This is a genomic window from Haemophilus haemolyticus (genome assembly GCF_001679045.1).
In the GTDB taxonomy this organism is placed as follows: Bacteria; Pseudomonadota; Gammaproteobacteria; order Enterobacterales; family Pasteurellaceae; genus Haemophilus; species Haemophilus haemolyticus.
In genome coordinates, this window is the sequence record NZ_LYCK01000001.1 from 1 (window position 1) to 57,320 (window position 57,320).

Annotated in this window: 60 protein-coding genes, 5 tRNA genes, 2 rRNA genes and 1 riboswitch (1 of these 68 running past the window's edge); of the genes, 38 read left to right on the forward strand and 29 right to left on the reverse strand. The window is 38.5% G+C overall.

What is annotated here, in order from left to right; translation table 11 throughout:
* The first annotated feature begins 102 nt into the window (after positions 1–102).
* The 6 genes from rrf (A8M50_RS00005) to murQ all read left to right on the forward strand — a co-directional run bounded on the left by rrf (A8M50_RS00005) (position 103) and on the right by murQ (position 2,756).
* Positions 103–218, forward strand: a 5S ribosomal RNA gene (rrf, locus tag A8M50_RS00005).
* A gap of 46 nt (positions 219–264) precedes the next feature.
* Positions 265–380: ribosomal RNA gene (rrf, locus tag A8M50_RS00010) — 5S ribosomal RNA — on the forward strand.
* Between the two features lie 12 nt (positions 381–392).
* Positions 393–469, forward strand: a tRNA-Asp gene (locus tag A8M50_RS00015).
* A gap of 16 nt (positions 470–485) precedes the next feature.
* Positions 486–561 (forward strand) — tRNA-Trp (locus A8M50_RS00020).
* Between the two features lie 134 nt (positions 562–695).
* Positions 696–1,835 carry an anhydro-N-acetylmuramic acid kinase gene (locus tag A8M50_RS00025; protein ID WP_005646843.1) on the forward strand — a complete coding sequence of 380 codons (1,140 nt, stop codon included), beginning with the start codon at positions 696–698 and terminating at the stop codon, positions 1,833–1,835.
* Between the two features lie 9 nt (positions 1,836–1,844).
* Complete coding sequence (murQ, locus tag A8M50_RS00030; protein ID WP_005646735.1) at positions 1,845–2,756, forward strand: N-acetylmuramic acid 6-phosphate etherase; 912 nt, start codon at positions 1,845–1,847, stop codon at positions 2,754–2,756.
* A gap of 29 nt (positions 2,757–2,785) precedes the next feature.
* On the opposite strand, the gene A8M50_RS00035 is transcribed toward murQ, so the two are convergent.
* Positions 2,786–3,628, reverse strand: a complete 843-nt coding sequence (locus tag A8M50_RS00035) for a divergent polysaccharide deacetylase family protein (RefSeq protein WP_005646800.1) — start codon at positions 3,626–3,628, stop codon at positions 2,786–2,788.
* Positions 3,628–4,860: a murein hydrolase activator EnvC gene (gene envC, locus A8M50_RS00040; protein ID WP_005646789.1), complete on the reverse strand. Its 1,233-nt coding sequence runs from the start codon at positions 4,858–4,860 to the stop codon at positions 3,628–3,630. The genes A8M50_RS00035 and envC overlap by 1 nt, the downstream gene beginning before the upstream one ends.
* A gap of 175 nt (positions 4,861–5,035) precedes the next feature.
* Here envC and A8M50_RS00045 point away from each other — a divergent pair, with 175 nt between their 5' ends.
* Positions 5,036–5,719 (forward strand): 2,3-diphosphoglycerate-dependent phosphoglycerate mutase, encoded by a 684-nt coding sequence (locus A8M50_RS00045; protein WP_005625827.1) that lies wholly within the window; start codon positions 5,036–5,038, stop codon positions 5,717–5,719.
* 77 nt (positions 5,720–5,796) lie between these two features.
* Positions 5,797–6,399 (forward strand): hypothetical protein, encoded by a 603-nt coding sequence (locus tag A8M50_RS00050; protein ID WP_005646743.1) that lies wholly within the window; start codon positions 5,797–5,799, stop codon positions 6,397–6,399.
* Positions 6,400–6,484: 85 nt separating this feature from the next.
* On the opposite strand, the gene rpmE is transcribed toward A8M50_RS00050, so the two are convergent.
* Positions 6,485–6,697, reverse strand: coding sequence for a 50S ribosomal protein L31 (gene rpmE, locus A8M50_RS00055; protein ID WP_005625828.1), 213 nt, complete (start codon positions 6,695–6,697; stop codon positions 6,485–6,487).
* 174 nt (positions 6,698–6,871) lie between these two features.
* On the opposite strand from rpmE, the gene mutY reads away from it, so the two are divergent.
* The 5 genes from mutY to A8M50_RS00080 all read left to right on the forward strand — a co-directional run bounded on the left by mutY (position 6,872) and on the right by A8M50_RS00080 (position 9,738).
* Positions 6,872–8,008, forward strand: coding sequence for an A/G-specific adenine glycosylase (gene mutY / locus A8M50_RS00060; RefSeq protein WP_005646847.1), 1,137 nt, complete (start codon positions 6,872–6,874; stop codon positions 8,006–8,008).
* On the forward strand, positions 7,986–8,258 hold the full coding sequence (locus tag A8M50_RS00065; protein WP_005646769.1) for an oxidative damage protection protein: 273 nt from the start codon (positions 7,986–7,988) through the stop codon (positions 8,256–8,258). Before mutY ends, A8M50_RS00065 begins: the two co-directional genes overlap by 23 nt.
* A 14-nt stretch (positions 8,259–8,272) precedes the next feature.
* On the forward strand, positions 8,273–9,349 hold the full coding sequence (gene mltC / locus A8M50_RS00070) for a membrane-bound lytic murein transglycosylase MltC (protein ID WP_032826606.1): 1,077 nt from the start codon (positions 8,273–8,275) through the stop codon (positions 9,347–9,349).
* A gap of 235 nt (positions 9,350–9,584) precedes the next feature.
* Positions 9,585–9,660, forward strand: a tRNA-Phe gene (locus A8M50_RS00075).
* A 2-nt stretch (positions 9,661–9,662) separates the two neighbouring features.
* Positions 9,663–9,738, forward strand: a tRNA-Asn gene (locus A8M50_RS00080).
* A gap of 454 nt (positions 9,739–10,192) precedes the next feature.
* Here the strand turns inward: A8M50_RS00080 and A8M50_RS00085 are convergent.
* The 7 genes from A8M50_RS00085 to A8M50_RS00115 form a co-directional block, all read right to left on the reverse strand.
* Positions 10,193–10,278: transfer RNA gene (locus tag A8M50_RS00085), tRNA-Leu, on the reverse strand.
* A 23-nt stretch (positions 10,279–10,301) separates the two neighbouring features.
* Positions 10,302–10,643, reverse strand: coding sequence for a preprotein translocase subunit SecG (gene secG / locus A8M50_RS00090; protein ID WP_005646786.1), 342 nt, complete (start codon positions 10,641–10,643; stop codon positions 10,302–10,304).
* 108 nt (positions 10,644–10,751) lie between these two features.
* A complete protein-coding gene (locus tag A8M50_RS00095; RefSeq protein WP_005646774.1) occupies positions 10,752–12,707 on the reverse strand; it encodes a DNA topoisomerase III in 1,956 nt (651 codons plus the stop codon).
* A gap of 15 nt (positions 12,708–12,722) precedes the next feature.
* Positions 12,723–13,325: a recombination mediator RecR gene (recR, locus tag A8M50_RS00100; RefSeq protein WP_005646852.1), complete on the reverse strand. Its 603-nt coding sequence runs from the start codon at positions 13,323–13,325 to the stop codon at positions 12,723–12,725.
* A 62-nt stretch (positions 13,326–13,387) separates the two neighbouring features.
* Positions 13,388–13,717, reverse strand: a complete 330-nt coding sequence (locus A8M50_RS00105; protein WP_005629464.1) for a YbaB/EbfC family nucleoid-associated protein — start codon at positions 13,715–13,717, stop codon at positions 13,388–13,390.
* 168 nt (positions 13,718–13,885) lie between these two features.
* Positions 13,886–14,731 carry a 23S rRNA (adenine(2030)-N(6))-methyltransferase RlmJ gene (locus A8M50_RS00110; RefSeq protein WP_005646739.1) on the reverse strand — a complete coding sequence of 282 codons (846 nt, stop codon included), beginning with the start codon at positions 14,729–14,731 and terminating at the stop codon, positions 13,886–13,888.
* 72 nt (positions 14,732–14,803) lie between these two features.
* Positions 14,804–17,407 (reverse strand): penicillin-binding protein 1A, encoded by a 2,604-nt coding sequence (locus A8M50_RS00115; protein ID WP_005646737.1) that lies wholly within the window; start codon positions 17,405–17,407, stop codon positions 14,804–14,806.
* Positions 17,408–17,505: 98 nt separating this feature from the next.
* Between A8M50_RS00115 and A8M50_RS00120 the strand changes: the two genes are divergently transcribed.
* From A8M50_RS00120 to glmS, 12 genes are all read left to right on the forward strand, one after another.
* Positions 17,506–18,303: a type IV pilus biogenesis protein PilM gene (locus A8M50_RS00120; RefSeq protein ID WP_005646833.1), complete on the forward strand. Its 798-nt coding sequence runs from the start codon at positions 17,506–17,508 to the stop codon at positions 18,301–18,303.
* Complete coding sequence (locus A8M50_RS00125) at positions 18,304–18,813, forward strand: hypothetical protein (protein WP_005646745.1); 510 nt, start codon at positions 18,304–18,306, stop codon at positions 18,811–18,813. It abuts the gene before it with no gap.
* Positions 18,810–19,331: a competence protein ComC gene (gene comC / locus A8M50_RS00130; protein WP_005646796.1), complete on the forward strand. Its 522-nt coding sequence runs from the start codon at positions 18,810–18,812 to the stop codon at positions 19,329–19,331. The genes A8M50_RS00125 and comC overlap by 4 nt, the downstream gene beginning before the upstream one ends.
* Positions 19,328–19,741, forward strand: coding sequence for a pilus assembly protein PilP (locus tag A8M50_RS00135; RefSeq protein ID WP_005646770.1), 414 nt, complete (start codon positions 19,328–19,330; stop codon positions 19,739–19,741). Before comC ends, A8M50_RS00135 begins: the two co-directional genes overlap by 4 nt.
* A gap of 9 nt (positions 19,742–19,750) precedes the next feature.
* Positions 19,751–21,088 carry a type IV pilus secretin PilQ family protein gene (locus A8M50_RS00140; protein WP_005646861.1) on the forward strand — a complete coding sequence of 446 codons (1,338 nt, stop codon included), beginning with the start codon at positions 19,751–19,753 and terminating at the stop codon, positions 21,086–21,088.
* A gap of 12 nt (positions 21,089–21,100) precedes the next feature.
* Positions 21,101–21,787 carry a ComF family protein gene (locus A8M50_RS00145; RefSeq protein WP_005646871.1) on the forward strand — a complete coding sequence of 229 codons (687 nt, stop codon included), beginning with the start codon at positions 21,101–21,103 and terminating at the stop codon, positions 21,785–21,787.
* Positions 21,788–21,862: 75 nt separating this feature from the next.
* The gene (gene nfuA, locus A8M50_RS00150) at positions 21,863–22,459 is read left to right on the forward strand and encodes a Fe-S biogenesis protein NfuA (RefSeq protein ID WP_005646831.1); all 597 of its coding nucleotides are present in this window, start codon (positions 21,863–21,865) and stop codon (positions 22,457–22,459) included.
* A 67-nt stretch (positions 22,460–22,526) separates the two neighbouring features.
* Positions 22,527–23,321: an NAD(+) diphosphatase gene (nudC, locus tag A8M50_RS00155; RefSeq protein WP_005646856.1), complete on the forward strand. Its 795-nt coding sequence runs from the start codon at positions 22,527–22,529 to the stop codon at positions 23,319–23,321.
* A gap of 35 nt (positions 23,322–23,356) precedes the next feature.
* Positions 23,357–23,947 carry a YjaG family protein gene (locus A8M50_RS00160; RefSeq protein WP_005646805.1) on the forward strand — a complete coding sequence of 197 codons (591 nt, stop codon included), beginning with the start codon at positions 23,357–23,359 and terminating at the stop codon, positions 23,945–23,947.
* Positions 23,948–24,084: 137 nt separating this feature from the next.
* Positions 24,085–24,357, forward strand: coding sequence for an HU family DNA-binding protein (locus A8M50_RS00165; protein WP_005634530.1), 273 nt, complete (start codon positions 24,085–24,087; stop codon positions 24,355–24,357).
* A gap of 127 nt (positions 24,358–24,484) precedes the next feature.
* The gene (locus A8M50_RS00170; protein WP_005639139.1) at positions 24,485–25,258 is read left to right on the forward strand and encodes a DeoR/GlpR family DNA-binding transcription regulator; all 774 of its coding nucleotides are present in this window, start codon (positions 24,485–24,487) and stop codon (positions 25,256–25,258) included.
* 55 nt (positions 25,259–25,313) lie between these two features.
* On the forward strand, positions 25,314–27,146 hold the full coding sequence (glmS, locus tag A8M50_RS00175; protein WP_005646821.1) for a glutamine--fructose-6-phosphate transaminase (isomerizing): 1,833 nt from the start codon (positions 25,314–25,316) through the stop codon (positions 27,144–27,146).
* 117 nt (positions 27,147–27,263) lie between these two features.
* Here glmS and fis read toward each other — a convergent pair whose 3' ends face one another.
* The 13 genes from fis to menB form a co-directional block, all read right to left on the reverse strand.
* Positions 27,264–27,563, reverse strand: a complete 300-nt coding sequence (gene fis / locus A8M50_RS00180) for a DNA-binding transcriptional regulator Fis (RefSeq protein ID WP_005646807.1) — start codon at positions 27,561–27,563, stop codon at positions 27,264–27,266.
* Entirely contained in the window at positions 27,557–28,537 is a 981-nt protein-coding gene (gene dusB / locus A8M50_RS00185; protein ID WP_005646865.1) for a tRNA dihydrouridine synthase DusB, read from the reverse strand. Before dusB ends, fis begins: the two co-directional genes overlap by 7 nt.
* A gap of 146 nt (positions 28,538–28,683) precedes the next feature.
* Positions 28,684–29,571: a 50S ribosomal protein L11 methyltransferase gene (gene prmA, locus A8M50_RS00190; RefSeq protein WP_005646763.1), complete on the reverse strand. Its 888-nt coding sequence runs from the start codon at positions 29,569–29,571 to the stop codon at positions 28,684–28,686.
* Positions 29,572–29,605: 34 nt separating this feature from the next.
* Positions 29,606–30,478, reverse strand: coding sequence for a DMT family transporter (locus A8M50_RS00195; protein WP_005646760.1), 873 nt, complete (start codon positions 30,476–30,478; stop codon positions 29,606–29,608).
* Positions 30,479–30,597: 119 nt separating this feature from the next.
* Positions 30,598–32,052: a sodium/pantothenate symporter gene (panF, locus tag A8M50_RS00200; RefSeq protein ID WP_005646819.1), complete on the reverse strand. Its 1,455-nt coding sequence runs from the start codon at positions 32,050–32,052 to the stop codon at positions 30,598–30,600.
* Positions 32,049–32,306, reverse strand: coding sequence for a YhdT family protein (locus A8M50_RS00205; RefSeq protein WP_005646809.1), 258 nt, complete (start codon positions 32,304–32,306; stop codon positions 32,049–32,051). The genes panF and A8M50_RS00205 overlap by 4 nt, the downstream gene beginning before the upstream one ends.
* Positions 32,307–32,415: 109 nt before the next feature.
* Complete coding sequence (locus A8M50_RS00210; RefSeq protein WP_005646747.1) at positions 32,416–33,861, reverse strand: surface lipoprotein assembly modifier; 1,446 nt, start codon at positions 33,859–33,861, stop codon at positions 32,416–32,418.
* A 63-nt stretch (positions 33,862–33,924) separates the two neighbouring features.
* Positions 33,925–34,800, reverse strand: coding sequence for a Slam-dependent surface lipoprotein (locus tag A8M50_RS00215; RefSeq protein WP_005646749.1), 876 nt, complete (start codon positions 34,798–34,800; stop codon positions 33,925–33,927).
* 147 nt (positions 34,801–34,947) lie between these two features.
* Positions 34,948–36,294 carry an acetyl-CoA carboxylase biotin carboxylase subunit gene (gene accC, locus A8M50_RS00220; protein ID WP_005646859.1) on the reverse strand — a complete coding sequence of 449 codons (1,347 nt, stop codon included), beginning with the start codon at positions 36,292–36,294 and terminating at the stop codon, positions 34,948–34,950.
* Positions 36,295–36,471: 177 nt separating this feature from the next.
* Positions 36,472–36,939, reverse strand: coding sequence for an acetyl-CoA carboxylase biotin carboxyl carrier protein (gene accB / locus A8M50_RS00225; protein ID WP_005646854.1), 468 nt, complete (start codon positions 36,937–36,939; stop codon positions 36,472–36,474).
* A 153-nt stretch (positions 36,940–37,092) separates the two neighbouring features.
* On the reverse strand, positions 37,093–37,542 hold the full coding sequence (gene aroQ, locus A8M50_RS00230; RefSeq protein ID WP_005646849.1) for a type II 3-dehydroquinate dehydratase: 450 nt from the start codon (positions 37,540–37,542) through the stop codon (positions 37,093–37,095).
* A gap of 56 nt (positions 37,543–37,598) precedes the next feature.
* Complete coding sequence (gene menC / locus A8M50_RS00235; protein WP_032826608.1) at positions 37,599–38,588, reverse strand: o-succinylbenzoate synthase; 990 nt, start codon at positions 38,586–38,588, stop codon at positions 37,599–37,601.
* A 68-nt stretch (positions 38,589–38,656) separates the two neighbouring features.
* A complete protein-coding gene (menB, locus tag A8M50_RS00240; RefSeq protein ID WP_005626704.1) occupies positions 38,657–39,514 on the reverse strand; it encodes a 1,4-dihydroxy-2-naphthoyl-CoA synthase in 858 nt (285 codons plus the stop codon).
* A gap of 145 nt (positions 39,515–39,659) precedes the next feature.
* Here menB and A8M50_RS00250 point away from each other — a divergent pair, with 145 nt between their 5' ends.
* The gene (locus A8M50_RS00250) at positions 39,660–40,226 is read left to right on the forward strand and encodes a DUF5358 domain-containing protein (protein WP_005646753.1); all 567 of its coding nucleotides are present in this window, start codon (positions 39,660–39,662) and stop codon (positions 40,224–40,226) included.
* Between the two features lie 71 nt (positions 40,227–40,297).
* On the opposite strand, the gene rpsT is transcribed toward A8M50_RS00250, so the two are convergent.
* Positions 40,298–40,561 (reverse strand): 30S ribosomal protein S20, encoded by a 264-nt coding sequence (gene rpsT, locus A8M50_RS00255; RefSeq protein WP_005548279.1) that lies wholly within the window; start codon positions 40,559–40,561, stop codon positions 40,298–40,300.
* Positions 40,562–40,827: 266 nt separating this feature from the next.
* On the opposite strand from rpsT, the gene murJ reads away from it, so the two are divergent.
* From murJ to A8M50_RS00295, 7 genes are all read left to right on the forward strand, one after another.
* Entirely contained in the window at positions 40,828–42,402 is a 1,575-nt protein-coding gene (gene murJ, locus A8M50_RS00265) for a murein biosynthesis integral membrane protein MurJ (RefSeq protein ID WP_005646836.1), read from the forward strand.
* Positions 42,403–42,448: 46 nt separating this feature from the next.
* Positions 42,449–43,369: a bifunctional riboflavin kinase/FAD synthetase gene (ribF, locus tag A8M50_RS00270; protein WP_005646841.1), complete on the forward strand. Its 921-nt coding sequence runs from the start codon at positions 42,449–42,451 to the stop codon at positions 43,367–43,369.
* A gap of 35 nt (positions 43,370–43,404) precedes the next feature.
* The gene (gene ileS, locus A8M50_RS00275) at positions 43,405–46,230 is read left to right on the forward strand and encodes an isoleucine--tRNA ligase (protein WP_005646794.1); all 2,826 of its coding nucleotides are present in this window, start codon (positions 43,405–43,407) and stop codon (positions 46,228–46,230) included.
* A gap of 79 nt (positions 46,231–46,309) precedes the next feature.
* Complete coding sequence (locus A8M50_RS00280; RefSeq protein WP_005646869.1) at positions 46,310–47,866, forward strand: phosphoethanolamine transferase; 1,557 nt, start codon at positions 46,310–46,312, stop codon at positions 47,864–47,866.
* A gap of 69 nt (positions 47,867–47,935) precedes the next feature.
* Positions 47,936–48,451 (forward strand): signal peptidase II, encoded by a 516-nt coding sequence (lspA, locus tag A8M50_RS00285; RefSeq protein WP_005646863.1) that lies wholly within the window; start codon positions 47,936–47,938, stop codon positions 48,449–48,451.
* On the forward strand, positions 48,448–49,392 hold the full coding sequence (gene ispH / locus A8M50_RS00290; protein WP_005634483.1) for a 4-hydroxy-3-methylbut-2-enyl diphosphate reductase: 945 nt from the start codon (positions 48,448–48,450) through the stop codon (positions 49,390–49,392). Before lspA ends, ispH begins: the two co-directional genes overlap by 4 nt.
* Positions 49,393–49,562: 170 nt before the next feature.
* Positions 49,563–49,910 carry a ComEA family DNA-binding protein gene (locus A8M50_RS00295; RefSeq protein ID WP_005646772.1) on the forward strand — a complete coding sequence of 116 codons (348 nt, stop codon included), beginning with the start codon at positions 49,563–49,565 and terminating at the stop codon, positions 49,908–49,910.
* A 28-nt stretch (positions 49,911–49,938) separates the two neighbouring features.
* Here A8M50_RS00295 and copM read toward each other — a convergent pair whose 3' ends face one another.
* The gene (copM, locus tag A8M50_RS00300) at positions 49,939–50,316 is read right to left on the reverse strand and encodes a CopM family metallochaperone (protein WP_005646823.1); all 378 of its coding nucleotides are present in this window, start codon (positions 50,314–50,316) and stop codon (positions 49,939–49,941) included.
* 107 nt (positions 50,317–50,423) lie between these two features.
* Between copM and A8M50_RS00305 the strand changes: the two genes are divergently transcribed.
* The 5 genes from A8M50_RS00305 (at position 50,424) to bioB (ending at position 55,218) form a co-directional block, all read left to right on the forward strand.
* Positions 50,424–50,666, forward strand: a complete 243-nt coding sequence (locus tag A8M50_RS00305) for a Maf family protein (RefSeq protein ID WP_005646776.1) — start codon at positions 50,424–50,426, stop codon at positions 50,664–50,666.
* Positions 50,667–50,704: 38 nt separating this feature from the next.
* A riboswitch (TPP riboswitch) is annotated at positions 50,705–50,792 on the forward strand.
* Between the two features lie 51 nt (positions 50,793–50,843).
* On the forward strand, positions 50,844–51,842 hold the full coding sequence (gene thiB, locus A8M50_RS00310; protein ID WP_005646791.1) for a thiamine ABC transporter substrate binding subunit: 999 nt from the start codon (positions 50,844–50,846) through the stop codon (positions 51,840–51,842).
* Positions 51,843–51,846: 4 nt separating this feature from the next.
* Complete coding sequence (thiP, locus tag A8M50_RS00315; protein WP_005646757.1) at positions 51,847–53,463, forward strand: thiamine/thiamine pyrophosphate ABC transporter permease; 1,617 nt, start codon at positions 51,847–51,849, stop codon at positions 53,461–53,463.
* Complete coding sequence (gene thiQ / locus A8M50_RS00320) at positions 53,447–54,094, forward strand: thiamine ABC transporter ATP-binding protein (protein WP_005646783.1); 648 nt, start codon at positions 53,447–53,449, stop codon at positions 54,092–54,094. The genes thiP and thiQ overlap by 17 nt, the downstream gene beginning before the upstream one ends.
* Before the next feature lie 119 nt (positions 54,095–54,213).
* Entirely contained in the window at positions 54,214–55,218 is a 1,005-nt protein-coding gene (gene bioB, locus A8M50_RS00325; RefSeq protein ID WP_005646734.1) for a biotin synthase BioB, read from the forward strand.
* A 53-nt stretch (positions 55,219–55,271) separates the two neighbouring features.
* Here the strand turns inward: bioB and A8M50_RS00330 are convergent, their stop codons facing one another.
* The 4 genes from A8M50_RS00330 to tkt all read right to left on the reverse strand — a co-directional run.
* On the reverse strand, positions 55,272–55,949 hold the full coding sequence (locus A8M50_RS00330) for a DUF799 domain-containing protein (RefSeq protein WP_005646766.1): 678 nt from the start codon (positions 55,947–55,949) through the stop codon (positions 55,272–55,274).
* Entirely contained in the window at positions 55,946–56,356 is a 411-nt protein-coding gene (locus tag A8M50_RS00335) for a DUF4810 domain-containing protein (protein ID WP_005646778.1), read from the reverse strand. Before A8M50_RS00335 ends, A8M50_RS00330 begins: the two co-directional genes overlap by 4 nt.
* A 10-nt stretch (positions 56,357–56,366) precedes the next feature.
* Positions 56,367–57,035, reverse strand: coding sequence for a CsgG/HfaB family protein (locus A8M50_RS00340; protein ID WP_005646802.1), 669 nt, complete (start codon positions 57,033–57,035; stop codon positions 56,367–56,369).
* Between the two features lie 62 nt (positions 57,036–57,097).
* Positions 57,098–57,320, reverse strand: the 3' end of a protein-coding gene (gene tkt / locus A8M50_RS00345) for a transketolase (protein ID WP_005646815.1). It continues 1,775 nt past the right edge of the window; 223 of the gene's 1,998 nt are visible here — the last part of the coding sequence; its start codon lies beyond the right edge, outside the window; it ends in the stop codon at positions 57,098–57,100.

Below are 57,320 nucleotides of genomic sequence, written 5' to 3' on the forward strand. Positions count from 1 at the left end.
TAACTAAACGTTCAGCTTGTAGCCAATAAGAACGAGTGAAAGGTCGAATAAGAGCTGAGTAGCGAGAGGTAGAAGAGAAAAGACGAGTTATCAAAGAATTATCCTGGCGGCGATAGTGCGGTGGAACCACCTGACACCATACCGAACTCAGAAGTGAAACGCTGTAATGCCGATGGTAGTGTGGGGCATCCCCATGTGAGAGTAGGGCACCGCCAGGTTTATTTTTTTAGTTTATTCATTGAATAAATTAAAAAAATAAAAATTTTTGGCAGAGATAGTGCAATAGATCCACCTGATACCATACCGAACTCAGAAGTGAAATGTTGTAACGCTGATGGTAGTGTGGGGTATCCCCATGTGAGAGTAAGGCACTGCCAATTACCACATTTAGCGGAGTGGTAGTTCAGCTGGTTAGAATACCTGCCTGTCACGCAGGGGGTCGCGGGTTCGAGTCCCGTCCATTCCGCCAATTTATTCATACCAATAGGGGCGTAGTTCAATTGGTAGAGCACCGGTCTCCAAAACCGGGTGTTGGGAGTTCGAGCCTCTCCGCCCCTGCCATTAAAATCTTCTTTTCAATTAATCATAAAATATCTTTATACTCATACCTTTTTCATATTATTTAATAATTCTTTTTATTTTTCTTTTTGAATTAGATATATAATTATCAAATTTTAAATATAAAAATAATTAGTATGAAACCTCAATATTATCTTGGCATGATGTCTGGAACTAGTTTAGATGGAGTAGATATTGCTTTCGTTGATTTTTCTCTAGAGCCTCGACTTATCTTATCTGATTTTTTTCCTATGCCAGAAAATTTACGTCATAAATTAACCAAACTCATTCAAGCAGGTGAAACAACTCTACAAAATTTAGGCGAACTGGATCATGAGCTTGCTTTACTGTATTGTGATTGTGTACATACCTTTCTACAAAAATATAATCTTATTCCAAGCCAAATTGAAGCTATTGGTTGTCATGGGCAGACTGTATGGCATTCTCCTGCTTCGGAATTTCCTTTCACGATGCAACTAGGCGATATGAATTTATTGGCAGCGAAAACGGGAATATCTGTTATTGGTGATTTTCGTCGTAAAGATATGGCTTTAGGCGGACAAGGGGCTCCTCTTGTACCCGCTTTCCACAAAGCTGTATTCTCAAATCCTAATTTTGCTACAGTTGTTTTAAATATTGGTGGGATTAGTAATGTCTCTATATTGTTTCCTAATCAACCTGTAATTGGCTTTGATACAGGTCCAGGTAATACATTATTAGATCAATGGATAGAAAAACACCAAGGCCATCGCTATGACAAAAATGGCGAGTGGGCTTCAAAAGGCAAAGTGAATCAAGTTCTGCTTGATGAATTATTAAATGAACCTTTCTTCTCTTTACCAGCCCCAAAAAGCACAGGGAGAGAGTTATTTAATATTGACTGGTTAATTGGCAAAGTAGAAAAAGCATCTGTAGAACTTACCGCTCTTTCATCTAAAATGACATTAGCCCCAGAAGATGTGCAAGCGACTCTTGTTGAATTGACGGTAACAAGCATTGTTAATGCACTAAATCAGCTCCAAACAGATTTACCAAAACGTTTACTAGTATGTGGCGGCGGTGCAAAGAATAGCTTAATTATGCGTGGATTGCATGATAATTTACTCGATTGGCAGGTTGGTACAACGACAGAGCAAGGTTTTGATATTGATTATGTAGAAGCCGCTGCTTTTGCTTGGTTGGCTTATTGTCGAGTGAACAATTTACCAGCAAACCTGCCTAGCGTAACTGGCGCAAAAAGTGCGGTTAGTTTGGGGGCTATTTTTCCTAAAGACTAAGGTCAAAATATGAATGACATTATATTAAAAAGTTTATCTACGTTAATTACGGAACAACGAAATCCGAACTCAGTTGATATTGATCGTCAAAGTGCTTTAGATATTATTCGATTAATGAATAAGGAAGATAAACAAGTTCCTTTAGCTATTGAAGCATGTTTGCCTGAGATTTCTTTAGCGGTAGATAAAATCGTTCATGCTTTTCAACAGGGTGGGCGTTTAGTATATATTGGGGCAGGGACGAGCGGTCGTCTCGGCGTATTAGATGCGTCAGAATGTCCCCCTACATTTGGTGTATCTTCGGAAATGGTCAAAGGTATTATTGCGGGGGGCGAACATGCTATCCGTCATCCCGTAGAAGGGGCGGAAGACAATACAAAAGCTGTACTTGAGGATCTACAAAGTATAAATCTCTCAAAAAATGATGTATTAGTCGGAATTGCTGCAAGTGGCCGCACACCTTATGTTATTGCAGGTCTTCAATACGCTAAATCTCTTGGTTCTTTGACAATTTCTATTGCGAGTAATCCAAAATCTGCGATGGCTGAGATAGCCGATATTGCGATAGAGACTATTGTTGGCCCTGAAATATTGACGGGATCTAGTCGCTTAAAATCTGGTACCGCACAAAAAATGGTACTGAATATGCTGACTACGGCAAGTATGATCTTATTGGGTAAATGTTACGAAAATTTGATGGTCGATGTACAAGCCAGTAATGAAAAGCTTAAAGCACGCGCCGTGCGTATCGTAATGCAGGCAACGGATTGTGATAAAGTGCTCGCTGAGCAGACATTAATTGAAGCAGATCAAAATGCCAAGCTTGCAATTATGATGATTTTAAGTAATTTATCAAAATTAGAGGCCAAGGCATTATTAGAAAGACATCAAGGTAAATTAAGAAATGCACTTTCTAAATAAGACAAAAACCTGATTGTAAAATCAGGTTTTTATTTTGGAATTCCACGTAGTAATCCTACGGGTTCAAAAGGTTCCATTGAGGTTGGCGCAGGCATTTCTGTAAATAATAAAACAAATGGCTTAGGCGGGTTTACTTTTTCATTACGCCATAAGTTGCCCATTCCGACAAGTTGGATATCTGATGGTAAATTGTTAAGACCTGCTTGTAACACCGCTATTGTATTTGGACGAGGATGTCCTATCGCAATCGCTGTACCATGTTTCCTTGCATATTGAATTGCAACTTGAAATTGATGTTGAACGTCAGCTAGTTCGTTACTGTCATCTAAAAATATGTGGCGATCTAATGAACGAACTCCTTGTTCTTTTGCTATTTTTCCTGCTACAGATTTTCCTATTGTTCGACTATCTAAAAAGAATAAATGTTTTTCTTGAAGTGCGGTCATTAAATAAGTCATTAATTGGGGATCGGCTGTAGCGGCACTGCCCATGTGATTATTCATGCCAATTGCATAATTCACGATATTTTTGGCTGTATTTACCCGATCATTGACCTGCGCTGAAGACATTCCTAAATGTAGTCCTCCATCTTCTATTTTCACCGCACTCACCGGTTGCATCGGCATATGAATTAAAATGTCTCGACCTTGAGATTTTGCTTCTTGATTTCTTGCTCGAGCATGAGGCGCAGCAGGAATAATTGCTACGGAAATTTCTCGCGGCATTGCAAAAATAGCCGCATCTTCTTTGAGATGATAGCCGACATCATCAATAACAATAGCAAGTTTATTTTGCGCAAGGGAGATGGAAGTATAAAGTGCGGTAGAAAAAATGATGAAATTTTTCACCGCACTTTTTATGAGAAGTTTCATTAACGAATCCATCCGGTTGGATTCACTGGTGTGCCTTTTCGGCTAATTCCAAAATAGAGTGCGGAACGAGAGATTTCACCAGTATTGCCCACTTGAGCAATAGTTTGTCCAGCAGAAACAAGTTGACCAACTTTTACCAATACGGCTTGATTGAAACCATACAAACTTAAGTCAGTTTCTCCATGTTTAACGATGACCATATAACCGTAGCCATTCAAATACCCTGCTAAAATGACACGTCCAGCCGCAATGGCTTTGACTGCAGTTCCAGATGAGGCACCAATAACCATACCTTTCCAACGAACTTCACCTGCCTGAATCGTTCCAAAATTATGTAAAGTTGGCCCTGAAACTGGTGCTGAATATTGTTTTTTGGCAATCCCTAAACCACTTGCGCTGTTAAGCAATTGGCGTTCTTGTGCTGTCGGTTGATAAGGCTTTGAAGTCCGTATTTCTTCAGCTTTTTGTCGTTGTGAAAGCGCTTCTCGCTCTCTTTTTTCTTGTTCTAATGCCGCTTTTTCTGCACGTTGAATTTCTTGACGGAGCGCTTGTTCGTTAGCTTTTAGGCTATCCAATTTATTTTGATCTCTCGCCAAATTTTTATTAAGTTCATTTAGTGTAGATTGGCGTTCTTGTTGTGATTTTTGTAATTCTTGCTGCTGTTTTTTTTGTGTTAAAAGTTGATCTCGATGATTTTTTTGTTGGCCTAAGATTGATTCTTTTTGGGATACAATTTGAGATTGTGTTGCTTTTAAACTATCAATTATTTCTATTCGAACTTGGTTTAAATGTTGATAGTACACTTTCATGCGTTCTGCTTTTTCCGCATTTTTAGAAAACATTTTTTCAATGACGGAAGGATTTAAACCCGAGCGATAAATCATATCCATTTGTTTCGCTAAGCGTGATTTTTGTTCAGATTCTTGTTTTTCCAATTGTTTGAGTTGTTTATCTGAATCAGAAATTTGCTTACGAATTTCTTTCAAGCTCATTTCTGTTTCATGTAACTCCCCCACGACAGCATTAATTTTACTTTCATGGTTTTTCAAATTAGCTTGTAACTTAGCTTGCTCGCGTTTTTGTTCAGCAATTTTAGATTCTTGTTGCTTAATTTGCTTTTGAATCTGGTTAAGATCGGACGCATGGCTTATTGGGGAAAAAATCAACAAACCGCAGCCAAAAAGTGCGGTGAAAAATGGCGATATTTTTTTGTTTAATCCCGAATACAGCATAATTTTTCCTAAATTCTTAAAATCGCACAAATCTTATCATATTTGTTAAAAGGCGAAAAAGTTTAGCCCCTATTTTTTGCTAAAGATCAGGAAAACTCGCCTTTTTGCTTTTAAACATACTCAATTTTTGCTATAAAGTGCGAGTTATCTTTTACTTAAATTTTAGGAGATTCTTATGGAATTAGTATTTATCCGTCACGGTTTTAGTGAATGGAATGCGAAAAACTTGTTCACTGGCTGGCGTGATGTAAATTTAACAGAACGCGGCGTAGAAGAAGCAAAAGCAGCGGGCAAAAAATTATTAGATGCTGGCTATGAGTTTGATATCGCATTTACATCTGTGCTAACTCGAGCAATCAAAACTTGTAACATCGTGTTAGAAGAATCCCATCAATTATGGATTCCTCAAGTGAAAAACTGGCGTTTAAATGAACGTCATTATGGTGCCTTACAAGGTTTAGATAAAAAAGCGACTGCGGAACAATACGGTGACGAACAAGTTCATATTTGGCGTCGTTCTTATGACATTTCTCCACCAGATTTAGATCCACAAGATCCAAATTCTGCACATAATGACCGTCGTTACGCAAATATTCCGTCTGACGTTGTGCCAAATGCAGAAAACTTAAAAATTACTTTAGAGCGTGCACTTCCATTCTGGGAAGACCAAATTGCACCAGCAATGCTTTCTGGTAAACGTGTTTTAGTTGTTGCTCACGGTAACTCACTCCGTGCGTTGGCAAAACATATTATCGGTATTTCTGATGCTGAAATTATGGATTTTGAAATTCCAACAGGCCAACCTTTAGTATTAAAACTAGATGATAAATTAAATTATGTAGAACACTACTACCTTTAATTTATCGCTTTACTTTTTTTATTTAGCATTCAAAGTGCGGTTAATTTTAACCGCACTTTATGTTTAAGGAGACATGAATGAGAAAATTGATAACGTTCATTTTGGTATTGTTGCCATTTTTTACGACATCAGTTACTGCAGCACCAGTACATAAAAATCAAATAAATAAAAAAATTGTAGTAACTAAATCTTTAGATAAAAAACAACAAACTAAAAAAATGAAAGAAATGAAATTAGTACTAACCAAGAAAACTAGTACTAAAAATAAAAAACAAGTTGAGAAATTGACAGACAAAAAGCCTAAAGCTTTGGTAAAGGAAATTAGCTCGAAACCTAAGACATATATTGAGAAAAAGCCGACAACAGTTGTTTCAACAATACATGAAAAAACAGCAAAGGAGAAGTCAGTTTATAAGCCAGTGATCGTGCCACAATGTAATGATTTTTCTGTGTCAAAAGTGCTATCTGATGCATTTAAGCAGCAAGGAGATGCAACGAAAACCAGCATGATGGTGAAACAAATTCTTCAAGCAAGAGAAACGCAATTTTATCCACAAAAAGGTATTAGAAGTTGCCATGCTTTAGTGGTGACTGAGAGCAAAAGTTATCAAACAGATTACAGCGTTATTTTGAATGATAAAGGATTTTTCGTTCAGGTTGAGAATGCGATGGGTTTGTAAACTAGTTTGTTGAAATGAGCAACATTTTATCTTCTTGATAAAACAAAACCCCGCAGATTGGCGGGGTTTTTTAAACAAGTCCAAATTATTTTGTGCTTGGAATTTTGAAACGGCTGTTGAAACGCTCAACACGACCACCAGTATCAACAACACGTTGTTTACCAGTGTAGAATGGGTGGCAGTTACCACACACATCAAGATTGATGTCTTTACCTAAAGTTGAACGAGTTTTGATCACATTACCACAAGAACAGGTTGCTGTGATTTCTTTATATTCAGGATGAATACCTTGTTTCATAGAAAACCTCAAAATGAAGCCACGCCGCTATAAGAACTTTCTCCCCACACCGCGTGAGTTAATAATACGCCATAATTGGCACCAAATAGATCGCGGATTATACTGAAAAAATACAGATAAACAAGCCCTATTTTCGTGTAAAATCATTCGGATTTTTAACTGCACTTTTCTTTTATGTTAGCAAAATCTTCAAGTAACGCACCTTTTGCACAATCAGTGCTGAAATGGTATGACAAATTTGGCCGCAAACATTTACCGTGGCAACAAAATAAAACGCTTTATGGTGTATGGCTTTCTGAGGTGATGTTACAACAAACACAAGTCGCGACAGTCATTCCTTATTTTGAGCGATTTATTAAAACATTTCCAAATATCACCGCACTTGCCAATGCTTCGCAAGACGAGGTTTTGCATTTATGGTCTGGTTTAGGCTATTACGCTCGGGCGCGTAATTTGCATAAGGCTGCTCAGAAAGTGCGGGATGAATTTAATGGAAATTTTCCGATAGATTTTATGCATGTTTGGGCGTTACCAGGCGTGGGGCGCTCGACAGCTGGAGCTATTTTATCTTCCGTATTAAATCAGCCTTATCCGATTTTAGATGGTAATGTAAAACGAGTGTTAGCTCGCTATTTTGCTGTTGAAGGGTGGCCTGGTGAGAAAAAAGTAGAAAATCATTTGTGGACGTTGACGGAACAGGTTACCCCCACAGATCGTGTCGCGGATTTTAATCAAGCTATGATGGATATCGGCGCGATGGTATGTACGCGAACTAAACCAAAATGTGAGCTTTGCCCATTAAATTTAGAGTGTTTAGCTTATCAAAATCATAGTTGGGAAAAGTTTCCTGCTAAAAAGCCTAAAAGAAATATGCCAGAAAAAGAGACTTATTTTTTGATTTTATCTAAAAATGGCAAAGTGTGCTTGGAGCAGCGAGAAAACTCGGGGTTATGGGGCGGATTGTTTTGTTTTCCACAATTTGAAGATAAAGCTTCGTTGCTTCATTTTTTAGTGCAAGAAAAAGTCAGCTATTATCAAGAATGGCCAGCTTTTCGTCATACCTTTAGCCATTTCCATTTAGATATCCATCCTATTTATGCAGAAATGGACGGTGGAATTAATATTGAGCAAGCTAATTTAGATTGGCGCAAAGTTGTGGAAAGTCCAAAAGAATATCAATCAAATCTATCAAGTGCGGTCAAATATTGGTATGATCCGCAAAATCCTGAACAGATCGGGCTGGCTCAGCCTGTGAAGAATCTTTTAATACAATTTGCAAGGAATTATTATGGCAAGAATGGTATTTTGTGAGTATTTCAAACAAGAAGAGGAAGGTTTAGATTTCCAACTTTATCCTGGAGAACTCGGTAAACGAATTTTTGATTCGGTGAGTAAGAAAGCTTGGGGCGAATGGATTAAGAAACAGACAATGCTAGTGAATGAGAAAAAACTCAATATGATGAATGCGGAACACCGTAAATTGCTAGAACAAGAAATGGTAAATTTTTTGTTTGAAGGTAAAGATGTTCATATTGAAGGTTATGTTCCTCCATCAAATTAATTGGCTGTTATACAATGAAAAAGTATTTAGTATTAGCGTTATTACCGCTTTTGTATGCTTGTAGCGACTCCTTGAATCGTGGAGGCATGAATTATGATGAGTCCTTTGCAAAAGATACGCAAGGGTTAGATATCCTCACGGGGCAATTCTCGCATAATATTGACCGCATTTGGGGTGTAAATGAATTGTTAGTGGCTAGTCGAAAAGATTACGTGAAATATACAGATTCTTTTTATACGCGTAGCCACGTGAGTTTTGATGAAGGTAATATCGTTATTGAAACCCAGCAAGATCTAAATCGTTTACATAATGCTATTGTCCATACCTTGTTAATGGGGGCAGATGCAAAAGGTATTGATTTATTTGCATCTGGCGATGTGCCGATTAGCTCTCGTCCATTCCTTTTAGGGCAGGTTGTGGATCATCAAGGGCAACAAATTGCTAATCAAGTTATTGCAAGTAATTTTGCCACTTACTTGATTCAAAATAAATTACAAACTCGTCGATTACAAAACGGGCATACCGTGCAATTTGTTGCGATTCCAATGATTGCCAATCACGTAGAAGTGCGTGCGCAGAAATATCTACCATTGGTTCGTAAAGCGGCTGAACGTTATGGCATTGATGAAAGTTTGATCTTAGGTATCATGCAAACAGAATCTAGTTTTAACCCATATGCGATTAGCTATGCAAATGCAATTGGATTAATGCAAGTCGTGCCTCATACAGCAGGCCGAGATGTGTTTGCAATGAAAGGAAAGGGCGGTCAACCATCAACGCGTTATTTATATGATCCTGCGAATAATATTGATGCTGGCGTATCTTATTTATGGATTTTGCAAAATCAATATTTAGATGGAATTACGAATCCGACCTCAAAACGTTTTGCAATGATTTCTGCTTATAATAGTGGTGCCGGTGCTGTATTGCGTGTTTTTGATAATGATAAGGATATGGCGATTTACAAAATTAACCAAATGTATCCAGAGCAAGTTTATCGCATTCTAACGACGGCTCACCCATCATCACAAGCTCGCAATTATTTGTTGAAAGTAGATAAAGCACAGAAAAAATTCCGTGTAAGACGATAGTTGGATTTTTTCAGATAATTAAAAATGCTCGTTGGGAAATACCATCGAGCATTTTTTATAATAAGTGCGGTTTATTTTACAATAATTTTATTATTTCGTTGTTTTAATAAACATATTGATGATTAACTATTCAAACGCAACGTTTTTTTGTATTTTTTTAAATTTAGGTGTTGACCGAATCCCGAAAAAATAGTTTAATACGCTCCGTTGTCAGGCAGTAGCCAATAACGATAACGCCTCGATAGCTCAGTCGGTAGAGCAGGGGATTGAAAATCCCCGTGTCGGTGGTTCGATTCCGCCTCGAGGCACCATTTCCTCCTTAGTTCAGTCGGTAGAACGGTGGACTGTTAATCCATATGTCGCAGGTTCGAGTCCCGCAGGAGGAGCCAAATTTAGAAAAGCCGCTAAAGAAATTTAGCGGCTTTTTGCTATATCTTGTACCAGCACATAAATGATTTCTCCGTTTAAAACGGAAGTTATTAACCATCAGAATTAATTCTGTTTTTCCTTATCTTCTTTCTTTTGTATTTTCATTAATGCTTTGAATCAGTAAAGAAAAACGTTCATATGAACCTTGTGTATATTTATAAAGATTATATCTAGTTATAAAAGGAGTGGTTTCTTACAGCTTGTAATAATGAAATAAAGCCTTTATAGGGCATTCAAGGAAAACTCTTTGCCATATCTAATAATCAGGTCTTATCTTCTATAGTTTACTGTTTTTGATATTGAATCTTGGAGGGGGTATTGTGATGGAATATGAGACGAGAAATAAGATAAAACTAATAATAGTAGATAAAACAAAACCCCGCGATTAGTTTCGCGGGGTTTTGTTTAGTTAAATGGTGCTCTGGGCGAGACTTGAACTCGCACGACCTGTGGTCACTACCCCCTCAAGATAGCGTGTCTACCAATTCCACCACCAGAGCGTTAATTTTATGCTAATCCTATTTTATTGTGGGATGTCGCTATTTTTATTGTCTTTCGCTGGAGCTGTTTGTTGTTGCTGAACTTGCTCTGCAGCTTTTGATAAATCGTCAAAAGCACCTTTTTGAATATTGCCTTTATGTGAATTCATGTTACCTAAAACAAGAGCAATAACAAAAAATGCGGTTGCTAAAATCGCGCTAGTACGTGTTAAAAAGTTACCTGCACCAGCAGAGCCAAACATTGTACCTGATGCGCCACCACCAAAAGATGCGCCAGCATTCGCTCCTTTACCTTGTTGAACGAGAATAAACCCGATCAAGGCAATCGCGACAACAACATAAATAAATAAAAGAACTTGATACATTTTTTCTCTCTAATTTGCAATTTTGCAAGAAAACTGGTCGTGAATGTTATAGAAAATTCAATTTTCTCGCAAGTGCTTTGCATAAAAAAAATATTAATTGGTTTAACTTTAATCAGTTTGACCGTTTGATTTACTCGATTTTTTTACCGCACTTTTAGGTTTGGTTCTATCGGATTTGATCATTTTAATGCGGCTTAATTGTCTTAATGCATTAAGATCTACAAAACGGACTAAATCAGGCAACATTTGATTCAAGTTATGCATAAATTGCTGATAGGTTGCTTGTTTTTGACTAATGTCTGTGAGTTGCGATTCCCAATGGGCCGTCATATCTGGTTGGGTGGCAATATCTGGTAATGCCTGAATTAAAATTCTTCCTGTTTCTGTACTGTGAATATTTCGCCCTTTTTTCGTTAAAAAACCGCGTTTAAAAAGTAATTCAATGATGCCTGCACGAGTAGCCTCTGTACCCAATCCATCGGTTTCTCGCAGAATTTTTTTGAGTTCTTTATCCTGTACAAACCTTGCAATCCCCGTCATTGCTGAAAGCAAGGTTGCATCCGTGAAAGGCTTTGGCGGCTGAGTTTTTTTACTTATGACTTCTCCGCGTTCACAATGCAAAATTTGTCCTTTCTTTACTATTGGTAATAAGGGTTCTTGATTTTCTGTATCGTCTTCTTTGCCTAACAATTCTTTCCACCCGGCCGTTTGTAAATTTCGCGCTTGAGCTATAAAAGTACCGCCGGCAATGTTTAATGTGATTTTGCTTTTACGATATTCTGCGTCAGGACAAAATTGCATTAAATATTGGCGAGCGATAAGGCTGTAAATATTACGTTCTTCTTGTGTTAGATTTACTGGACGATTTTTGGCCGTTGGAATGATTGCATGGTGAGCTTCTACTTTTTTATCATTCCAACAGCGATTTCTTTGTTCAGTTGAAATGACATTTGGTAAGCGTTGATAAGCTTCAAAATGGGTTGAAATTGCATTTAATACGTTATGGCGTTCTGCAAAATGTTCTTCGGGCAAATAGCGACAATCAGAACGCGGATAAGTAATTAAACGATGAGTTTCATATAGGCGTTGACACGTATCTAATACGGTTTGAGCGGACATACCAAATCGCTTTGCTGCATCAATTTGTAACGCAGAAAGGGAATAAGGCAAGGGCGCCGTTTCTTTTTCACGAACGTCTTTGTATTCGGTTACTTCCGCAGGTTGATTTGTAATACGTTTTACAACGTTTTCTGCTAATCCTTTAGAGAGCACCCTGCCGTCATCATCTTGGTAATCTTCACAAGCTTTGCTTGGTTGCCATAAGACACTGAAAAGTGCGGTTGATTTTTCCTGAGTTTTTTCTTCTTTATTCTCTGGATTAATCCAAGCGAGCACTTCAAAAAAGTCTTTGGGTTGGAAATGTTCAATTTCCAAATCTCGACGTACAATTAAACCTAGTACTGGGGTTTGTACTCGACCAACTGAAAGCACGCCATCATAGCCAGTTTGTCTGCCACGAATGGTATAGGCTCTGGTCATATTAATGCCATAAAGCCAATCGGCGCGGGCTCGTGCGAGTGCGGATGTGGCAAGAGGAATAAAGTTACGGTTGGGTTGTAATTTTTTAACCGCTTTTTCTACTGCACTTGGATTTAGGTCGCTAATCAAGCAGCGTAAAATTTTATCGCGTTTTTCGGCAGATAAATTGGCATAACTGAACACTTCATCTACAAGTAATTGTCCTTCTCTATCAGGGTCTCCTGCATTAACAAGTGTATCCGCTTGATGGATCAGTTTTTCTACCACAGAAAGTTGTTTTTTTACTTCTTTTCGCGGTAAAAGTTGCCATTTTTCAGGAATGATAGGGAGATGTTCTAAACGCCATTGTTTGAATTTGGGATCATAGGCATTGGGTTCAGCTTGCTCGAGCAGATGCCCTACACACCAAGTTACCACATCATTATTGCCACATTTGATAAAACCATCCCCACGTTGATGGGGTTTGGGGAGCACATCAGCAATAGCTCGAGCTAAGCTTGGTTTTTCAGCGATAAATAAACGCATAATGGTATGAGGACATTAGTCGATTTGACGACGACCTAGAAAAGAGTGAGTCAGCGTTGTGCCGTCCACAGTTTCCAGTTCACCACCGACAGGAATGCCATGAGCGATACGACTCACTTTGATATTATGTTGGCGGCACATTTCAGCGATGTAGTTTGCTGTTGCATCGCCTTCCACTGTTGGGTTTGTTGCAAGAATCACCTCGTGGAAAGATTCTTCTACTAAACGTTTTTGCAGTAAATCTAAACCAATTTCACGAGGACCAATACCATCAAGTGGTGATAAGTGTCCCATTAAGACAAAATAACGTCCTGAAAATTGTCCAGTTTGCTCAATTGCTTGAATATCTGCTGGCATTTCAACGACACAAAGCAAACCTGAATTTTGACGGCGTAGATTATTGCAAATGTTGCAAGTGTCTTCTTCCGTAAAGTCTCGACATTGTGAACAATGACCAATTTTAGACATGGCTTCTGTGAGTGCTCGAGCTAAATTCATCCCACCGCTACGATTACGTTGTAAAAGATGATAAGCCATACGTTGCGCAGATTTAGGCCCTACGCCTGGAAGACAACGTAAGTTTTCAATAAGGTGTTCTAAAAGTGGGCTGCTTTGCATAGTGATTTAATGAAAGGTAAATAAGAGATGACGCGTGAATTTTATATTCACGCGCCTAATAATTAAAACGGAAACTTCATTCCTGGAGGCAATGGCATTCCAGCAGTAACCGATGCCATTTTTTCTTTTTGTAATTCTTCTGCACGACGTACCGCATCGTTAAAAGCGGCCGCGATTAAATCTTCTAACATTTCTTTATCGTCTTCCATTAAAGACGGATCAATGTCAATGCGACGGCAGTTATGTGCACCATTAATTGTGATTTTCACTAAACCTGCACCAGATTCACCCGTTACTTCTAGTTGCGCGATTTCTTCCTGCATTTTTTGCATTTTTTCTTGCATTTGTTGGGCTTGTTTCATTAAGCCGCCTAAACCGCCTTTTCCAAACATAATGTTATCCTTTATTAAGTCAAAAATTGCGTGCATTCTAGCGAAAAAATAGGCTTTTGGGAACAGTGTGGTTAATGATTTGGGGTATTTAAAATCTCAGAAAATTTCACCGCACTTTTGAAGTCAAGTGCGGTGAAATTTAGTGGTGTTTAGAATGGGAAGAGACGGTTATTCAGGTGTAATCCATTCGACAGTCCAGTTTCCTGTACCTTCTGGAACTAATGTTTTTGTGAGATAAGGCAAAATTTCTTTCATTTGGGTTTCTAATGTCCAAGGTGGATTAATTACCACCATACCGCTTGCCGTCATACCTCGTTGATCGCTGTCAGGGCGAACAGCGAGCTCAATTTTTAGAACTTTTCTAATCCCCGTTGTTTCTAATTCCTTAAAAATACGTTTAGTTTGTTTGCGTAATACAACGGGATACCAAATCGCATAAGTGCCAGTGGCAAAACGCTTATAGCCTTCTTCAATAGCTTTGACGACAAGATCATAATCTTCTTTTAATTCATAAGGCGGATCGATTAGCACCAAGCCTCGGCGTTCTTTTGGAGGTAGCGTTGCTTTGACTTGTTGAAAGCCATTGTCACATTTTACGGTGACATTTTTGTAGTCACTAAAATTATTGCGAAGGATTGGATAATCGCTAGGATGAAGCTCAGTCAATAGTGCGCGATCTTGTGGGCGCAACAATTCAGCAGCAATTAACGGCGAGCCAGCATAATAACGTAGTTCTTTGCCACCATAATTGAGTTTTTTGATCATTTTTACATAACGTGCAACATCTTCGGGTAAGTCTGTTTGATCCCACAAGCGTCCAATACCTTCTTTATATTCCCCCGTTTTTTCTGATTCGTTTGAGGATAAACGATAACGACCTACACCAGAGTGCGTATCCAAATAAAAAAAGCCTTTTTCTTTGAGTTTAAGATTTTCCAAAATGAGCATTAAGACGATATGTTTCAAGACATCGGCGTGATTGCCTGCATGGAATGAGTGACGATAACTCAGCATAATATATCCTTTGTTTAATAACGAAGGCGAGCCAATTGACTCGCCTGATTATGCACTAAAGTGCGGTCATTTTTAGAAGAGTTCTTCTGGCTGGCTAACTGGCACGGGCGCTTTTCCTCCAGTACCATTTAAGCGTTGTTGTAATTCTGGTGGCACATAGTAACCGCGCTCTTGCATTTCGGAAACGTATGTACGGGTTGGTTCAGTTCCTACAATAAAGTATTCTTTTCTTCCACCAGATGGAGAGAGCAAACCAGTCATCGTATCAATACTTTTTTCCATAATTTTTGGTGGTAATGGTAATTTACGTTCTGGTTTATCGCTCAATGCTGTTTTCATATAAGCGACCCAAGCTGGCATTGCAGTTTTCGCACCTGCTTCACCTTTACCCAATACTCGTTTGTTGTCATCAAACCCGACATAAGTTGTGGTTACTAAGTTTGCGCCAAATCCTGCATACCAAGCCACTTTTGAACTATTGGTGGTACCTGTTTTACCGCCTATATCGCTACGTTTAATAGTTTGTGCAATACGCCAGCTGGTTCCTTTCCAGTCTAGATCTTGCTCACCATAAATCGCCGTATTTAAGGCGCTGCGAATTAAAAATGCTAACTCGCCACTGATTACTCGAGGAGCATATTCTATCTTAGATGAACCATTTTTTGCATCCGCCATTAAATCTATCGCATCTTCTTTAAGTGCAGTGACATTTGACTGTAATTCTGGCAGTTCAGGCACAGTTTCAGGTTGTTGATCAACTTCCTCACCGTTTGTACTGTCATCTGATGGTTTTAAGGCATTTTCGCCTAAAGGAATATTCGCAAAGCCGTTGATTTTGTCTTTCGTTTCACCATAAACAACTGGGATATCATTACACTCAATACAAGCAATTTTAGGGTTTGCAACAAACAAGTCTTTACCCGTGTTATCTTGAATTTTTTCAATGATATAAGGTTCAATGAGGAAACCGCCATTATCAAACACCGCATAAGCTCTAGCCATTTCTAATGGTGTGAAAGAGGCTGCGCCAAGCGCTAAGGCTTCACTTGCAAAATATTGATCACGTTTAAAACCAAAACGTTGTAAAAATTCTGCTGTGAAATCAATACCTGCCGTTTGGATAGCACGAATAGCAATCATATTTTTGGATTGACCTAATCCTACGCGTAAACGCATTGGACCATCATAACGATCAGGTGAGTTTTTTGGTTGCCACAGTTTTTGTCCTGGTTTTTGAATAGAAATTGGGCTGTCTTGTAATACGCTAGAAAGTGTTAAACCTTTTTCTAATGCCGCTGCGTAAATAAATGGTTTGATAGAAGAACCCACTTGAACTAAGGATTGTGTCGCACGGTTGAACTTACTTTGTTCATAGCTAAAGCCACCAACAATAGCTTCAATCGCACCATTATCTGAGTTAATAGATACTAATGCAGAGTTGGCAGCTGGAATTTGTCCTAATTGCCATTCACCATTAGTGCGTTGACGAATCCAAATTTGCTCACCTACTTTTACAGGATTACTTCTGCCAGTCCAACGCATTGCATTAGTGGATAGCGTCATTTTTTCACCGGATGCTAATAATAGATCCGTACCACCTTTTGCCATTCCAACCACAGCCGCTGGAATAAATGGTTCAGAATCTGGCAATTTACGTAAAAACGCTAGAATACGTTCATCATCCCAAGCAGCTTCATTTTTTTGCCATAAAGGCGCACCACCACGATATCCGCGACGCATATCGTAATCAATTAAGTTGTTACGTACGGCTTTTTGGGCTTCAGCTTGGTCTTTTGAAAGTACAGTGGTAAATACTTTATAACCACTGGTGTAGGCGTTTTCTTCACCAAAACGGCGAACCATTTCTTGGCGAACCATTTCAGTGACATAATCAGCACGAAATTCAAATTTTGCGCCATGATAACTAGCAACGATAGGCTCTTTTAATGCAGCATCATATTCTTCTTTGCTTATGTATTTTTCATCTAACATTCGGCTTAGCACCACATTGCGGCGTTCTTCTGAGCGTTTTAAAGAATAAAGCGGGTTCATGGTTGAAGGTGCTTTTGGTAAGCCTGCGATAATGGCCATTTCCGATAATGTCAATTCATTTAATGATTTACCGAAATAGGTTTGTGCAGCAGCCGCAACACCATAAGAACGATAGCCTAAAAAGATTTTGTTTAAATAAAGCTCTAAGATTTCTTGTTTGGTTAGGGTATTTTCAATTTCTACGGCAAGTACGGCTTCACGAGCTTTGCGAATAATAGTTTTTTCTGGGGTTAAGAAAAAGTTACGTGCTAATTGTTGGGTGATCGTACTTGCACCTTGTGATGCGCCACCATTATTCACTGCAACAAATAACGCACGGGCAATGCCGATAGGGTCTAATCCGTGATGATCGTAAAAGCGGCTATCTTCTGTCGCTAAAAATGCATCAATTAAGCGTTGTGGTACTTCAGCTAATTTTACTGGAATACGTCGTTGCTCACCCACTTCACCAATTAATTTACCGTCGGCCGTATAAATCTGCATTGGCTGTTGTAATTCAACGGTTTTTAATGCTTCTACTGAGGGCAATTCTGATTTTAGGTGGAAATACAGCATTCCGCCTGCGACTAAACCTAAAATACATAAAGTTAATAGGGTACTAAATATTAATTTTGCGATCCGCATCGTAAAATTCTCGCTTCGTTAATGAATATTCTTGTTAAGAGACCTATGATTTGGCTGCTAAGTATAAAAGATTCAGCCTTTAAAGAATAGGAAAGAATATGCAATTCTCTCGGAAAAATCACCGCACTTTACAAATTGGTATTCACCGTAAACAAGGTAATTTTGATTTTGTGTGGTTTGATGAACTTGAACAGCCACAATGTTATCAAGCCTCTATCAATGATAGTGATTTAAAAAATCGTTTTTTGCGACATTTAAAAACACAATCTCAAGGGAAAACCTTTTCTTTGCAGTTTGTGGCAAGTATTTCTGCTCACTTGACTTGGTCGAAAGTATTAATTTTGCCGCAAATATTAAATGCGCAAGAATGTCATCAACAATGTAAATTTGTGATTGAGAAAGAATTGCCCATTCCTTTAGAGGAATTGTGGTTTGATTATATTTCTACCCCGTTAAAGCAAGGTTTTAGTTTAGAGATTACAGCAATTCGAGAGACGAGTGCGCAAACTTATTTGCAAGATTTTCAACCATTTAAAATTAATGTGTTAGATGTTGTTCCTCATAGCATCTTGCGTGCATTTCAATATTTGTTGAATGAACAAGTGCGGTCAGAAAATACCTTATTTTTATTTCAAGAAGATGACTACTGTTTGGCGATTTGTGAAAGATCTCAGCAATCGCAAATTTTACAATCTCACGAAAATTTGACCGCACTTTATGAGCAATTTACCGAACGTTTTGAAGGGAAAATTGAACGAATTTTGGTTTATCAAATTCCTTCAAGTCATACGCCATTACCAGAAAACTGGCAGCGAGTCGAAACAGATTTACCTTTTATCGCACTTGGCAATGCGCTGTGGCAAAAAGATTTACATCAACAAAAAGTGAGTAGCTAAATGTCGATGAATTTATTGCCTTGGCGTACTTATCAACATCAAAAACGTTTACGTCGTTTAGCTTTTTATATCGCTTTATTTACCTTGCTTGCTATTAATTTAATGTTGGCTTTTAGCAATTTGATTGAACAACAGAAACAAAATTTGCAGACACAGCAAAAGTCTTTTGAGCAACTTAATCAGCAACTTTACAAAACTACCACGCAAATTGATCAGTTACGCAGTGCGGTGAAAGTTGGTGAAGTTTTGCACTCTCTCACGAATGGGCAAGTTCAAAATAGTTTGCAGCAATTAAGTGAATTGCCTCTTCAGAAAGGCGAATTAAACCGATTTAAACAAGATGGCCATAACTTAAGTTTTGAGGGGCGAGCGCAAGATCAAATGGAATTTGAGTCGGTACATCAATTTTTAAAGCAACATTTCCCCAATGTGAAATTAAGTCAAGTTCAGCCTGAGCAACATACATTGTTTTTTCGCTTTGATGTGGAAGAAGTTGGAGAAGATAAGTGAAAGCCTTTTTGAACGATCCTTTTACTCCTTTTGGAAAATGGCTAAGCCAGCCTTTTTATGTGCACGGTTTAACTTTTTTATTGCTATTAAGTGCGGTGATTTTTCGCCCTGTTTTAGATTATATCCAGGGGAGCTCACGTTTCCATGAAACCGAAAATGAGCTAGCGGAGAAACGATCAGAATTGTTGCATCAACAGAAAATTTTAACTTCTTTACAGCAGCAATCCGAAAGTCGAAAACTTTCTCCAGAACTGGCTGCGCAAATTATGCCTTTGAATAAACAAATTCAACGTTTAGCTGCACGTAATGGTTTATCTCAGCATTTACGTTGGGAAATGGGGCAGCTGCCCATTTTGCATTTACAGCTTACTGGGCATTTTGAAAAAACGAAGACATTTTTAACCGCACTTTTAGCTAATACGTCACAGCTTTCTGTAAGCCGGTTGCAATTTATGAAACCCGAAAACAGCCCTTTGCAAACCGAGATCATTTTTCAGCTAGATAAGGAGGCAAAATGAAGTATTGGTTTTACCTGATTACATTATTTTTTATGAATTGCAGTTGGGGACAAGATCCTTTCGATAAAACACAGCGTAACCGTTCTCAGTTTGATAACGCACAAACAGAGCTTGAGCAGACAGAAATAATTTCCTCAGATGTACCTAATAATCTATGCGGAGCGGATGAAAATCGCCAAGCAGCTGAAATTCCTTTGAACGCTTTAAAATTGGTGGGTGTAGTAATTTCTAAAGATAAAGCTTTTGCCTTATTACTGGATCAGAATTTGCAAATTTACAGCGTTTTAGAGGGCATTGATGTAGCTCAAGAAGGATATGTTGTAACAAAAATCAATCAAAATAAAGTTCAATTTATGCGTAAGCTCGGTGAGCAATGTGATAGCGTTGAACAGAAAGAATTAAGTTTTTAAAGGAAGATTATGAAGAAATATCTTTTAAAGTGCAGTTGTTTTTTAGTGTGTTTTTGTTTGCCATCAATCGTTTTTGCTAATCCTAAAACAGATAACGAACGTTTTTTTATTCGTTTATCGCAAGCGCCTTTAGCCCAAACCCTGGAGCAATTAGCTTTTCAACATGATGTGAATTTAGTGATGGATGAGGCGTTAGAAGGCAATATTTCTTTGACATTAGATAATATTGATATGCCGCGTTTGCTACAAATAATTGCTAAAAGTAAGAAGCTTACTTTGAATAAAGATGAGGGTATTTATTATCTGAATGGAGGACTATCAGGCAAAGGTCAAGTTGCAGGAAATCTTACTACAGATGAATCGCACTTAGTGAGTCACACGGTTAAACTCCATTTTGCTAAAGCCTCCGAGTTAATGAAATCTTTAACCACAGGAAGTGGCTCTTTGCTTTCTCCTGCGGGGAGCATTGCCTTTGATGAACGCAGTAATTTACTCGTTATTCAGGATGAGCCTCGTTCTGTGCAAAATATTAAAAAATTAATTTCTGAAATGGATAAGCCTATTGAGCAGATCGCTATTGAAGCGCGTATTGTGACAATTACGGATGAGAGTTTGAAAGAATTGGGTGTTCGGTGGGGGATTTTTAACCCAACGGAAAATGCCGCGCATGTAGCGGGTAGTTTAGCCGGTAATGGTTTTGAAAATATTGCGGATAATCTTAATGTGAATTTTGCGACAACGACGACACCTGCTGGCTCGATAGCATTACAAGTCGCGAAAATTAATGGGCGATTGCTTGATTTAGAATTAAGTGCTTTAGAGCGTGAAAATAATGTAGAAATTATTGCAAGTCCACGCTTGCTAACCACAAATAAGAAAAGTGCGAGTATTAAACAGGGGACAGAAATTCCTTATGTTGTGAGTAATACTCGTAACGATACACAATCTGTGGAATTTCGCGAAGCGGTGCTAGGTTTGGAAGTGACGCCACATATTTCTAAAGATAACAATATTTTGCTTGATTTATTAGTGAGCCAAAACTCTCCAGGTTCTCGTGTCGCTTATGGACAAAACGAGGTGGTTTCTATTGATAAGCAAGAAATTAATACTCAAGTTTTTGCCAAAGATGGGGAAACTATTGTGCTTGGAGGTGTGTTCCACGATACGATCACAAAAAGCGAAGATAAAGTGCCATTACTTGGCGATATACCTGGCATTAAACGATTGTTTAGTAAAGAAAGTGAACGACATCAAAAACGTGAGCTAGTGATTTTCGTGACGCCGCATATTTTAAAAGCAGGAGAAACGTTAGAGGCGTTGAAACAAAAAAGTGCGGGTAAAAAATAACTTTTTTAGACGATGAATTTTTTTAATTTTCGCTGTATCCACTGTCGTGGCAATCTTCATATCGCAAAAAATGGACTATGTTCAGGTTGCCAAAAACAAATTAAATCTTTTCCTTATTGCGGTCATTGTGGTTCGGAATTGCAATATTATGCGCTACATTGTGGTAATTGTCTTAAACAAGAACCTAGTTGGGATAAGATAGTCATTATTGGACATTATGTTGAACCACTTTCTGTATTGATTCACCGTTTTAAATTTCAAAATCAATTTTGGATTGACCGCACTTTGGCTCGGCTTTTATATCTTGCGGTGCGAGAGGCTAAACGAACACATCAACTTAAATTGCCAGAAGCAATCATTCCAGTGCCTTTATATCATTTTCGCCAGTGGAGACGAGGTTATAATCAGGCAGATTTATTATCTCGGCAATTAAGTCGTTGGCTGGATATTCCTAATTTGAACAATATCGTAAAACGTGTGAGACACACGCATACTCAACGTGGTTTGAGTGCCAAAGATCGTCGTCAGAATTTAAAAAATGCCTTTTCTCTTGCTGTTTCGAAAAATGAGTTTCCTTATCGTCGTGTCGCGCTGGTGGATGATGTGATTACTACGGGCTCTACACTCAATGAAATATCAAAATTGTTGCGAAAATTAGGCGTAGAGGAGATTCAAGTGTGGGGGCTGGCGCGTGCTTAATATAAAGCACTGGAAAAAAAAGCACGATGGGCGTATTATTCCTGATACTTTCTCTCAAGTATTTAGGACATAATTATGGAACAAGTAACCCAGCAAATCGCTATTTCTGATGCCGCACAAGCGCATTTTCGAAAACTTTTAGACACGCAAGAAGAAGGAACCAATATTCGTATTTTCGTAGTTAATCCTGGCACCCCTAACGCGGAATGTGGCGTATCTTATTGCCCACCGAATGCCGTGGAAGAAAGTGATTTTGAAATGAAATATGACACTTTTTCGGCATTTATTGATGAGGTGAGTTTACCTTTTTTAGAAGAGGCAGAAATTGATTATGTTACCGAGGAGCTTGGTGCACAACTTACCTTAAAAGCACCGAATGCCAAAATGCGTAAGGTGGCTGATGATGCGCCATTAATTGAACGTGTTGAATATGTGATTCAAACTCAAATTAATCCACAGCTCGCAAATCATGGTGGACGCATAACATTAATTGAAATTACTGAAGATGGTTACGCAATTTTACAATTCGGTGGCGGCTGTAATGGTTGCTCAATGGTGGATGTTACGTTAAAAGATGGCGTAGAAAAACAACTTATTAGCCTATTCCCGAATGAATTAAAAGGTGCAAAAGATGTAACCGAACATCAGCGTGGAGAACACTCTTATTATTAGTGAGTGGGAAAAAGAAGATTTATAATAACCGCACTTTGAAAGTGCGGTTATTTTTATGGAGTAAAAAATGAAAACACTTCATCCAGATGATTTTGGTTATTGGTTGCTTACTCAAGGTTCGAACCTTTATTTGCTGAATAATGAGTTGCCTTGTGGTACGGCTAAAGCGCTTGGAATGGAAGGATTGCAGGCAATGCAAATCGGTGAATGGAAAAATCGTCCGTTATGGCTTGTGGCTGAGCAAGAAAGCGATGAACGAGAATATGTAAGTTTGCGTGGATTACTTTCTCTGCCAGAGGATGAATTCCATGTATTAAGCCGAGGTGTGGAAATTAATCATTTCCTGAAAACCCATAAATTTTGTGGAAAGTGCGGTCATAAAACACAACAAATTCAAGAAGAGCTCGCTGTGCAATGTACTCACTGCGGGTATCGAACTTATCCTGTAATTTGTCCATCCATTATTGTTGCGGTTCGACGTGGCAAAGAAATATTGCTTGCTAATCATAAACGTCATTATCACCCGAATGGAGGAATGTATACCACTCTTGCAGGTTTTGTAGAGGTCGGTGAAACATTTGAACAAGCGGTGCGTAGAGAGGTTTTTGAGGAAACGGGGATTTTGATAAAAAATATTCGTTATTTTGGTAGCCAGCCTTGGGCATTTCCGAATTCTCAAATGGTCGGTTTTCTGGCTGATTATGAGAGCGGTGAAATTACTTTACAGGAAAGTGAAATTCATGATGCGCATTGGTTTTCTTATGATCAACCCTTGCCAGAATTACCGCCAACAGGTACTATCGCTCGCAAATTAATTCATACGACGCTTGAACTCTGTAAAGCGGAACAGAAATGCTATTAATAAATATTCCAACTCTTATAAATTAAGGAAATAAGATGCGAAATCCGATTCATAAACGCTTAGAAAACTTAGAAAGTTGGCAACATCTGACTTTTATGGCTGCTTTATGTGAACGTATGGCACCAAATTTTAAATTGTTCTGTCAAATGAACGAGCTTAGCGCTGAAGCCAAAACGTATCAAAATATTCTCAATTTGGTGTGGGAATATTTAACGGTTAAAGATGCCAAGATTAACTTTGAAAATCAGTTGGAAAAATTAGAAACGATTATTCCTGATGTGAATGATTACGAGAGTTTTGGTGTTGTGCCAGCGTTAGATGCTTGCCAGGCTTTAGCTGAAATTTTACACGCTATTATCGCGGGTGAAACATTAGAAAGAGCGGTGGAAATGAGCTTAATTTCTTTAGGAACGGTAACGAGTTTATTGGAAACGGAAACGGGGCGAGATTGGTCGGACAGCGAACTTAAAGAAAGTGAAGATATTCAAGTGGAACTCGATGTGCAATGGCAGATTTATCGTTTACTTAAAGAATGTGAAAAACGTGATATTGAATTAATTTTAGATTTAAAAAATGAGATTCGAGCCGAGGGAATCTCTAATATTGGTATAGAATTTCATCAATAACGTGAGATTTGTCACAAATTTTAAAAATCTTGCTTTAAATTCATCGTAAGTTAGATTATCCTTTGCACAGCTTTTGTGGTTAGCCCGCAGGCATATTTTGAAGAGTCAAATTTTTATTTAACAGAAGGTACAAATTTATGAACAAAACAGATTTAATTGATGCAATTGCAAGCGCTGCAGAATTAAACAAAAAACAAGCTAAAGCTGCGTTAGAAGCTACTTTAGAAGCGATTACTGCAAGCCTCAAAAAAGGTGAACCTGTACAATTAATCGGTTTCGGTACATTCAAAGTAAATGCACGTGCTGCACGTACTGGTCGTAACCCACAAACTGGTGCTGAAATTAAAATCGCAGCATCTAAAGTACCAGCGTTTGTTTCTGGTAAAGCATTAAAAGATGCAATCAAATAATTAACATTTGAATGATTTTAAACCCTGCCAATGAGCAGGGTTTTTTGTTACCTAAAATTTACTTTACAAAACAATATTCTTTCAATAAACTTTCGAACCGAAATTTATTGCATTTAAGGATAGCTTTATGAAAAAAAGTAGCCAGCCTCGTAATACTAAACAACGTCGCCATACAATTATGCAACTTTTGCAAGAACAAGGTGAAGTGAGTGTAGAGCAGCTAGTGCAGCTTTTTGATATATCTGAAGTGACTATTCGTAAAGACTTAAGTGCGCTAGAAACAAATGGTTTTTTATTGCGTAAATATGGCGGCGCAATTTTAATGCCAAAAGAAATTATTGATGAAAACGAAAATGATGAACTTACGAAACGAAAGTTTGTCATAGCGAAAGCCGCCGCCGAACGTATTCGTGATCATAACCGTATTATCGTAGATAGCGGTAGTACTACGGCGGCTTTGATTAAGCAACTTAATTTAAAACAAGGGTTAGTTGTAATGACGAACTCACTTTCGGTGGCAACAGAATTGAGAGCATTAGAAAATGAGCCAACGTTGCTGATGACTGGTGGAACTTGGGATACTCGTTCGGAATCGTTTCAAGGAAAAGTAGCTGAACAGGTGCTACGTTCTTACGATTTCGACCAACTTTTTATTGGTGCCGATGGCATTGATTTAGCGCGAGGTTCTACGACTTTTAATGAACTTGTAGGATTAAGCCAGGTGATGGCGGAAGTTTCTCGCGAAGTTGTTGTGATGGTGGAATCTCAGAAAATTGGTCGAAAAATGCCAAATTTAGAATTAACTTGGCAACAAATTGATGTGCTTATTACTGATACAGGATTGTCAGAACAAGATAAACAAGCCATTTTAGCTCATGGCGTAGAAGTAATTTGCGTATAAAGTGCGGTTAAAAAAGTAGACGTATTTTTTATTTAATTAACAATAAGGAAAGCTTATGTGTGGTATTGTCGGCGCGGTAGCGCAACGTGATGTAGCGGAAATCTTAATTAATGGTTTACATCGTTTGGAATATCGTGGTTATGATTCAGCAGGCGTTGCGGTGGTAAATGAACATCATGAATTACAACGCGTGCGCTGTTTAGGTAAAGTTAAAGCTTTAGATGAGGCTGTATCGGAGAAACCATTGATTGGTGGTACAGGGATTGCGCATACGCGTTGGGCAACGCATGGTGAACCATCAGAAACCAATGCGCACCCCCATGCGTCAGGCACTTTTGCTGTAGTACATAACGGTATTATTGAAAATCATGAAGAACTTCGTGAATTATTAAAATCTCGTGGTTATATATTTTTATCGCAAACAGATACTGAAGTGATTGCTCACCTCGTTGAATGGGAAATGCGTAGCACGGATTCACTTTTAGAAGCTGTGAAAAAAGTAGTAAAACAGCTCACGGGCGCATATGGTATGGTGGTAATGGATAGTCGCTATCCTGAACATTTAGTGGCAGCTCGTTCTGGTAGTCCGCTAGTGATTGGCTTAGGTATTGGTGAAAATTTCTTAGCTTCAGATCAACTTGCGCTTTTAAGTGTTACCCGCCGTTTTATCTTTTTAGAAGAAGGGGATATTGCAGAAATTACACGTCGTACAGTTGATATTTATGATACTTACGGCAATAAAGTTGAGCGTGAAATTTACGAATCTAATCTTGAAAATGACGCGGCAGAGAAAGGCAAATTCCGCCATTTTATGCAGAAAGAAATTTACGAACAGCCAACCGCACTTATCAATACAATGGAAGGGCGTATAAATCATGAAAATGTGATTGTCGATTCAATCGGTAATGGTGCAAAAGACATTTTAGAAAAAGTTGAGCATATTCAAATTGTTGCTTGTGGCACATCCTATAATGCAGGTATGGTAGCGCGTTATTGGTTTGAATCTTTGGCTGGAGTGAGCTGTGATGTTGAAATTGCATCAGAGTTTCGTTATCGCAAATTTGTTACCCGTCCAAATAGCTTATTGATTACACTTTCTCAATCTGGCGAAACAGCAGATACTTTAGCCGCACTTCGTTTAGCGAAAGAAAAAGGCTACATGGCGGCATTAACAATTTGTAATGTTGCTGGATCTTCGCTAGTACGCGAATCAGATCTTGCATTTATGACGCGTGCTGGTGTTGAAGTTGGGGTAGCATCAACAAAAGCATTTACGACACAGCTCGCTGCGTTATTAATGTTGGTGACGGCACTTGGTAAAGTTAAAGGTCATATTTCTGCAGAAAAAGAGCAAGAGATTACCAAAGCAATGCAATCTTTACCTGCGGAAATTGAAAAAGCATTAGCATTCGATACAGACATTGAAGCATTGGCTGAGGATTTTGCTGAAAAACATCATGCACTTTTCTTAGGTCGTGGTGCATTTTATCCAATTGCCGTAGAGGCCTCTTTGAAATTGAAAGAGATTTCTTATATTCACGCTGAAGCGTATGCGGCCGGAGAATTGAAGCATGGTCCATTAGCGTTGATTGATGCCGATATGCCGGTAATTGTGGTTGCGCCAAATAATGAATTATTAGAGAAAGTAAAATCGAACATTGAAGAGGTTCGTGCTCGTGGCGGTCAATTATACGTATTTGCTGATAAAGAAGCGGGCTTTACACCAAGTGAAGGAATGAAAATTATCACGATGCCAAAAGTCAATGATATCGTTGCACCGATTTTTTATACCATCCCAATGCAGTTGCTTTCTTATCATGTGGCTTTAATTAAAGGTACTGACGTAGATCAACCCCGTAACTTAGCGAAGTCTGTCACCGTAGAATAAAGTGCGGTTGATTTTAAGATAAATTTAAAGCACAGGTTATCGCTTGTGCTTTATCAGATGCAATGAAAAGGGCGAACATTAAAATGTTCGCCCTTTGCTATCTAAAAAAAGTATAACTTAGCCCATACCGTATTTTTTTAGTTTTTTACGTAATGTACCACGGTTGATACCAAGCATATTTGCTGCACGAGTTTGATTGCCACGAGTATATTGCATAATCATATCTAACATCGGGTGTTCAACTTCCGCTAATACTAATTCGTAAAGATCATTCACATCTTGACCATCTAATTGCGCTAAATAATTACGCAATGCTTGTTTTACTGAATCGCGTAATGGTTTGTTGGTCACTTGTGATTGCGCATTTAATACTGATACCGTTAAAGCATCAGCAGGACTACGTTGTTGTTCTAACATTTTTCTTTATCCAAAATTAAATTGAAAAAATCTTCCAATACAATGAGTTGCTCTTTTGGATCACTAATTGCATTAAAAGTCTGTTTAAAAACGGAATCAGGTTGAATTCCCTGTAAATACCAAGCCACGTGTTTACGCGCAATGCGATAGCCTTTTTGTTCGCCATAGAATTGATGTAATTCTTGAATATGGCGCAAAATTTGACCGCACTTTTCGCTTAAACTTGGCATTTGGCTTATCGAATCATGCTCAATTAGGTTTCCCACAGCTTGAAATAGCCAAGGGTTACCTAGCGCAGCACGACCGATCATAATGGCATCCGCCCCGGTATAATCGAGAACGAATTTTGCTTTCCGAGCAGAATCAATATCACCATTGGCTATAACCGGTATGGCAATTGCTTGTTTAACAGCTTTGATATTGTCATATTCCGCTTCGCCTTCAAAAAGACAAGCTCGTGTACGACCGTGCACTGTTAATGCTTGTATGCCACATTGTTCTGCAATTTTGCCGATTTGAACGCAGTTTCGATTAGATTTATCCCAGCCTGTACGAATTTTTAAGGTCACCGGCACATTGACAGCGGCCACTACTTCTCGCAAGATTTTTTCCACCAAATCTGGAAATTGCAACAATGCAGAGCCTGCGAGTTTGCGATTTACTTTTTTGGCGGGACACCCCATATTAATGTCAATGATTTGAGCGCCATATTCCACATTGATGGCAGCGGCTTGCGCCATCTCGAGTGGATCGCTACCGGCAATTTGCACGGCATTGAGACCTAAATCTTCACTATGTGCCAAACGCAATTTGGATTTTTCGGTATACCAAACTTGCGGATTTGTGGACATCATTTCTGAAAATGTGAGTCCAGCACCATAATATGCACAAAGACGACGGAAAGGCTGGTCGGTAATACCTGCCATTGGTGCAAGTAAAACACGATTTCTTAATTGGTATGAACCGATTCGCATTTTACGTTACCTTCCTAGCAAGCCTAAATCTAATTAGTGTCGAACTGGTCGACGACCGACAAGGCTGGCTATAATACGCATTTTGCCTTACTTTGCAAAGTGAAATTTGTTTAAAAAATACACTTTTTTTGATTGACAAAAAGAAATTAAAGCGTTTTTAGCTTACCCGTAATTCGGCACCATTCTTCTCTGACTGCGACTGGCTCTAACGCAAATGTTTGCGTATAGGCATCGCATACCGATTGAGCTTGCGTTTCTAAAATGCCCGATAAACCAAGATCGCCATTAGGTTTAACAAGTTGGCTAATGATTGGGTAAAGTTCTTTGAGAGGGCCAGCAAGAATATTCGCTACCACGACATCAGCTTTTAAATCAGAGGGTTTTTCATCAGATAAGAACAGCTGTAGGCGATCTGAAACGCCATTTTGCTCGGCATTATTGCGACTGGCCAGAATGGCTTGTGGATCGATATCAATTCCCACCGCAGTTTTCGCTCCAAGTTTTAATGCGGCAATAGCTAAAATGCCTGAACCACAACCAAAATCGATGACGGTTTTATCTTTTAAATCAAGGCCATCTAGCCATTCTAAACATAGTGCGGTTGTAGGATGAGTGCCTGTCCCAAACGCTAAACCTGGGTCGAGCATCACATTGACGGCATTTTCATCAGGCACATCACGCCAACTTGGACAAATCCATAAGCGCTGACCAAATTGCATTGGGTGGAAGTTATCCATCCATTCACGTTCCCAGTCTTTGTCTTCTATTTGTTCAATTTTGTATGCCGTATTGCTATCTAAGTGTTTCGCTTCTTTTAATAAGCGGACGATTTCTGCCATATCTGTTTCTGCATCAAATAATGCAATAACATCGGTGTTGCCCCATAAACGAGTTTCACCAGGCAAAGGCTCAAAAATCGGTGTATCTTGACTATCCATAAAAGTCACAGAAACGGAGCCGATTTCTTCTAAAAAATCACTCATTTGTTCTGCTTTTTCATTAGTGCTATTTAGGCGAATTTGAATCCAAGCCATTTGTTTTTTCCTTTATTTCATAAAATGGGGCGTATTATACCGATTTTTTCAAAAGTTTCGGCAGTAAAGTCGAGCCAAGCGTAGCGAGCATGATGATTGTTATACCAAGTGCGGCTGAAAATGATAGCGTTTCGCTAAGTAATGATACAGCAAATAAGATGCCGAATAACGGCTCAAGTGCGACTAAAATACCGGAGATATTGGCATCCACACTATTAAGGCCTTTATTCCATAACCAATAGGCAAGCCAACTACAGCCAATGGCAAGATATAATAAAGCAGCAATACCAGTAGAATTTAATGATATTTGCCAGTTTTCTGTGAGTAATAGTGTAAACGGTAACGTTGTGATGGTCCCAAGTACAATGCTGACGGAGGTATAGGCTTGCGTTGAGACTTTGGCCACAACTCGCTGTGTCCAACGTAACACAGCAGCGAAAATGATCCCAGCACTTAGTACTAATAAACAGCCGAATAAACTGATGTTATCAATGCCTGCATTATTTTTTCCACCATTGATTAAAATCGCCACGCCAATAAATGCTATTGCGCCGAATAGCCAGTGAAACCATTTTGCTTTGTCTTTAAAGAAGAAATGTCCGACAAATACAACGAGCAGCGGTTCTAACCCAATCATGGTGACTGCACTGGAGGCGGATGTATATTTTAGTCCGATGAATTGCAATAAAAATACGGCGGTATAGTTAAAGAATGCTAACCACCAAAGCTGTTTACGCATTGGTTTATCAATTTTTTTCCAACGACGTAAAAAGAGTGGCATGACAATAATCATTGCAATAATTAACCGCACTTGCACAACAAGCACAGGATCCATCATCGAATAAGTGAGTTTACCGACGATTAATGAACTGCTCCAAATAAGTAGCGCAAGAATTTGATAGAGCATTGATGTATCCCTGTGAATTGTTCCAATTCTATCTTTTAGCGTAGAAATTGTGGAAAGTGAGAAAATTAAATATCACCTTCCTCTAATTTAGAAGAAGGTGACAGCATATTGATTAATACTTAAAGTGCGGTAACTTTTAATTGAGTTTTGTCAATACGGCGTTCGCCCAATTTATTACCCACTAAAAATGCAATCAATCCAAATACTAATGACGGTACGATTTGATGGAAATTAAATAATTTTATGCCAAGTTGAGTGAGCAAGATATAACTCCCTAAGCCGATAATCATTGAGCTTAACGCACCATAAGCATTTGCTTTATCCCAGTAAATGCCCAGCACAATCACCCATAAAAATGCGGCTTCTAGTCCACCAAAGGCAAATAGGTTTAACCAAATAATCATATCTGGTGGATTGAGGGCGGCAAAGATTAAAAGTGCGGTCAAAATCAGCGTGATAATAGATGAAAAATAACTTACTTTTTTCTCATTTTTGGCAGCTTCTGGTTTTGTAGAAAGGTATAAATCTTTTACAAAAATAGAAGAAGATTGAATAAGTTGCGCATCAATTGTGGACATAATTGCTGACATCGGTGCGGCTAAGAAAATACCAGCAATAATAGGTGGTAATACTTTTAGCATTAAAGTTGGAATCACTTGATCTGATACTGTTAAATTTGGAATAACTGCACGACCAAGTGCGCCAGCTAAGTGCATCCCAAACATAATGATGGAAAGTACAATTGTTCCAATCAGCATGCCTCTATGTAAGGCTTTGCTATCTTTAAATGCCATGCATCGAACAGCAGTATGTGGAAGACCTACGACCCCGAAACAGACGAGCACCCAGAAGGAAGCCATAAATTGAAAATCTAACATTCCATTTGGCCCGTAAGGCGTGACTAACGCAGGATCGATTTCTGTTAATTTATTAACCGCACTTTCTACACCACCGAGTGCATAAATGGTTCCTACAAGGAGAATAATGGTACCTAAAATCATGACGGTACCTTGAATGGTATCCGTGAGCACGACGGCGCGGAATCCCCCGATAAATGTATAGATACCTACCGTTAAAGCAAATAAGAGCAATGCTTGAGTATAAGAAATACCAATGGTTGTTTCTAATAAACGCGCACCACCAATAAATTGCACAGTCATGGCTGCAAAAAATGCGAGAAGAAGGGCAAGGCTTGATAGCCAGACTAAATATTTGTTTTTATAACGATAAAGGAAAAGATCGTTAATGGTTAACGCATTGGTTTCTCTTGATAATAGCGCGAATTTTTTACCTAATGCTCCTAATGCAAGCCATACTGCAGGGACTTGAATCATCGCCAGTAATACCCAACCTAATCCGTACTTATAAGCTGCACCAGGTCCCCCGACAAAAGAACTTGCACTGGCATAAGTAGAGGCGGTTGTCATTGCGAGCACAAAACCTGTCATGGAGCGATTACCTACATAATATTCCGTTAGGAAATCGCCTTTTGTACGTTTTACATAAGCGAAAATCGCAGCACCAAATATAAATGCAAGATAAATAATTAAAGGGAGAATAATACCTAAATTCATTTTTGATTCTCCTCATCATTGATTTCAAGAGAGATATCTTGATAAATAATTTTGATAATCCAATGGCCAATTACAATAAACAGAATAGGCAAATAAATACAAGAGAGTTCGAACCAGAGAGGGAAACCAATCGGCCCTTGAGTTTCTTTAGGCAAATAAGCACATAAGCACCAACCTATCACATATAAAATAGATAGACCTAATGCCCAACTAGCTTCCTTGGCCGCTTGTTGATAACGTTGTTTTAATGTCATGTTTCTTCCTTAAAATTTTTATAAGTGAAAGTATATTTTTGAATGGTATAAGGGGCGTATATCTCATACGCCCCTTATGTTTGCTAATCTTACAACTTTTTTGAAAAATTCAAAATGTTTTGCTGATTTCTAAGTAAATTCGATTTTTGTCATATTCATAAAAAGGATGATTACTGGTTACCTTTTGATACGACCAAGATAATTTCGGTGTGATTCCCCAGATATGAAAGTTTCTATGCCAGATAGTAAATACTGATGCATATTCCTTATTTTTCTGGCGAATACCAATAAGATCTTTTTCTTTATAGGCACGTTGTGCATAATTCAGGATTAAACGAGTTGATATTCCAGCTTTCCATTCTTTCCCGCATCCTAATCGGACATTTTTTCGTTGATAAGCGTTATCTAAATCTCGAGTATTTTCGCGATTATAATCAACGCCACCAAACCAATATTGTCCACTTTTCGCCAGGTAAAGTAGCGTAGCGGAAGCTAGATAGTTATTTCCATTTAAATATTTACGAGTTTCATAGCGTTGTTCACCATACTCAAGTGCGGTCGAAATTTGCCATTTTTCATTTAGCCAATTGGATAAATCCAATCTAGCACCTGAATTTTTAGAGTATTGTTTCATCGTATTTCCGCCAGATGAGCCGCCCGCATACCAACGCTTCTCAGTAAATGGCATTAATGAGAGTTCAAATCGTGCAGTTTGGTATCCAAGACCCACACCAGCTCTCGCGTTAAATTCATTATATTTCTTGTTATCCCAATAATATTTCCCACTACCTTCCAAGGATAATTTTGTAAAGTAGTTGTGAGGTAATGACCATTTCTTTTCAGCATTCCCAAAATACGAAAATCCTCTGGCACTTTCTTTTTCCCAAGCTGTCCAGTTGTCAATTTTGGTGCCTGCTTTTGGTGCATTATTGATATTACTTTCATTTAAAAAACTAAATCCACCTTGGATTTTCCATTGATCTCGTTGATTCAATGCAGAAAGATATTGTTCAATTATTTTTACGGAATCAGGAGAAACTTGCTCTGCTCTTAACTTTTGAAATTGATCTTTTGCCGCCTCGTTATCATTATTCAGAAACAAGGCTTGAGCTAATTGATAGCGTAAAGGTAAAAGATCAGTTTTTTGTGAAAATAAGTGTCGGTAGGCTTTAACGGAATCAGAAAAATGTCCTTTTTCTCGTAAATTAATCGCTTCAGCCCATTCTAACAAAAATGGATCTTTTTTAGGTAAAGGCTGATATAGCGGTAACAAAAGCTGTACTACTTCACCATTATTTTGTAATACGGCAGGAATAAGACCGCGAATAATCAAATCTGGATGTTTCGCTAATTCTTCTTTTGTAATCGATAATTTTGACGGATTATTATTCGTCAAAAGTGCGGGTGTTTTTTGTGGCAAATTTGGTTTAGCCAAATGTAGCTGTTCATCTAAACGCCCATCATGTGGCTGAGGAGATTTTTCCTCAGCAAGAGAATATGAAGTAAGAAATAATGATGAGCTGAGAAATAAAATAAATTTAGTTTGTATATTCATTTTTATTCTTATTGAGAAAAAATAAAGCAAGCCTGAGCTTGCTTTAATTAAATAAAATAAAGATTATTTTTTGGCTGCGAATGTACCACCCCAAGAATTATCATTTGCTTTCACTAAACCGCCTAATTCTTTCGCGTTTTCACCATAAAATTTACCTTCGGCAATACCTTGAGATTTAAAAGCATCGGATTGAGCGATACCTGAGAAGGTATTTCCTGAAATATCAGCCTTAATATTTAATTTTGTGTTATTAACAGATAAAGAACCTGTTAATTTTTTATTTATAAAATCAGCACTAAATTGAGAAGTGCCAACGGCTTCATCAGTATCACCTAATTCGTCATGGTAAGATGATAGGATGCTATCGCCTGTATTATAATTTACCGTACCACCAACGGGCATATTTCTCGTTAGGTTACCATTATAAAAGAAGTAGGTATCTTCATTTTCATTTTTACTTAATACTGTGCCAATACGAGTATCGGTGTATTTGCCACAACAAACTTTAAGATCTCGAGAGGTTTCTATTCCATCTATAGAAACTTTGTCCGATCTAATATCTAACCATCTATCTGATTTAACAGAAAGTGAGGAAAGAGGGATTTTAGTACCATCAATATATAAAGTATTTAGATCAGAATTAGTAGTAATATCTACTGTTTTTAATGTTACGTGTTCATCTTCTCCTGAAATAATAAAAGCACCTCCAATTTTATCATTATCTTTTATTTCCAGATTATTAGGATTAGAAACGTTTACTGGGGGATTTAATATATTCTTGTTTGGAGTAGAATTATTTTTGGAATTATCCGGTGTATGAATTGATGTACTAGGTGTATGTGCTGATTGTGAATTACCACTTCCACCACCACTTCCACAAGCCGTTAATGTTAGGGCTGCAAGTATCGTTAAACTAAATTTTTTTAAATTGATGTTCATAATTTCTCCTAAAATAACTGATGGAGGATTATATAGAAAAAACGATTAATTGTCTTAATAAACTATCGATATAATTGTTTTTTTATAATAAAAGTCTATAAAATCAATAAGAAAATGGCTAACACCTGTTAGCCATTTAAATTTTAATTATTCATGCATACCTAATTTTTTCTCCAAATAGTGGATGTTTGTTCCACCTTTTTGGAAATTTTCATCTTCAAGAATTAATTCATGAAGTGGGATGTTGGTCTTGATACCATCAATAATTGTTTCAGATAATGCATTTTGCATACGACGGATTGCAACTTCACGTGTATCACCATAAGTGATAAGTTTTGCGATCATAGAGTCGTAATGTGGAGGCACCGTATATCCGCCATAAACATGAGAATCCCAACGAACGCCCAATCCGCCCGGTGAATGTAAGTGATTTACTTTGCCCGGAGATGGTAAGAATGTTTTTGGATCTTCTGCATTAATACGGCATTCGATTGCATGGCCTTTAACTTTGATGTCTTCTTGTTTAAAGGAAATTGGCAAGCCTGCCGCAATACGCAATTGCTCTTTCACTAAATCTACACCTGTAATCATTTCAGTTACTGGGTGTTCCACTTGGATACGCGTATTCATTTCAATGAAATAGAATTCGCCATTTTCATATAAGAATTCAAACGTACCTGCTCCACGATAGCCGATTTCTACGCAAGCTTTTGCACAGCGTGAGCCAATATCGCGGCGTACTTCTTCTGTGATACCTGGCGCTGGTGCTTCTTCCACAACTTTTTGGTGACGACGCTGCATTGAGCAGTCACGTTCAGCCAAATAAACTGCATTGCCATGAGTATCTGCTAATACTTGAATTTCCACGTGACGTGGATTTTCTAAGTATTTTTCCATATAGACCATATCATTGTTGAATGCTGCTTTCGCTTCTGCTTTGGTCATCGCGATAGATTCTTCTAATGCGTCTTCGCCACGAACAACACGCATTCCTCGGCCGCCACCACCGCCTGATGCTTTGATGATGATTGGATAGCCAATACGTTTAGCAATTTCTTTATTTTTAGCAATGTCGTTACCTACAGGGCCATCAGAACCAGGTACACAAGGCACGCCTGCTTTTTTCATCGCTTTAATAGCTGAAACTTTATCGCCCATTAAACGGATGACATCTGCTGTTGGGCCGATGAAAGTGAAACCTGAACGTTCAACTTGTTCAGCAAAATCAGCATTTTCAGATAAGAAACCGTATCCTGGATGAATTGCATCTGCTCCTGTTACTTCGGCTGCAGCAATGATAGCTGGAATATTTAAATAACTTTTTGCGGAAGGTGCTGGACCGATACAAATGGTTTCATCAGCGAGTAAAACGTGTTTTAAATCACGATCAGCGGTGGAGTGAACCGCCACTGTTTTAATACCTAATTCTTTACAAGCACGTAAAATGCGTAGTGCAATTTCACCGCGGTTAGCAATCACAACTTTTTCTAACATAAAAGAGTCCGTTTAGTCAGATAGACGTGAATTTTTATGTAGGTTCTTGAAATATTGTTTTCCCTATTCAAATTTGGCGTGAACAGATTTCAATTTATATCGCCTACGATAAATTCGCTCTAATTGTTTGTATATGAAATAGGCGGACTAAAGTCCGCCCGACGAAAATATTGGAAATTATTCAATAACGATTAATGGTTCGTCGAATTCAACAGCGTCACCGTCGTTGATAAGAATTGATTTTACTACGCCAGCTTTGTCTGCTTCGATGCGGTTCATCATTTTCATTGCTTCAACGATACAAAGCGCATCACCAACCTTCACTGATTGACCCACTTCAACGAATGCTTTTGCTTCTGGGCTTGGACTGCGATAGAATGTTCCTACCATTGGAGAACGTACAAGATGGCCAGATAATTCATCAGATGCAGCTGGTGCGGATGTCGCCGCTGCTGGCGCTTGAGCTGGCGCAGCAGTTGGAGTTGGTGCTACTACTGGTGCCGTAGCGTATTGAACAGCTGCAGGAGCAACTGCTGGCGCTGCACGGCTAATACGTACTGTACCTTCTTCTTCTTGCACTTCTAATTCAGTAATGCCAGATTCTTCTACTAATTCGATTAATTTTTTGATTTTACGAATGTCCATACGTTTTTCCTAAAAAGATTGAAATTTTAACCGCACTTTTAAATGAAAAAGTGCGGTTATGAATAAACTTATTTTTTATGTTGTAAAGATTACCTTAAATTTTGCAAATTTGCGATAAAATTCTGTGAATTTCGCCAAAAATGCTCGATTTTCTTATTTTTTAGCAAGGTAATCGATAGCAAATAAAAAGGCAAACTCGTAACCTTTTGCGCCCAAACCGCAAATAACACCTTCAGCCACATCGCTAAAATAAGAATGATGACGAAATGGTTCACGTTTATGCACGTTGGATAAATGAATCTCCACAAAAGGAATTGAAACAGCTAAAAGTGCATCGCGTAATGCTACACTGGTATGGGTGTAAGCAGCAGGATTAATTAAAATAAAATCGACTTGCTGAAAACTTTCGTGGATCTTATTAATTAATTTTTCTTCACTATTGGCTTGAAAACATTCCACTTTTACATTGTGCTGAGTGGCTAAGGCTTGCATTTTCTCGTCAATGGATGCAAGAGAAATGCTGCCATAATGTTTTGGCTCGCGAGCCCCTAACATATTTAAGTTCGGGCCATTTAACAGCAAAATTCTGTGTGTTTGCGACATTTTTAATCCTTTTTGTGTGGCGCATTATACTGGTTTTTCGATTTTGGGTGGTCGAATCAGATAATTTTAGTGATAAATTCAGATTCTAAATCCACAATAGGTAAATCAGAACCAGGCCAAGCGCGTAGTACTTGATATTCCATCAAATCTAACGTGTCTAATCCTGGAGTTACATTCGGGGTGTATTGTTGTGCAATTCGCGCGAGCTGAGAGAGCCCCAAGCTACTTTCGATACTTGAACTAATAACCGCTTTTAAACCTAACGAATGTGCTTGGTTAATGAGCTCAGCACAACGTTGAATTGAACCAATTAAAGTGGGTTTTATTACGACAGCCGATAAGTGCGGTTCTTTTTCCAGGCAAAAATTAGGCTCTCGCACGGATTCATCCCATGCAATCGCAATGTCGGTTTGAGCTGCAAATTCACGGCTGAGTTCTTGAGTTTTACAAGGTTCTTCTAAAAATTGAATACGTTTTTTATGTTGCGGTTTGACTTTAGCGGCAAATTGCAACGCTTTTTCTAATGGCCAATGGCGGTTTGCATCAAGCCGTAATTGTAAATCGGGAATCGCTTCTAAAAACATATCGGCAATTAATCCATCGCGATTGGCTTCGTATATGCCCACTTTCATCTTTGCCACTTTTTCGCCTTCTATGCTCGCAAGTTTGGCGTACAGTTCATCGGGATCGCCATAACAAAGTGGTGCTGTATGGTAATTGCCTTCAGCTTGTAAATAACCTTTCATTTCATCCATTGCACAACTGATACCAAAAGCAACGGAGGGATAGGTGCCATCTAATGGTACGCGAGGTGCGTCACAGCTTGCATTGCACCATGTCGTTAGCCATTCAATTGCTTGTTCTTGAGCTTGGTCTAAGGTTTCTTGGCTAAAACCAGGTAGCGGGGCGATTTCTCCCCAGCCGTCTCGGCTGCAACTCACTCTTACGATTAAGCCTTCACGGCGTTTTAAAAAACGATCACGCAGAATAAGTTGGCTATCAACGGGGATAGAATAACGGTAAAGATTAAATGATTTTTCAGCCATGCTTGCTCCCAATACAAAAGTGCGGTCAAAATTCACGAAGATTTTTAACCGCACTTTAGAACGATAAATTAAGGGTTACGTCTGAATTTGCTGAAGTCTGGGGCGCGTTTTTCGTTAAACGCATTGCGACCTTCTTGACCTTCTTCAGTCATGTAGAACAACATTGTTGCGTTACCCGCTAATTCTTGAAGACCTGCTTGGCCATCACAATCCGCATTTAATGCTGCTTTCAAACAACGAATCGCGATTGGGCTATTGCGTAACATTTCACGACACCAACGTACGGTTTCTTTTTCAAGATCAGCGTAAGGCACAACCGTATTGACTAAGCCCATGTCTAATGCTTCTTGTGCATTATATTGACGGCATAAGAACCAAATTTCACGCGCTTTTTTCTGACCAACTAAACGAGCCATATAGCTTGCGCCCCAACCACCATCGAATGAACCGACTTTTGGTCCAGTTTGCCCGAAAATAGCATTTTCAGCAGCAATCGTTAAGTCGCAAAGCATATGTAATACATGGCCACCACCAATTGCATAACCTGCTACCATTGCCACAACCGGTTTTGGACAAGAACGAATATCGCGTTGGAAATCTAATACATTTAAGTGATGTACGCCGCTGTCATCTTTGTAACCGCCGTAATCGCCACGCACTTTTTGGTCACCACCAGAACAGAATGCTTTTTCACCTTCTCCGGTTAATACAATGACACCAATGTTTTCATCGAAACGTGCATCAGAAAATGCAGTGATCATTTCTTTCACTGTTTGTGGGCGGAACGCATTGCGAACCTCTGGGCGGTTAATCGTGATTTTAGCAATACCATCAGTGGATTTATGATAACGAATGTCGTTATAGCCTTCACTGTGATCAACCCATTCAACAGGCGCATATAACACATCATCTTTTGGATTTTGCATGAGAATTCCTTTTAATTAACGTAAAAAAGTGCGGTCATTATAGCGGAAGTTTTTCGGATCAGGAAAACTAAATTCATTTGCTGCTTTATCTGTTGTGAAGATATTGCTAGAATTTTGCGCATTCTCACTTTTATAAGGATCAAATGTGAAATTAATTGCAACCTTAGGTGTGGCAGCATTGCTGTCTGGCTGCTCAATGTTTGGTAGCTCACAATCCGCAATCCCAGGTGAATTTGCGGGGGCGGATTACCAACTTTCCGATCAAGATGCAAAACAATGGGCGATTGCAAGTAAGCAAGCAGAACAATGCGTTTACCCAAATTTAACTCGGATTTTGCAACAGCATTTTTCTAAAGAAGATAGCTATATTCATTCACAATATGTCTTTTTCTATCCATTGGAAAAAATTATTGGCGAGCAATATGTGAAGATTATTCAAGGTGATGAAAAATCGATGAATTATGCAAGCTATCAGTTTAAAAAATTCCGTACCGAAGTGGGGAATGTTGAGCCTTTAACTGAACAGGTGTGTTTAAAATTACGTAATGAAGCGCGCGATGATTTGGCTGTCGTGAAAGGTCAATATAAAAATGGCATGGTGGAAGTGCAGAAAAATGAAGATGGCTCACCGAAAAATCCTGATGGTATCGCGACGAATGAAAATAAATTCTTCTTTGATATTATCAAATGGGGATCCATGTTGTTGCTTTAGTTTAAAATTCGATGAAATAAAAAACCGCACTTTAAAGTGCGGTTTTATTTTTCATTCTTTCTAGCTAAAAATTACGCTAATTTTTTGATTTGTGCAGCTAGTTTAGATTTGTGGTTTGCTGCTTTGTTAGCGTGGATTAAGCCTTTAGAAGCCATACGGTCAACAACTTTTTGCATTTCAACGAATGCTGCTTCAGCTGCTGCTTTTTCACCTGCTGCTACTTGAGCATATACTTTTTTGATGTAAGTACGCATCATAGAGCGTTGGCTTGCGTTGTGTTGGCGGCGTTTTTCAGATTGAACCGCGCGTTTTTTTGCTGACTTGATATTAGCCAAGGTCAAACTCCTAAAATTTCTGTTGATTGATAGACAAAATAAAGGGCGTCAATATGCCGATTTTTTATACTTTTGTCAATGGAAAATTTGTGTTGATTTCGGTGAGACACAACCGAAAGTAAGTATCGTTATTTTTACAAGCTCTTTCAATATGGGCTCACACAAACGATGTGCGGCGGATTTTATCAGTTTTTTTTCACGGAATATAGCGTAAAAACAAAATTTCTATACAATTAGGCAAAAATTTTAGGGTAGAGAAGAATATTTTGAGTAAACGACTTTTAAAATCTAGCATTGTTGTTAGTTCTATGACTTTATTATCTAGAGTGTTAGGTCTTGTGCGCGATGTAGTTATCGCTCATCTCATTGGTGCAGGCGCTGCGGCGGACGTTTTTTTATTTGCTAATCGTATCCCAAATTTTCTTCGTCGTTTATTTGCTGAAGGGGCCTTTTCACAGGCTTTTGTACCTGTTCTCGCAGAATATCAAAAATCTGGTGATATTAATAAAACCCGTGAATTTATTGGAAAAGTTTCTGGTACCCTTGGAGGATTGGTTAGTATTGTTACGATCCTCGCTATGATTGGCTCACCTGTCGTTGCTGCTTTATTTGGAATGGGCTGGTTCACCGATTGGATGAATGATGGCCCTGATGCACATAAATTTGAACAAGCTTCCCTTTTACTTAAAATCACTTTTCCTTATTTATGGTTTGTCACTTTTGTCGCGCTTTCTGGGGCAGTGCTTAACACGATTGGAAAATTCGGTGTGATGTCTTTTTCACCGGTGTTATTAAATATAGCGATGATTGTCACCGCACTTTTCCTTGCACCACAGATGGACAATCCAGATCTTGCGTTGGCTATCGGTATTTTTTTAGGCGGATTATTACAATTCTTATTCCAAATTCCATTTATGAAACAAGCTGGTTTATTGGTGAAACCCAAATGGGCTTGGCGTGATGAAGGCGTAACCAAAATTCGTAAATTAATGATCCCTGCGTTATTTGGTGTATCGGTAAGTCAAATTAATCTTTTGTTGGATACAGTGATTGCAAGCTTTTTAATGACGGGCTCTATTAGTTGGCTGTATTATTCCGATCGCTTGCTGGAATTTCCTCTCGGTTTATTTGGTATTGCTATTTCTACCGTAATTTTGCCAACGCTTGCTCGCCACCACGTTAATCGTGAAGGCGATTCAGATAAAAGTGCGGTTGATTTTCGTAATACAATGGATTGGGGCGTGCGAATGATTTTATTACTTGGCGTTCCCGCAGCCATTGGTATTGCTGTATTGGCTCAACCGATGTTACTTACGCTCTTTATGCGTGGAAATTTCATGTTAAATGATGTTCATGCTGCCTCTTATTCTTTATGGGCCTTTAATGCGGGGTTACTTAGCTTTATGTTGATTAAAATCCTCGCCAATGGCTATTACGCCCGCCAAGATACCAAAACGCCAGTAAAAATCGGCATTATTGCCATGGTGAGTAATATGGGTTTTAACCTATTGGCAATTCCTTTCAGTTATGTGGGTTTAGCCATTGCTTCAGCTATGTCGGCAACTCTTAATGCCTATTTGCTCTATCGCGGCTTAGCCAAAGCGGATGTGTATCATTTTTCACGTAAAAGTGCGGTCTTTTTTGTCAAAGTTTTATTGGCAGCAATCGCAATGGGTGCGGCAGTTTGGTATTACGTGCCTGAAATTAACCAATGGGCGAAAATGGATTTCTTCATGCGTGTTTATTGGCTTGTTTGGTTGATTGTATTAGCCGCAATAGTTTATGGCGCAACGTTGATTTTATTAGGCGTTCGAAAGCACCATTTGCTGACAAAAAACTAACTTCTCGTTATAATGCCGAAATTCTCTTATTTTCATGGATAAGGACATGCAATTAATTCGCGGGCTTCATAATGCAAATCGTGTTTTACAAGGTTGTGCGCTAACGATCGGCAACTTTGATGGCGTGCATTTAGGGCATCAAGCAGTCCTTCGCCATTTGCGCCAAAAAGCTGACGAATTAAATTTACCCATGGCGGTGTTGTTATTTGAATCACAGCCGCGTGAATATTTTATGGGGAAAAATGCACCAGCCCGTTTAATGCGTTTGCGTGACAAAATTTATTATTTAGAAAAGGCTAAGGTCGATGTCGTAATTGTGGCGAAATTTGACCGCACTTTTGCTGAGCAACCTGCTGATGTTTTTATTGAACAAACGCTTGTTAATCATCTACATGTGAAATTTTTAAGCATTGGCGATGATTTCAAGTTCGGTTCAAAACGCCAAGGCAATTTTGCAATGTTGCAAGCAGCAGGTAAGCGTTTCGGTTTTATTGTTGAAGATAACCGTAGTTTTTGTCTAGATGAACAGCGAATTAGTAGCACTGCAATTCGCGAAGCGTTAGCGAATGATGATTTACAACTTGCAGAAAATTTACTCGGTAAACCTTATCGTATTTTCGGGCGTGTGATCCATGGTAATAAGTTAGGCAGAACAATAGGATTTCCAACGGCCAATATTCGTTTGCATAGACAAGTAAATCCAATCAAAGGCGTTTATGCCGTAAAAGTGCGGTTAAAATCGGGTGAGATTTTTAACGGCGTGGCAAATATGGGAAAACGCCCAACTATAAATGGATTAATGCAATTATTAGAAGTTCATTTATTTGATTTTTCTCAGAATATTTATGGCCAAATAGTGGAAGTCGAATTCTGCCACAAGATTAGAAACGAGATTAAATTTCCGTCTTTTGATGATTTGAAAGTGCAAATTGAGAAAGACGTAGAAACTGCGAAAGCGTTTTTTTAATAGTTAATTTTAAAATGTAAAAATTGGAAAATAAAATGACAGTCGATTACAAAAACACTCTTAACCTACCGGAAACCAGCTTTCCAATGCGCGGTGATTTAGCTAAGCGCGAACCTGATATGTTGAAAAATTGGTACGAGAAAAATCTTTACCAAAAAATTCGTGAAGCGAGCAAAGGCAAAAAATCTTTTATTCTGCATGATGGCCCTCCGTATGCGAACGGTAATATTCATATTGGTCACGCAGTAAATAAAATTCTGAAAGATATTATTATTAAATCCAAAACGGCATTAGGTTTTGATTCGCCTTATATCCCAGGTTGGGACTGTCATGGTTTGCCAATTGAATTAAAAGTAGAAGGTTTAGTAGGCAAGCCAAACGAGAAAATTACGGCGGCTGAATTTCGTCAAAAATGTCGCGAATATGCTGCGGAACAAGTAGAAGGTCAGAAAAAAGATTTTATCCGTTTAGGTGTATTAGGCGATTGGGATAATCCTTATTTAACGATGAACTTCGACACCGAAGCAAACATCATCCGTACCCTTGGTAAAGTGATTGCGAATGGCCACTTATATAAAGGTTCAAAACCAGTACACTGGTGTTTAGATTGCGGTTCTTCTTTAGCAGAAGCAGAAGTGGAATACGAAGACAAAGTTTCTCCATCTATCTATGTGCGTTTTCCTGCAGTAAGTGCGGTTGAAATTGAAGAGAAATTTAACGCAGTAGGCAAAGGCCATGGCAAATTATCTGCGGTGATTTGGACAACCACACCTTGGACAATGCCATCTAACCGTGCGATTGCGGTAAATGCAGACTTAGAATACAACTTAGTACAACTTGGTGATGAGCGTGTGATTTTAGCTGCTGAATTAGTTGAATCCGTAGCGAAAGCCGTGGGCGTAGAACAAGTTGAAGTTTTAGGTTCAGTAAAAGGTCAGTCGCTTGAGTTAGTACGCTTTAACCATCCGTTCTATGATTTCACTGTGCCAGTAATTTTAGGTGATCACGTGACCACTGATGGCGGTACAGGTTTAGTACACACTGCACCGGATCATGGTTTGGACGACTTTATTGTAGGACAAAAATATAATTTACCAATGGCGGGTCTTGTATCGAATGACGGTAAATTTATTTCAACGACTGAATTCTTTGCAGGCAAAGGGGTATTTGAAGCGAACCCATTGGTTGTTGAAAAATTGCAAGAAGTGGGCAACTTATTAAAAGTTGAGAAAATCAAACACAGTTACCCACACTGCTGGCGTCACAAAACCCCGATTATTTTCCGCGCGACGCCGCAATGGTTTATCGGCATGGAAACACAGGGTCTACGCCAACAAGCATTAGGCGAAATCAAACAAGTTCGTTGGATTCCAGATTGGGGTCAAGCACGTATCGAGAAAATGGTTGAAAACCGCCCTGACTGGTGTATTTCCCGTCAACGTACTTGGGGTGTGCCGATGACCCTATTCGTGCACAAAGAAACCGAAGAACTTCATCCGCGTACTTTAGCGTTACTTGAAGAAGTGGCGAAACGTGTAGAGAAAGCCGGTATTCAAGCATGGTGGGATTTAGACGAAAAAGAATTATTAGGTGCGGACGCAGAAACCTATCGCAAAGTGCCTGATACTCTTGACGTATGGTTTGACTCAGGATCAACCTATTCTTCTGTTGTCGCAAATCGCCCAGAATTTAACGGCCAAGATATCGACATGTATTTAGAAGGTTCTGACCAACATCGTGGTTGGTTTATGTCTTCTTTAATGCTTTCTACGGCAACAGACAGCAAAGCACCATACAAACAAGTATTAACTCATGGTTTCACCGTGGATGGTCAAGGTCGTAAGATGTCAAAATCTATCGGTAACATCGTGACACCACAAGAAGTCATGGATAAATTCGGTGGCGACATTTTACGTTTATGGGTTGCATCTACCGACTATACCGGTGAAATGACTGTTTCTGATGAGATCTTAAAACGTGCCGCGGACAGCTATCGTCGTATTCGTAACACCGCGCGTTTCTTACTAGCGAACTTGAATGGTTTTGATCCGCAACGTGATGCCGTTAAACCGGAAGAAATGATTAGCTTAGATCGTTGGGCGGTAGCTTGTGCCTTAGATGCACAAAAAGAAATTAAAGACGCGTACGATAACTATCAATTCCACACAGTAGTACAACGCTTAATGCGTTTCTGTTCTGTGGAAATGGGCTCGTTCTACCTTGATATTATCAAAGACCGTCAATATACAACTAAAGCGGATAGCCTTGCTCGTCGTAGTTGTCAAACTGCGTTATGGCATATTGCTGAAGCATTAGTTCGTTGGATGGCGCCGATCTTATCTTTCACTGCCGATGAAATTTGGCAACACTTGCCACAAACCGAAAGTGCTCGTGTAGAATTCGTATTTACTGAAGAATTCTATCAAGGCCTATTTGGCTTAGGCGAGAATGAAAAACTAGATGATGCTTACTGGCAACAACTGATTAAAGTTCGTTCTGAAGTGAACCGTGTATTAGAAATCGCTCGTAATGATAAAGTGATCGGTGGTGGTTTAGAAGCTGAAGTGACCCTTTATGCGAATGACGAATATCGAGCATTGTTAGAACAACTAGGCAATGAATTACGTTTCGTGTTGATTACGTCAAAAGCGGAAGTGAAAGTATTAGCAGACAAACCGGCAGATGTGGCTAACGGTGAGTTAGATGGCATTGCAGTAAGTGTAGCTCGTTCTAACGGTGAAAAATGTCCGCGCTGCTGGCATTATTCTGACAAAATTGGCGTGAATTCAGAACATCCAACACTTTGTCCACGTTGTGTAGAAAATGTGGCAGGTAAGGGCGAAGTGCGCCATTTTGCATAATTAAATTCGTTGTAAAACAGAAAAGTGCGGTTTATTTTAACCGCACTTTTTTACTTTTGTACAAAAGGAAGTAGAGATTATGTTAGGAAAAGAAATGATTCACTCTAAAACAATGTGGTTTTATCTCTTATTGTTTGTTTTCTCCATTTTTACCAATATGGGGTTGGGTAATGTATTAAGTGAGAATATTCCCGTTTCAGATTACGCAATTTTATTTGTTATCACGGCGATTTCTTTTTATTTTACCCCTTGGATTGGGAGAATATTAATCACTGTATTATTCCTCAGCGCGCTATTTTATTGCTCTGCTGGTTTTTTCTATGGTATTCCATCTTTGGGTATTATCGCTTCTGTTTATGAAACGAATATTAATGAAACCTTGGAATATTACACGACTATTCCTTTTTGGATATTTTTATTTCAAGCTAGTTATCTCATCCTATTTGTTGCTTTAATGAAATTAAGTTTTCATGCTAAACAACAAGCATTTAAATGGATAAATACTGTTTCTATCGGCATATTATTAGTTTTGTCTTACAATCAATTTTCTGATTGGAACTATGCGTATAAATTCCGTTTTTATCCCGTTCTTTTCTACTCAGAATTTGATCGTATGAATGATCTGTATTTAGAACAACGAGATTTTCTAAATCAATCCGTTAACGCGCCTTCTCAATGGGATATTCAATCTTTTACGCCAAAATATAAAAATTATATTTTGATTATCGGTGAAAGCATGCGAAAAGATTATATGTCGTTATATGGTTTTCCATTGAAAACCACACCATTTTTAGAGCGTGTGAAAGGCACTGTTTTTGAAAATTATTATTCTGCGGCACCGAATACGCAACCGTCTTTACAACGTACCTTATATCGAGCAGATAAAGGGGAAACGGTTTATACGGATAATATTATTTCTTTAGCCAAAAAAGCGGGAGTGAAAACCTATTGGATTTCTAATCAAGGCAAAATTGGTGAATTTGATACGATGGCCTCTCGTATTGGTCAAAGTGCAGATGAAACGATTTTTATGAAGCCGTTAGGTTATAACTCTAAAAAAGTTTATGACGATGAAATGTTACCTGTATTAGATAAAGCCTTAAAAGAAAATATTACGAATCCAAAATTAATTGTGATTCATTTAATGGGCTCACATCCAGCCTTTTGCGAGCGTCTTCCTTACGAGGTTAAAAATTATTTTATTAATCAATCTATGTCTTGTTATTTAGAATCGATTAAATATACGGATCAGTTTTTAGAAAAATTAAATTCTCAATTAGTGGCGCAAAATGAACCCTATTCGGTGATTTACTTTTCTGATCATGGGCTTGCTCATTATGAGGATTCTAAAGGCTTATCATTGCATCCAAATAATCTTTATAAACAAGATTATGAAATTCCTTTCGTTATGTTTTCGAGTGATAGCCAAAAGGTAGAAAAAATAAAAACGCCACAATCTGCATTTAATTTTGTTTATGGTTTTGCTGATTGGATGGGAATTAAGGAAAAACATTTACAAGGCGTGGATTTCTTCCATCCTGAAAAACAGGAAATTAAGGTATTTGATTGGAAGAAAGTGGTGAATGTCAAAGAGTTGGCTGATGATCCAGCAAAATTACCAGAAGCCGTTCAGTAAATGAGATCGTGCTTTATCATTTATCGGCTTATGCTAGAATTAGCGCAATTTTTTTAAAAGGGAAATAGTATGTCCAAAAAATCAGGGCTTTCATTTTTATGGTTAAGTGCGGTCGCTTTCGTGGTTGATTTGCTCACTAAATACATTGTGGTACAAAAATTTGATTTGTATGAAAGCGTTAATGTATTGCCTTTTTTTAATCTCACCTATGTCCGCAATTATGGTGCGGCATTTAGTTTTTTAGCAGATCATAGTGGTTGGCAACAATATTTCTTTATTTTGTTAGCATTGGCTATTTCTGGCATGTTGGTTTATTTTTTAGCAAAAAATAATGCTGAACAAAAAATCCAAAATTCTGCTTATGCACTGATTATTGGGGGGGCGCTAGCAAATATGGTGGATCGCGCTTATAACGGTTTCGTCGTAGATTTCTTTGATTTTTACTGGGATATTTACCATTATCCAGTGTTTAATATCGCCGATATCGCCATTTGTATTGGCGCAGGGTTATTAGCATTGGATGCTTTTAAGAGCGAAAAGAAAAAAGTGAAAGATAAACAAGCGGAAAAGTGCGGTCAGAAATGAAGATAATTTTAGCGAATCCACGAGGATTTTGTGCCGGTGTAGATCGTGCCATTAGTATTGTTGAACTAGCCTTAGAAATTCATGGCGCACCGATTTATGTTCGTCATGAAGTGGTGCATAACCGATTTGTTGTGAACGGATTGCGTGATCGTGGCGCGATCTTTGTGGAAGAATTAAGCGAAGTACCTGATGGCGCTATCGTTATTTTTTCTGCGCATGGCGTATCTCAAGCCGTTCGACAAGAAGCGAAAGATCGTAATCTCAAAGTATTTGATGCAACTTGTCCTTTGGTGACTAAAGTGCATATGCAAGTTGCGCGCGCAAGTCGAAAGGGAACAAAAGCGATTTTGATTGGGCATAAAGGGCACCCTGAAGTTGAAGGCACAATGGGGCAGTATAGCAACGAAGATGGCGGTATTTTCCTGATTGAAAAAGTAGAAGATATTGCGCGTTTGCCAATGCAAGAAAATGATGATTTAACCTTTATGACGCAAACAACTTTGTCGCTAGATGATACGGCTGAAACCATTGCTGCATTAAAGGAAAAATATCCCGCTATTCAAGGACCACACAAAAACGATATTTGTTATGCGACAACCAATCGTCAAGAAGCGGTGCGAGAATTGGCAAAATTATCAGATTTAGTGTTGGTTGTGGGTTCTAAAAACTCATCAAATTCAAATCGTTTAGCTGAATTAGCGTCTCGAATGGGGGTTAAATCACAGCTTCTTGATGATCCTTCCGATATTCAAGCTGACTGGTTTAATGATGTGAAAACCATTGGGATTACAGCTGGCGCGTCTGCACCAGAAGAATTAGTCCAATCGATTATTTCCCGCTTAAAAGAGTTTGGTGCGAATACCATAGAAGAACTACAAGGTTTAGAAGAAAATATGTTCTTTGAAGTTCCAAAAGAGCTGAGAATAAAAGAAGTTAACTAATCTTAAGGGCTTGTCGTAAATGATAAGCCCTTTGTTTTTTCATGCAAATTAAGAATTTTTGCGATCTGAATCGCAGAAGTGCGGTAAGAATCTTGAGCGTTTTCTTGAAAGTATAAAAAATGACTGTGTTGATATGCTCGTCAACATGTTCATATTACAAGGAAACCTCTATGAAATTAATGAAAACATTATTTACTTCAGTTGTATTGTGTGGCGCGCTGGTTGCCTCTTCGGCTTTTGCTGAGGAAAAAACTGCAGAGCAGGCTGTTCAACCTGTTGTGGCTACTCAAACTGAGGCTCAAGTTGCACCGGCTACTGTGAGTGATAAATTGAATATCAATACGGCAACCGTTAGTGAAATTCAAAAAGTCTTAACAGGAATCGGTGCTAAAAAAGCAGAAGCGATAGTGCAATATCGTGAAAAACACGGTAATTTCACGAGTGCTGAACAACTATTAGAAGTGCAAGGGATTGGTAAAGCAACGCTTGAAAGAAACCGTGATCGAATTACTTTTTAATTTTAAAACCGCTTATGAATGCCCTGTTTTACAGGGCTTTTTTATTGTGCACTTTAAGCCATTTTTGCATTTGTTCAATTTCTGCTTGTTGTGCGTTAATAATATTCTCAGCAAGCTTACGCATCTCAGGATCTTTTCCGTATTTTAATTCAACTTCCGCCATTTTTACTGCGCCAATATGGTGTGGCAACATACCTGCTGCAAAAGCAACATCAGGATCTTTATATTGCATGGCTGCCATCATGTCTTGATGCATTTGATTCATACCTTGCATTAATTCTTGTTGCATTGCAGAACCTGTCGACATTGGCATATTCATGTGTGCTTGATGCGGTTTTTCATTAGCTTGGGCACAAATTGAAACTGCAGCAGCGCTAAGTGTGATAAAAGTCATAAGTTTTTTCATGTTTTTCTCCTATGTGATAACTGAATGAGCACGAATCATAAACCTTGACCTAAGGTTAAAGTCAATATTTATTCCGAAAATTTTTGGTGAGATATTAAAATAAGACAATGTTTGATATGAGGGACAGAATTACGAAGCAAAGATTTGTACTTGCCACGGGCAATAAAGGCAAAGTAAAAGAAATTGCAGATGTATTAGCTGATTTTGGTTTTGAAGTCATTGCTCAGACAGATTTAGGCATTGAAAGCCCAATCGAATCACCTTTTAATTTTAAAATAGCTTATGGATGCCCTGTTTTACAGGGCTTTTTTATTTTTTTCAGAAAATGTAGAAAGTTTATTTCTTTTTAAAAATCCGTTGGCAAGCCTAATAAATTTTAATACACTAAAAAGCCTAGTCGGGGTGCAATATGCTGAGATCATACCCGTGAACCTGAAACAGTTAATACTGACGTAGGAAACTAGGAATACAACCTTATCTCCTTCCCGTCATTATTGCTGCCTTTTGATATAAATAAGGATGTAATAATGAAACTTCTTAAATTAACCTTAATTTCTACCGCACTTTTTTCCACCGCGGCATTAGCCCAATCACAGCAAAGTGTTAACGTATATAGCTATGATTCTTTCACGTCTGAGTGGGGAGCAGGTCCAAAAGTAAAACAAGATTTTGAAAAAGCACATCCGCAATGCACTATTAATTTTACGCCTTTTGAAAGTGGTGGCGTGTTACTCAACCGTGTTCGTTTGGAAGGAAAGAAAACCAAAGCCGATATTGTGCTAGGTTTAGATAACTTTGTTTTAGAACAAGCTGAAAAAACAGGTATTTTCACGCCAAATAAAGTGGATTTAACTCAGCTGGATTTACCAACAAAATGGACGAATAAAACATTCTTGCCTTTCGATTTCGGTAACTATGCTTTTGTGTATGACAAAACTAAATTACAAAATCCGCCGAAAAGTTTGAAAGAATTGGTTGAACGCCAAGATATCCGTGTAATTTATCAAGATCCTCGTACCAGCAGTGTGGGTCGTGGTCTATTGGTTTGGATGAATGCAATTTATTCTGCGGACAAAATTCAATCTGCTTGGAAAGCGTTGGATAAGCATACGGTAACAGTGGGTAAAGGTTGGTCTGATACTTACGGCGCATTCTTAAAAGGCGAAGCGGATTTAGTGCTAAGTTACAGCACATCACCACTTTATCACCAACTTTTTGAGAAAAAAGATAATTATGCAGCGACTGATTTTGCGGAAGGGCATATCACTCAAGTGGAATTAGCGGCTCGAGTCGCCAACCATCCAAATCAATGCGCGGATGATTTTATGGCATTTTTAATTTCACCTACGGCACAAAAAAATATTGTGACAGCCAATATTATGTTGCCAGTCATTCAAGGTGAAATTGAACCGCACTTTGATGCGCTTAAAGCTCAACAAAAAACTCAAACTCCAATCAATCCAATGGTGAATGCGGAACACTTAAAAAATTGGATTAGCACTTGGCAAACTACATTAACAAAATAGTTTGATGTTGTCGTTATTTCATCATCCACAACTCCGCCCTCGTCATTATGTGAGCGGGGTTGTTGTCATTAGTTTCATTACTCTTTTTTATGGTAGCGCATTAAGTTCGATCTTTGCATTGGGCGATGAATTACAATGGAAAACTTGGTTCACGGATGATTATCTACAGCATCTCATTCTTTTCAGTTTTGGGCAAGCCTTACTTTCTACCATTTTATCTATTTTTTTTGGTCTGCTCCTCGCTCGAGCATTGTTTTATCAACCATTCTCAGGAAAAAAATGGCTATTAAAATTAATGTCGCTAACTTTTGTCTTACCTGTTTTAGTGGCAATTTTTGGTTTGATCGGCATTTATGGTTCAAGCGGTTGGTTAGCTTGGTTTGCTAACCTTTTTGGAATGCCGTGGCAGGGACATATTTACGGGCTCTCGGGTATTTTAATTGCCCATCTTTTTTTCAATATCCCGCTGGCAGCGCAACTTTTCTTACAAAGTTTGCAAAGTATCCCTTATCAGCAACGTCAGCTTGCTGCGCAACTCAATTTGCAAGGTTGGCAATTCGTTAAATTGGTGGAGTGGCCTGTTTTTCGTCAGCAATGTTTGCCCACCTCCAGCTTGATTTTTATGCTTTGCTTCACCAGTTTTACCGTTGTTCTTACGCTAGGAGGGGGGCCTCAATATACGACATTAGAAACCGCAATATACCAAGCGATTTTATTTGAATTTGATCTGCCAAAAGCAGCGCTTTTTGCCATGTTGCAATTTATATTTTGCTTAGTTTTATTTAGCTTAACATCGCGTTTTTCTCCCTCTAATCAAAATGGCTTGAGCAATAGTAATCCTTGGTTTGAGAAACCTAAAAGTGCGGTCAAAATTTTCCATGTTTTTGTCTTACTTATTTTTATATTTTTCCTTTTTTCGCCAGTGTTGAATATTCTTGTCAGCGCATTGAGTTCACCAAGTTTGCTCACAGTTTGGCATAATTCTCAACTTTGGCGTGCGTTAGGCTATTCACTTTCTATCGCGCCCTTGTCCGCATTGATTGCATTAATGATGGCGATTGCCTTATTGCTTTTATCACGCCGTTTAGAATGGTTGCATTATCAAAAAATTGCTCAATTTATTATTAATGCTGGAATGGTGATTTTGGCAATCCCGATTTTAGTACTCGCAATGGGGCTATTTTTATTATTACAAGAGCGGGATTTTTCGAATATTGATTTGTTTGCTATAGTTGTATTTTGCAATGCGTTAAGTGCAATGCCTTTTGTTTTACGTATTTTGAGCGCACCTTTTCATAATAATATGCGTTATTACGAAAATCTGTGTAATAGTCTGGGAATTGTGGGTTGGCAACGTTTTTATCTGATTGAGTGGCAAACTTTACGTGCGCCATTGCGCTATGCTTTTGCTTTAGCCTTGGCGCTATCTTTAGGGGATTTTACGGCTATTGCGTTGTTCGGTAATCAAGAGTTTACTTCTCTACCGCACTTGTTATATCAGCAGCTAGGTAATTATCGTAATCAAGATGCCGCTGTAACTGCAGGGATGTTATTATTGTTTTGTGGCATATTGTTTGCCTTTATTCACACACATAGGGATGCCGATGATTTATCTAAATAATGTGATTTTGAACGATAAAACCTTACCGATGTGCTTTAATTTGAGCGTAAATGCTGGCGAGCGTGTCGCAATTATTGGCGAAAGTGGGGCAGGGAAAAGTACGTTATTGAATTTAATCGCTGGATTTGAATTTCCTCATCAAGGAGAAATTTGGTTAAACGATAAAAATCATACTCGTAGCGCACCTTACGAGCGTCCGGTTTCCATGTTATTTCAAGAAAATAATTTATTTCCTCATTTAACCGTACAGCAAAATCTTGCGTTGGGTTTAAAACCTTCTTTAAAATTAACTGCACTTGAACAGGAAAAAATTGAACAGGTCGCTTGTTCTGTAGGATTGGGCGATTATTTACAACGTTTACCGAATTCTCTTTCAGGTGGTCAAAAACAACGAGTGGCATTGGCGCGTTGTTTATTGCGAGATAAACCCATCTTGTTATTAGATGAGCCTTTTTCCGCATTAGATCAGAAACTTCGTGTAGAAATGCTAGCTTTGATCGCTAAACTTTGTGATGAGAAACATCTGACGTTGTTACTTGTTACTCACCAACCATCGGAATTAGTTGGTACGATAGATCGAGTATTGTTGGTGGAAAATGGTCAGATAAGTCAATTGCAAAAAGAGACGTAAAATTATATAGATTTTATAACCGATGAATCTATTCATGGCTATCGATACTAGCTTATACACTGAATGAATATAAGATACAAAAATGCGGTGATTATTCACCGCACTTTCAAAGGAAAAATATGTTAACTGAAAAACTACAAATTAACTCCATTACACCACATCCAAGCGTTGAATATTGGTCTGTTTGCAAAGTTGAGGCGTTATTTGAAACGCCGTTTTTGGAATTAGTTTACCGAGCTGCGCAAGTTCATCGTAAGCATTTTAATCCTCGAGCGATTCAGTTATCCACGTTAATGTCTATCAAAACGGGGGGATGTCCAGAAGATTGTGGTTATTGCCCTCAATCAGCCCGTTATCATACTGGTGTACAAAATCAGCAGTTATTAGATGTTGATGAGATCGTCGCGAAAGCAAAAATTGCGAAAGCGCGTGGAGCGGGGCGTTTCTGTATGGGGGCAGCTTGGCGAGGCCCTAAGCCAAAAGATATTGAGAAAGTCACAGAAATTATTAAAGCAGTGAAATCTCTTGGTTTAGAAACTTGCGGTACTTTTGGTTTATTGCAAGATGGTATGGCAGAAGATTTAAAAGAAGCTGGTTTAGATTATTACAATCATAATCTTGATACAGCACCAGAACATTATGCAGAAGTGATTGGTACTCGCCGCTTTGATGATCGTCTTAGCACGTTAGGAAAAGTGCGCAAAGCTGGGTTAAAAGTGTGTTGTGGCGGCATTGTGGGAATGAATGAAACCCGTAAAGAACGGGCTGGATTAATCGCGAGCCTTGCAAATCTTGATCCGCAACCTGAGTCAGTGCCGATTAATCAACTCGTTAAGGTTGAAGGTACACCGTTAGCCGATGCGGAGGAATTAGATTGGACAGAGTTTGTGCGAACGATTGCTGTTGCACGTATTACTATGCCAAAAAGTTATGTTCGCCTTTCTGCAGGCCGTAGTGGTATGAGTGAAGAAATGCAAGCGATGTGTTTTATGGCTGGTGCAAATTCAATTTTCTATGGCGATAAATTACTTATCACAGGTAATCCAGAAGAAGATGGCGATCAGTTATTGATGGCAAAATTAGATTTAGAGCCAGAAAATGCGGAAAATAAAAAAGCTTCTTGAATATCAAGAAGCTAATTATTTAAGGGGCTGACGTAGATTAGCCCCTAACTTTTTTATTTTTGTTGAGGCTGTAATTGTGGATCTTGTCCATACAATGGATGTCTAGGACCATAAAGCAAACAACCATTGCAAGGTCCATTAAGCATATTTCCTGTCGCCCACGCAGCAACCTTGTACCCTTTATCGGATACATTGTTCGCAATTTGTTTTACTACAGCAGTAATTAGCATTACGATGGCATTACCGTTGTTATTGCGATCTGCATCGTCTGCGTAGCCTTTACCTTCCCATAAGGTTTTACCACTACGTAAGTCAACAAGTTTACCACTTACTCTTACTTTAGTTACACTATCAAATACTTGGTAATTCACACCGTAATCATCTACATTAATGTAAAGAACTGCATCAGCACCAAAAATATCACGTAATTTTTGTAGATTTACATTATGGATTTCTTGAGCCTGTGTTAAACCATTGTGCTTAAAAGTTTCATACACAAGGGCAGGAGGGAAAACATAATACCCCTCTTCCGCTAATGGAGAAATTGTATGTGCCAATACAGCAGGAGAACCTTTAACATCATTTGTTGTATCCGTAGGAAGTAATACCAAGATAGAACGTGGTTTACTTTCCTGATAGTTTGTATAGTCATAAGGCGTTGGTTTCATTGTTGAACAGGCAGAAAGCAAAAGGGTACAAGCCATTACCAAATAGAGAGAGATTTTTTTCATTTTTTCGCTCCTTTTTTCACTTTTTTATTTCCAGTGCTTTCTGTACTCGTATCCACTTTTTTTCCTTTATTTAACAAGAAGTTAATATATTGGGTTGATTCAGGAAATAAAGTCATTTCTTTTTGATAGGCTTCTGCCATTTTGCCAGCATTGCCTAATTGACCATATAAAAGACCAATCTGCGCATACAGACCTGGTGGTACTTTTTTACCGCTATCAAGTTGAGCAATTTCTTCTAATTTCTGAAGCTGTTCTTGTGGATCGCCGTCTTGAGTTAGATATTGGTATACGGAAGTTGGATAGGTATCTCCATTCCAAGTATACAATGTATTTGGTTTACTGCCTGATGAACAGGCAGTCACCACAGCAACAGCTGATAAGCAAATAAAAAGTTTTAGTTTATTCATAATAAAATCCTTAATTTGAAGGCTTCCATTGACCTGATTCAACACCAGAAACAAGGTTATTTACGGCTTCACGAATGGCTAAATCTAATACTTTACCATTAAGAGTTGAATCATAACCTGCGGTGCCACCAAAACCTAACACTTCACGGTTTGAAAGATTATATTCACCAGCACCTTGAACAGAATAAACCACTTCTGAAGTTTGAGTATTCACCACATTCAATGTTACTTTTGCATAAGCCACTTGTTGTTTGCCGCGACCTAAAATACCAAATAATTGCTGATCACCTACTGTTTTACGACCAAATTCAGTCACATCGCCAGTCACCACATAATTCGCGCCTTTTAATTTTTGTTTTTGACCTTTGATTTTTGCTTCTGTCGCCGATTCTGACATATTGGTGCGATCCAACACACTAAAACGACCTGATTGTTGTAAGTGAGACACTAAAATGGTTTTGGCTTGATTACCTAATTGATCCATGCCGTCAGAGAATACGCCATTGTTATAGCTTGAACGATTATCAAATTTACCCACAGAAATAGGGGCTTTCACACCGTTATACGCGGTGTTATAGCTCGTTACTTTTTGAACTTCAACAGTACGAGAACCCTCGGTTGCACAACCAGATAAAGCTAAAACGCTGACAGATAATAAGATTGGATAGAGTTTTTTCATTACAGAATCCTTATAATATAAAGTGATAAAAAAGCTCCTTGAGTTATCAAGGAGCTTTCATTTTAAAGAATTTCTTTCGCTTTCGCTATCACGTTTTCAACAGTGAAGCCAAAGAGTTTGAATAATTGATCCGCTGGTGCGGATTCACCGAAGCTATTCATACCGACAACACGGCCGTTGAATCCAACGTATTTATACCAGAAGTCAGAAATACCTGCTTCGATTGCAACACGTTTGGTTACAGCTGCAGGTAATACGCTTTCACGGTATGCTGCATCTTGTTTA

Coding starts and splice junctions, on each gene's coding strand:
- A8M50_RS00025 (WP_005646843.1), top strand. CDS start 696: ATGAAACCTCAATATTATCTTGGCATGATGTCTGGAACTAGTTTAGAT.
- murQ (WP_005646735.1), top strand. CDS start 1,845: ATGAATGACATTATATTAAAAAGTTTATCTACGTTAATTACGGAACAA.
- A8M50_RS00035 (WP_005646800.1), bottom strand. CDS start 3,628: ATGAAACTTCTCATAAAAAGTGCGGTGAAAAATTTCATCATTTTTTCT.
- envC (WP_005646789.1), bottom strand. CDS start 4,860: ATGCTGTATTCGGGATTAAACAAAAAAATATCGCCATTTTTCACCGCA.
- A8M50_RS00045 (WP_005625827.1), top strand. CDS start 5,036: ATGGAATTAGTATTTATCCGTCACGGTTTTAGTGAATGGAATGCGAAA.
- A8M50_RS00050 (WP_005646743.1), top strand. CDS start 5,797: ATGAGAAAATTGATAACGTTCATTTTGGTATTGTTGCCATTTTTTACG.
- rpmE (WP_005625828.1), bottom strand. CDS start 6,697: ATGAAACAAGGTATTCATCCTGAATATAAAGAAATCACAGCAACCTGT.
- mutY (WP_005646847.1), top strand. CDS start 6,872: ATGTTAGCAAAATCTTCAAGTAACGCACCTTTTGCACAATCAGTGCTG.
- A8M50_RS00065 (WP_005646769.1), top strand. CDS start 7,986: ATGGCAAGAATGGTATTTTGTGAGTATTTCAAACAAGAAGAGGAAGGT.
- mltC (WP_032826606.1), top strand. CDS start 8,273: ATGAAAAAGTATTTAGTATTAGCGTTATTACCGCTTTTGTATGCTTGT.
- secG (WP_005646786.1), bottom strand. CDS start 10,643: ATGTATCAAGTTCTTTTATTTATTTATGTTGTTGTCGCGATTGCCTTG.
- A8M50_RS00095 (WP_005646774.1), bottom strand. CDS start 12,707: ATGCGTTTATTTATCGCTGAAAAACCAAGCTTAGCTCGAGCTATTGCT.
- recR (WP_005646852.1), bottom strand. CDS start 13,325: ATGCAAAGCAGCCCACTTTTAGAACACCTTATTGAAAACTTACGTTGT.
- A8M50_RS00105 (WP_005629464.1), bottom strand. CDS start 13,717: ATGTTTGGAAAAGGCGGTTTAGGCGGCTTAATGAAACAAGCCCAACAA.
- A8M50_RS00110 (WP_005646739.1), bottom strand. CDS start 14,731: ATGCTGAGTTATCGTCACTCATTCCATGCAGGCAATCACGCCGATGTC.
- A8M50_RS00115 (WP_005646737.1), bottom strand. CDS start 17,407: ATGCGGATCGCAAAATTAATATTTAGTACCCTATTAACTTTATGTATT.
- A8M50_RS00120 (WP_005646833.1), top strand. CDS start 17,506: ATGCAATTCTCTCGGAAAAATCACCGCACTTTACAAATTGGTATTCAC.
- A8M50_RS00125 (WP_005646745.1), top strand. CDS start 18,304: ATGTCGATGAATTTATTGCCTTGGCGTACTTATCAACATCAAAAACGT.
- A8M50_RS00135 (WP_005646770.1), top strand. CDS start 19,328: ATGAAGTATTGGTTTTACCTGATTACATTATTTTTTATGAATTGCAGT.
- A8M50_RS00140 (WP_005646861.1), top strand. CDS start 19,751: ATGAAGAAATATCTTTTAAAGTGCAGTTGTTTTTTAGTGTGTTTTTGT.
- A8M50_RS00145 (WP_005646871.1), top strand. CDS start 21,101: ATGAATTTTTTTAATTTTCGCTGTATCCACTGTCGTGGCAATCTTCAT.
- nfuA (WP_005646831.1), top strand. CDS start 21,863: ATGGAACAAGTAACCCAGCAAATCGCTATTTCTGATGCCGCACAAGCG.
- nudC (WP_005646856.1), top strand. CDS start 22,527: ATGAAAACACTTCATCCAGATGATTTTGGTTATTGGTTGCTTACTCAA.
- A8M50_RS00160 (WP_005646805.1), top strand. CDS start 23,357: ATGCGAAATCCGATTCATAAACGCTTAGAAAACTTAGAAAGTTGGCAA.
- A8M50_RS00165 (WP_005634530.1), top strand. CDS start 24,085: ATGAACAAAACAGATTTAATTGATGCAATTGCAAGCGCTGCAGAATTA.
- A8M50_RS00170 (WP_005639139.1), top strand. CDS start 24,485: ATGAAAAAAAGTAGCCAGCCTCGTAATACTAAACAACGTCGCCATACA.
- glmS (WP_005646821.1), top strand. CDS start 25,314: ATGTGTGGTATTGTCGGCGCGGTAGCGCAACGTGATGTAGCGGAAATC.
- fis (WP_005646807.1), bottom strand. CDS start 27,563: ATGTTAGAACAACAACGTAGTCCTGCTGATGCTTTAACGGTATCAGTA.
- dusB (WP_005646865.1), bottom strand. CDS start 28,537: ATGCGAATCGGTTCATACCAATTAAGAAATCGTGTTTTACTTGCACCA.
- prmA (WP_005646763.1), bottom strand. CDS start 29,571: ATGGCTTGGATTCAAATTCGCCTAAATAGCACTAATGAAAAAGCAGAA.
- A8M50_RS00195 (WP_005646760.1), bottom strand. CDS start 30,478: ATGCTCTATCAAATTCTTGCGCTACTTATTTGGAGCAGTTCATTAATC.
- panF (WP_005646819.1), bottom strand. CDS start 32,052: ATGAATTTAGGTATTATTCTCCCTTTAATTATTTATCTTGCATTTATA.
- A8M50_RS00205 (WP_005646809.1), bottom strand. CDS start 32,306: ATGACATTAAAACAACGTTATCAACAAGCGGCCAAGGAAGCTAGTTGG.
- A8M50_RS00210 (WP_005646747.1), bottom strand. CDS start 33,861: ATGAATATACAAACTAAATTTATTTTATTTCTCAGCTCATCATTATTT.
- A8M50_RS00215 (WP_005646749.1), bottom strand. CDS start 34,800: ATGAACATCAATTTAAAAAAATTTAGTTTAACGATACTTGCAGCCCTA.
- accC (WP_005646859.1), bottom strand. CDS start 36,294: ATGTTAGAAAAAGTTGTGATTGCTAACCGCGGTGAAATTGCACTACGC.
- accB (WP_005646854.1), bottom strand. CDS start 36,939: ATGGACATTCGTAAAATCAAAAAATTAATCGAATTAGTAGAAGAATCT.
- aroQ (WP_005646849.1), bottom strand. CDS start 37,542: ATGTCGCAAACACACAGAATTTTGCTGTTAAATGGCCCGAACTTAAAT.
- menC (WP_032826608.1), bottom strand. CDS start 38,588: ATGGCTGAAAAATCATTTAATCTTTACCGTTATTCTATCCCCGTTGAT.
- menB (WP_005626704.1), bottom strand. CDS start 39,514: ATGCAAAATCCAAAAGATGATGTGTTATATGCGCCTGTTGAATGGGTT.
- ribF (WP_005646841.1), top strand. CDS start 42,449: ATGCAATTAATTCGCGGGCTTCATAATGCAAATCGTGTTTTACAAGGT.
- ileS (WP_005646794.1), top strand. CDS start 43,405: ATGACAGTCGATTACAAAAACACTCTTAACCTACCGGAAACCAGCTTT.
- A8M50_RS00280 (WP_005646869.1), top strand. CDS start 46,310: ATGTTAGGAAAAGAAATGATTCACTCTAAAACAATGTGGTTTTATCTC.
- lspA (WP_005646863.1), top strand. CDS start 47,936: ATGTCCAAAAAATCAGGGCTTTCATTTTTATGGTTAAGTGCGGTCGCT.
- ispH (WP_005634483.1), top strand. CDS start 48,448: ATGAAGATAATTTTAGCGAATCCACGAGGATTTTGTGCCGGTGTAGAT.
- A8M50_RS00295 (WP_005646772.1), top strand. CDS start 49,563: ATGAAATTAATGAAAACATTATTTACTTCAGTTGTATTGTGTGGCGCG.
- copM (WP_005646823.1), bottom strand. CDS start 50,316: ATGAAAAAACTTATGACTTTTATCACACTTAGCGCTGCTGCAGTTTCA.
- A8M50_RS00305 (WP_005646776.1), top strand. CDS start 50,424: ATGTTTGATATGAGGGACAGAATTACGAAGCAAAGATTTGTACTTGCC.
- thiB (WP_005646791.1), top strand. CDS start 50,844: ATGAAACTTCTTAAATTAACCTTAATTTCTACCGCACTTTTTTCCACC.
- thiP (WP_005646757.1), top strand. CDS start 51,847: ATGTTGTCGTTATTTCATCATCCACAACTCCGCCCTCGTCATTATGTG.
- thiQ (WP_005646783.1), top strand. CDS start 53,447: ATGATTTATCTAAATAATGTGATTTTGAACGATAAAACCTTACCGATG.
- bioB (WP_005646734.1), top strand. CDS start 54,214: ATGTTAACTGAAAAACTACAAATTAACTCCATTACACCACATCCAAGC.
- A8M50_RS00330 (WP_005646766.1), bottom strand. CDS start 55,949: ATGAAAAAAATCTCTCTCTATTTGGTAATGGCTTGTACCCTTTTGCTT.
- A8M50_RS00335 (WP_005646778.1), bottom strand. CDS start 56,356: ATGAATAAACTAAAACTTTTTATTTGCTTATCAGCTGTTGCTGTGGTG.
- A8M50_RS00340 (WP_005646802.1), bottom strand. CDS start 57,035: ATGAAAAAACTCTATCCAATCTTATTATCTGTCAGCGTTTTAGCTTTA.